The organism is Burkholderia sp. IDO3 (assembly GCF_003366075.1).
Lineage (GTDB): Bacteria > Pseudomonadota > Gammaproteobacteria > Burkholderiales > Burkholderiaceae > Burkholderia > Burkholderia anthina.
In genome coordinates, this window is record NZ_CP028963.1 from 1,758,923 (window position 1) to 1,815,796 (window position 56,874).

The 56,874-nt window shown below is 66.3% G+C and carries 51 protein-coding genes and 2 pseudogenes (1 of these 53 running past the window's edge); 38 read left to right on the forward strand and 15 right to left on the reverse strand.

Annotated elements, in window-relative coordinates; translation table 11 throughout:
* Positions 1–322: 322 nt before the first annotated feature.
* On the reverse strand, positions 323–805 hold the full coding sequence (locus tag DCN14_RS22820; protein WP_096508350.1) for a helix-turn-helix domain-containing protein: 483 nt from the start codon (positions 803–805) through the stop codon (positions 323–325).
* A 169-nt stretch (positions 806–974) separates the two neighbouring features.
* Between DCN14_RS22820 and DCN14_RS22825 the strand changes: the two genes are divergently transcribed.
* Positions 975–1,412 carry a PaaI family thioesterase gene (locus DCN14_RS22825; RefSeq protein ID WP_096508351.1) on the forward strand — a complete coding sequence of 146 codons (438 nt, stop codon included), beginning with the start codon at positions 975–977 and terminating at the stop codon, positions 1,410–1,412.
* Positions 1,413–1,605: 193 nt separating this feature from the next.
* Entirely contained in the window at positions 1,606–2,658 is a 1,053-nt protein-coding gene (locus tag DCN14_RS22830; protein WP_096508352.1) for an NADP(H)-dependent aldo-keto reductase, read from the forward strand.
* 73 nt (positions 2,659–2,731) lie between these two features.
* On the opposite strand, the gene DCN14_RS22835 is transcribed toward DCN14_RS22830, so the two are convergent.
* The gene (locus tag DCN14_RS22835; protein ID WP_096508357.1) at positions 2,732–4,018 is read right to left on the reverse strand and encodes an MFS transporter; all 1,287 of its coding nucleotides are present in this window, start codon (positions 4,016–4,018) and stop codon (positions 2,732–2,734) included.
* A 34-nt stretch (positions 4,019–4,052) separates the two neighbouring features.
* Positions 4,053–5,474, reverse strand: a complete 1,422-nt coding sequence (locus tag DCN14_RS22840) for a M20 family metallopeptidase (RefSeq protein WP_096508353.1) — start codon at positions 5,472–5,474, stop codon at positions 4,053–4,055.
* Positions 5,475–5,637: 163 nt separating this feature from the next.
* On the opposite strand from DCN14_RS22840, the gene DCN14_RS22845 reads away from it, so the two are divergent.
* From DCN14_RS22845 to DCN14_RS22875, 7 genes and pseudogenes are all read left to right on the forward strand, one after another.
* Positions 5,638–6,591, forward strand: a complete 954-nt coding sequence (locus DCN14_RS22845) for a LysR family transcriptional regulator (protein ID WP_096508354.1) — start codon at positions 5,638–5,640, stop codon at positions 6,589–6,591.
* A 64-nt stretch (positions 6,592–6,655) separates the two neighbouring features.
* Entirely contained in the window at positions 6,656–7,783 is a 1,128-nt protein-coding gene (gene mnmH, locus DCN14_RS22850) for a tRNA 2-selenouridine(34) synthase MnmH (RefSeq protein WP_096508355.1), read from the forward strand.
* The gene (locus DCN14_RS22855; protein ID WP_096508356.1) at positions 7,780–8,838 is read left to right on the forward strand and encodes a permease; all 1,059 of its coding nucleotides are present in this window, start codon (positions 7,780–7,782) and stop codon (positions 8,836–8,838) included. The genes mnmH and DCN14_RS22855 overlap by 4 nt, the downstream gene beginning before the upstream one ends.
* Before the next feature lie 217 nt (positions 8,839–9,055).
* Positions 9,056–9,319, forward strand: a pseudogene (locus DCN14_RS22860) (hypothetical protein); the annotation flags it as partial.
* An 87-nt stretch (positions 9,320–9,406) separates the two neighbouring features.
* Complete coding sequence (locus DCN14_RS22865) at positions 9,407–9,895, forward strand: transposase (RefSeq protein ID WP_111946431.1); 489 nt, start codon at positions 9,407–9,409, stop codon at positions 9,893–9,895.
* Positions 9,871–10,221 carry an IS66 family insertion sequence element accessory protein TnpB gene (gene tnpB / locus DCN14_RS22870; RefSeq protein ID WP_027810102.1) on the forward strand — a complete coding sequence of 117 codons (351 nt, stop codon included), beginning with the start codon at positions 9,871–9,873 and terminating at the stop codon, positions 10,219–10,221. The genes DCN14_RS22865 and tnpB overlap by 25 nt, the downstream gene beginning before the upstream one ends.
* Before the next feature lie 31 nt (positions 10,222–10,252).
* Complete coding sequence (locus tag DCN14_RS22875; protein WP_059888143.1) at positions 10,253–11,845, forward strand: IS66 family transposase; 1,593 nt, start codon at positions 10,253–10,255, stop codon at positions 11,843–11,845.
* Here the strand turns inward: DCN14_RS22875 and DCN14_RS22880 are convergent.
* The 3 genes and pseudogenes from DCN14_RS22880 to nodI form a co-directional block, all read right to left on the reverse strand.
* Positions 11,842–12,612: pseudogene (locus DCN14_RS22880) on the reverse strand (nucleotidyltransferase family protein). The gene DCN14_RS22875 and the pseudogene DCN14_RS22880 overlap by 4 nt on opposite strands.
* A 144-nt stretch (positions 12,613–12,756) precedes the next feature.
* Positions 12,757–13,590 carry an ABC transporter permease gene (locus tag DCN14_RS22890; protein ID WP_096505440.1) on the reverse strand — a complete coding sequence of 278 codons (834 nt, stop codon included), beginning with the start codon at positions 13,588–13,590 and terminating at the stop codon, positions 12,757–12,759.
* A gap of 6 nt (positions 13,591–13,596) precedes the next feature.
* Positions 13,597–14,511 carry a nodulation factor ABC transporter ATP-binding protein NodI gene (gene nodI / locus DCN14_RS22895; protein WP_096505438.1) on the reverse strand — a complete coding sequence of 305 codons (915 nt, stop codon included), beginning with the start codon at positions 14,509–14,511 and terminating at the stop codon, positions 13,597–13,599.
* Positions 14,512–14,836: 325 nt separating this feature from the next.
* Between nodI and DCN14_RS22905 the strand changes: the two genes are divergently transcribed.
* A complete protein-coding gene (locus DCN14_RS22905; RefSeq protein ID WP_096505434.1) occupies positions 14,837–15,334 on the forward strand; it encodes a universal stress protein in 498 nt (165 codons plus the stop codon).
* A gap of 92 nt (positions 15,335–15,426) precedes the next feature.
* Here DCN14_RS22905 and DCN14_RS22910 read toward each other — a convergent pair whose 3' ends face one another.
* From DCN14_RS22910 to lexA, 3 genes are read right to left on the reverse strand one after another with little or no spacing between them, the layout of a single operon-like run.
* Entirely contained in the window at positions 15,427–16,113 is a 687-nt protein-coding gene (locus tag DCN14_RS22910) for a DUF2939 domain-containing protein (protein ID WP_096505432.1), read from the reverse strand.
* Positions 16,114–16,142: 29 nt separating this feature from the next.
* A complete protein-coding gene (locus tag DCN14_RS22915) occupies positions 16,143–16,481 on the reverse strand; it encodes a hypothetical protein (protein ID WP_096505430.1) in 339 nt (112 codons plus the stop codon).
* 26 nt (positions 16,482–16,507) lie between these two features.
* Positions 16,508–17,155 (reverse strand): transcriptional repressor LexA, encoded by a 648-nt coding sequence (gene lexA, locus DCN14_RS22920; RefSeq protein WP_096505428.1) that lies wholly within the window; start codon positions 17,153–17,155, stop codon positions 16,508–16,510.
* A gap of 264 nt (positions 17,156–17,419) precedes the next feature.
* Here lexA and DCN14_RS22930 point away from each other — a divergent pair, with 264 nt between their 5' ends.
* From DCN14_RS22930 to rbsK, 10 genes are all read left to right on the forward strand, one after another.
* Complete coding sequence (locus DCN14_RS22930) at positions 17,420–18,457, forward strand: sulfate ABC transporter substrate-binding protein (RefSeq protein ID WP_096505424.1); 1,038 nt, start codon at positions 17,420–17,422, stop codon at positions 18,455–18,457.
* A 133-nt stretch (positions 18,458–18,590) separates the two neighbouring features.
* Positions 18,591–19,484 (forward strand): sulfate ABC transporter permease subunit CysT, encoded by an 894-nt coding sequence (gene cysT / locus DCN14_RS22935; RefSeq protein ID WP_096505422.1) that lies wholly within the window; start codon positions 18,591–18,593, stop codon positions 19,482–19,484.
* Complete coding sequence (cysW, locus tag DCN14_RS22940; protein WP_096505420.1) at positions 19,481–20,428, forward strand: sulfate ABC transporter permease subunit CysW; 948 nt, start codon at positions 19,481–19,483, stop codon at positions 20,426–20,428. The genes cysT and cysW overlap by 4 nt, the downstream gene beginning before the upstream one ends.
* A 13-nt stretch (positions 20,429–20,441) precedes the next feature.
* Positions 20,442–21,500 (forward strand): sulfate ABC transporter ATP-binding protein, encoded by a 1,059-nt coding sequence (locus tag DCN14_RS22945; protein ID WP_096505418.1) that lies wholly within the window; start codon positions 20,442–20,444, stop codon positions 21,498–21,500.
* Between the two features lie 80 nt (positions 21,501–21,580).
* Positions 21,581–22,507, forward strand: coding sequence for a CysB family HTH-type transcriptional regulator (locus tag DCN14_RS22950; protein ID WP_096505416.1), 927 nt, complete (start codon positions 21,581–21,583; stop codon positions 22,505–22,507).
* A 428-nt stretch (positions 22,508–22,935) separates the two neighbouring features.
* Entirely contained in the window at positions 22,936–23,886 is a 951-nt protein-coding gene (locus DCN14_RS22955; RefSeq protein ID WP_096505414.1) for a sugar ABC transporter substrate-binding protein, read from the forward strand.
* A 147-nt stretch (positions 23,887–24,033) separates the two neighbouring features.
* The gene (locus DCN14_RS22960) at positions 24,034–25,659 is read left to right on the forward strand and encodes a sugar ABC transporter ATP-binding protein (protein WP_096505412.1); all 1,626 of its coding nucleotides are present in this window, start codon (positions 24,034–24,036) and stop codon (positions 25,657–25,659) included.
* On the forward strand, positions 25,656–26,675 hold the full coding sequence (locus DCN14_RS22965) for an ABC transporter permease (RefSeq protein ID WP_096505410.1): 1,020 nt from the start codon (positions 25,656–25,658) through the stop codon (positions 26,673–26,675). Before DCN14_RS22960 ends, DCN14_RS22965 begins: the two co-directional genes overlap by 4 nt.
* 35 nt (positions 26,676–26,710) lie before the next feature.
* Complete coding sequence (locus DCN14_RS22970) at positions 26,711–27,742, forward strand: LacI family DNA-binding transcriptional regulator (RefSeq protein ID WP_096505408.1); 1,032 nt, start codon at positions 26,711–26,713, stop codon at positions 27,740–27,742.
* Entirely contained in the window at positions 27,739–28,668 is a 930-nt protein-coding gene (gene rbsK, locus DCN14_RS22975; protein ID WP_096505406.1) for a ribokinase, read from the forward strand. The genes DCN14_RS22970 and rbsK overlap by 4 nt, the downstream gene beginning before the upstream one ends.
* Before the next feature lie 137 nt (positions 28,669–28,805).
* Here the strand turns inward: rbsK and DCN14_RS38080 are convergent, their stop codons facing one another.
* Complete coding sequence (locus DCN14_RS38080; protein ID WP_162826235.1) at positions 28,806–28,961, reverse strand: hypothetical protein; 156 nt, start codon at positions 28,959–28,961, stop codon at positions 28,806–28,808.
* Here DCN14_RS38080 and DCN14_RS22980 point away from each other — a divergent pair.
* From DCN14_RS22980 to DCN14_RS23020, 8 genes are all read left to right on the forward strand, one after another.
* Positions 28,951–30,729 carry a methyl-accepting chemotaxis protein gene (locus DCN14_RS22980; protein ID WP_096505404.1) on the forward strand — a complete coding sequence of 593 codons (1,779 nt, stop codon included), beginning with the start codon at positions 28,951–28,953 and terminating at the stop codon, positions 30,727–30,729. The genes DCN14_RS38080 and DCN14_RS22980 overlap by 11 nt on opposite strands.
* 525 nt (positions 30,730–31,254) lie before the next feature.
* Positions 31,255–33,177 carry a PrkA family serine protein kinase gene (locus DCN14_RS22990; RefSeq protein ID WP_096505402.1) on the forward strand — a complete coding sequence of 641 codons (1,923 nt, stop codon included), beginning with the start codon at positions 31,255–31,257 and terminating at the stop codon, positions 33,175–33,177.
* 125 nt (positions 33,178–33,302) lie between these two features.
* Positions 33,303–34,571 (forward strand): YeaH/YhbH family protein, encoded by a 1,269-nt coding sequence (locus tag DCN14_RS22995; protein WP_096505400.1) that lies wholly within the window; start codon positions 33,303–33,305, stop codon positions 34,569–34,571.
* A complete protein-coding gene (locus DCN14_RS23000) occupies positions 34,568–36,247 on the forward strand; it encodes a SpoVR family protein (RefSeq protein WP_096505398.1) in 1,680 nt (559 codons plus the stop codon). The genes DCN14_RS22995 and DCN14_RS23000 overlap by 4 nt, the downstream gene beginning before the upstream one ends.
* Positions 36,248–36,480: 233 nt before the next feature.
* Positions 36,481–37,785, forward strand: a complete 1,305-nt coding sequence (locus tag DCN14_RS23005) for an MFS family transporter (protein ID WP_096505396.1) — start codon at positions 36,481–36,483, stop codon at positions 37,783–37,785.
* A 489-nt stretch (positions 37,786–38,274) separates the two neighbouring features.
* Complete coding sequence (locus tag DCN14_RS23010) at positions 38,275–39,090, forward strand: ABC transporter substrate-binding protein (RefSeq protein WP_096505474.1); 816 nt, start codon at positions 38,275–38,277, stop codon at positions 39,088–39,090.
* A 116-nt stretch (positions 39,091–39,206) separates the two neighbouring features.
* On the forward strand, positions 39,207–39,929 hold the full coding sequence (locus tag DCN14_RS23015) for an amino acid ABC transporter permease (RefSeq protein ID WP_096505394.1): 723 nt from the start codon (positions 39,207–39,209) through the stop codon (positions 39,927–39,929).
* A 2-nt stretch (positions 39,930–39,931) separates the two neighbouring features.
* Positions 39,932–40,657 (forward strand): amino acid ABC transporter permease, encoded by a 726-nt coding sequence (locus DCN14_RS23020; RefSeq protein WP_096505392.1) that lies wholly within the window; start codon positions 39,932–39,934, stop codon positions 40,655–40,657.
* A gap of 136 nt (positions 40,658–40,793) precedes the next feature.
* On the opposite strand, the gene DCN14_RS23025 is transcribed toward DCN14_RS23020, so the two are convergent.
* Positions 40,794–42,071, reverse strand: a complete 1,278-nt coding sequence (locus DCN14_RS23025) for a M23 family metallopeptidase (protein ID WP_096505390.1) — start codon at positions 42,069–42,071, stop codon at positions 40,794–40,796.
* Positions 42,072–42,401: 330 nt separating this feature from the next.
* Positions 42,402–43,049, reverse strand: a complete 648-nt coding sequence (locus DCN14_RS23030) for a TetR family transcriptional regulator (RefSeq protein ID WP_096505388.1) — start codon at positions 43,047–43,049, stop codon at positions 42,402–42,404.
* A gap of 149 nt (positions 43,050–43,198) precedes the next feature.
* Here DCN14_RS23030 and DCN14_RS23035 point away from each other — a divergent pair, with 149 nt between their 5' ends.
* The 3 genes from DCN14_RS23035 to DCN14_RS23045 are packed head-to-tail and all read left to right on the forward strand — an operon-like array spanning position 43,199 to position 48,991.
* Positions 43,199–44,386: a MexX/AxyX family multidrug efflux RND transporter periplasmic adaptor subunit gene (locus DCN14_RS23035; RefSeq protein ID WP_096505386.1), complete on the forward strand. Its 1,188-nt coding sequence runs from the start codon at positions 43,199–43,201 to the stop codon at positions 44,384–44,386.
* A 19-nt stretch (positions 44,387–44,405) separates the two neighbouring features.
* Positions 44,406–47,543 (forward strand): multidrug efflux RND transporter permease subunit, encoded by a 3,138-nt coding sequence (locus DCN14_RS23040; protein ID WP_096505384.1) that lies wholly within the window; start codon positions 44,406–44,408, stop codon positions 47,541–47,543.
* Complete coding sequence (locus DCN14_RS23045) at positions 47,543–48,991, forward strand: efflux transporter outer membrane subunit (RefSeq protein WP_096505472.1); 1,449 nt, start codon at positions 47,543–47,545, stop codon at positions 48,989–48,991. The genes DCN14_RS23040 and DCN14_RS23045 overlap by 1 nt, the downstream gene beginning before the upstream one ends.
* 440 nt (positions 48,992–49,431) lie before the next feature.
* On the opposite strand, the gene DCN14_RS38085 is transcribed toward DCN14_RS23045, so the two are convergent.
* Entirely contained in the window at positions 49,432–49,569 is a 138-nt protein-coding gene (locus DCN14_RS38085) for a hypothetical protein (protein WP_162826236.1), read from the reverse strand.
* 260 nt (positions 49,570–49,829) lie between these two features.
* Here DCN14_RS38085 and DCN14_RS23050 point away from each other — a divergent pair, with 260 nt between their 5' ends.
* From DCN14_RS23050 to DCN14_RS23065, 4 genes are all read left to right on the forward strand, one after another.
* Positions 49,830–50,342, forward strand: coding sequence for a fimbrial protein (locus DCN14_RS23050; protein WP_096505382.1), 513 nt, complete (start codon positions 49,830–49,832; stop codon positions 50,340–50,342).
* 122 nt (positions 50,343–50,464) lie between these two features.
* A complete protein-coding gene (locus tag DCN14_RS23055) occupies positions 50,465–52,918 on the forward strand; it encodes a fimbria/pilus outer membrane usher protein (RefSeq protein ID WP_096505380.1) in 2,454 nt (817 codons plus the stop codon).
* 16 nt (positions 52,919–52,934) lie between these two features.
* The gene (locus tag DCN14_RS23060) at positions 52,935–53,681 is read left to right on the forward strand and encodes a molecular chaperone (RefSeq protein WP_096505470.1); all 747 of its coding nucleotides are present in this window, start codon (positions 52,935–52,937) and stop codon (positions 53,679–53,681) included.
* Positions 53,682–53,737: 56 nt separating this feature from the next.
* The gene (locus DCN14_RS23065; protein ID WP_239007913.1) at positions 53,738–54,709 is read left to right on the forward strand and encodes a fimbrial protein; all 972 of its coding nucleotides are present in this window, start codon (positions 53,738–53,740) and stop codon (positions 54,707–54,709) included.
* Between the two features lie 96 nt (positions 54,710–54,805).
* Here DCN14_RS23065 and DCN14_RS38760 read toward each other — a convergent pair whose 3' ends face one another.
* Positions 54,806–54,940, reverse strand: a complete 135-nt coding sequence (locus DCN14_RS38760; protein ID WP_226277827.1) for an HHHH-motif protein — start codon at positions 54,938–54,940, stop codon at positions 54,806–54,808.
* 46 nt (positions 54,941–54,986) lie between these two features.
* Positions 54,987–55,229 carry a hypothetical protein gene (locus tag DCN14_RS23070; protein ID WP_096505468.1) on the reverse strand — a complete coding sequence of 81 codons (243 nt, stop codon included), beginning with the start codon at positions 55,227–55,229 and terminating at the stop codon, positions 54,987–54,989.
* 404 nt (positions 55,230–55,633) lie between these two features.
* Between DCN14_RS23070 and DCN14_RS23075 the strand changes: the two genes are divergently transcribed.
* The 3 genes from DCN14_RS23075 to DCN14_RS23085 form a co-directional block, all read left to right on the forward strand.
* Positions 55,634–56,302: an RNA polymerase factor sigma-70 gene (locus DCN14_RS23075; RefSeq protein ID WP_096505376.1), complete on the forward strand. Its 669-nt coding sequence runs from the start codon at positions 55,634–55,636 to the stop codon at positions 56,300–56,302.
* 104 nt (positions 56,303–56,406) lie between these two features.
* The gene (locus DCN14_RS23080; RefSeq protein ID WP_096505374.1) at positions 56,407–56,649 is read left to right on the forward strand and encodes an MbtH family NRPS accessory protein; all 243 of its coding nucleotides are present in this window, start codon (positions 56,407–56,409) and stop codon (positions 56,647–56,649) included.
* Positions 56,650–56,693: 44 nt separating this feature from the next.
* On the forward strand, positions 56,694–56,874 hold the start of the coding sequence (locus DCN14_RS23085; RefSeq protein ID WP_096505372.1) for a TauD/TfdA family dioxygenase. It continues 830 nt past the right edge of the window; the window shows 181 of its 1,011 coding nt (coding positions 1–181); its start codon is at positions 56,694–56,696; its stop codon lies beyond the right edge, outside the window.

Here is a 56,874-nt window from a genome sequence, read left to right on the forward strand (position 1 = left end):
CGCGCCATGCGTCGATGCGACGATGTTCGGACGTCGAGCGGTATCTGCGCGGGATCGATGATCGCGCCGATCGATTGATGGCGATGTGGTACGCGTGCACATGCACATGCACATGCACATGCACGTGGATTGCGTACGCTCCACGCGTGACGCAATGCGGATAGGCGCGAATGCGATCGGCAGCTTCAGCGCGATGGGCGAATGGAGCAGCAGGGTGCCGCAACGCGAATGCCGGTCAGGCGAGACGCTACGCTGCCGACATAGACGCTATACGCGACGGATCCCTTGCGATGCGCACGCAGCAGGCGCCATGCGCCAGGCGTCACACATCGAGCGGCCCGGCGTCTTCGCGCGGGATCCACCCGGGCCCGGGTTCCGGCTGTACGTCGTGTGCATCGAGCGGTTCGCCGCACGCCGAACACACCGCGACAGCATGCATCAGCTGGCCACAGGTCCGATGGCGCAACTGCATCGGCGGCCCCTGGCCGTCGTCCTTCCAGCGATCGCCCCACGTCATCAGCGCGAGCAGGGCCGGGTAGAGGTCGAGGCCCTTTTCCGTCAACCGGTATTCGAACCGCGGCGGGCGCTCCTGATACGCGTGCTTGACCAGCACGCCTTCGTCGACGAGGCGCGCGAGCCGTTCGGCCAGCACGTGGCGCGTGAGGCCCAGCTGTGTCTGGAATGCGTCGAAGCGGCGGCAGCCGAGAAAGGCGTTGCGCAGGATCAGCATGGTCCAGCGGTCGCCGAGCACGGCGAGCGTGCGCGCGACCGAACAGTTCAACGTACCGATGTCATCCCATTTCATGATCGAGTCTCGTGCGGCGGTTCAGCAAAGGAGCGGGACCGATTATAGAACCCGCCTTCGATTACGGCGGGCACCTGTTGCGTTGACAAGCCCGGCGCGGTTGTCAATAATAAGTTCCAATTTGGAACTTACTCGCGCGGCGACGCGCTTTCAATCAGGAGACCACCCGATGAATCCGCTTTCCCTGTCCGGTATCGAACTGCTGCGTGCGGCCGTGTCGGGCGACGTGCCGCTTGCGTCGATTTCCGAGACGATTCCGATGCGCCCGCTGGGCGTCGAGCTCGGCTACGTGAAGATGTCCGCGCGCGCGGACGGCCGGCACCTGAATCCGCTTGGCGGCGTGCACGGCGGGTTCGCCGCGACGGTCCTCGATTCGGTCACCGGCTGCGCGGTCCATTCGATGCTCGACGCGGGCGTCGGCTACGGCACGGTCGACCTGCACGTGAAGATGCTGCGTCCGGTGCCGCGCGACGTCGACCTGATCGCGGAAGGGCGCGTGATTCACCTGTCGCGTTCGCTCGGCGTCGCGGAAGGCACGCTGAAGACGCCGGACGACAAGATCGTTGCGCACGCATCGGCGACGTGCTTCATCCAGCGGCCGAAATGACGAGGCCGGCGGGCGGCGGGCCGGCTTCGCCGTTCGACGCAATGCGAGCGCGGCACGCGCGGGCCGGCGCGTGCCAGCCGCATGCCGGGCGCGCGCCGGCCGAAGGCAGCCTGTAAGCGTCCGCGTCCGCCATCTGAAGCGTTCGCTTCAATGTGATAGCGTTCCTGCTTTCCACCCCCCGCGAAGGAACAGCATGGAATACCGCACACTCGGCGATTCAGGCATCGAGGTCAGCCTGATCGGTCTCGGCACGATGACGTGGGGCGAGCAGAATTCGGAGCGCGACGCACACGAGCAGATCGATTACGCGCTCGCGCAGGGCGTCACGCTGATCGACGCCGCGGAAATGTACCCGGTGCCGCCGAAGCCCGATACCCAGGGCCGCACGGAGCAATACATCGGCACCTGGCTCGCGCAGCATCGCGCGCAGCGCGACCGGATCGTGCTCGCCACGAAGATCGCGGGCCCGGCGCGGCAGCCGCACAATCCGCGTCATATTCGCGGTGAAGGCAACCAGTTCGACCGCAAGAACCTGACCGAAGCGCTGGACGGCAGCCTGAAACGCTTGCAGACCGACTACGTCGACCTGTACCAGCTGCACTGGCCCGATCGCAGCACGACGACGTTCGGCCGCCCCGCGTATCCGTGGGTCGACGATGCGTACACGGTGCCGATCGAGGAAACGCTGGGCGTGCTCGCGGAATTCGTGAAGGCCGGCAAGGTCCGCGCGATCGGCGTGTCGAACGAAACGCCGTGGGGCGTCGCGCAATTCCTGCGTGCGGCCGAGAAGCTCGGGCTGCCGCGTATCGCGAGCATCCAGAACCCGTACAGCCTGCTGAACCGCACGTTCGAGAACGGCCTGTCGGAATTCACGCATCGCGACGGGGTCGGCTTGCTCGCCTATTCGCCGCTCGCGTTCGGCTGGCTGTCCGGCAAGTACGAGAACGGCGCACGCCCGGCCGGTGCGCGCATCACGCTGTTCGAGCGCTTCCAGCGCTACAGCAAGCCGCAGGCGGTCGAGGCGACGTCGCGCTACGTCGAACTCGCGAAACGCCACGGGCTGTCGCCCGCGCAACTCGCGCTGGCGTTCGTCAACAGCCGGCCGTTCGTGCGCAGCAACCTGGTCGGCGCGACGTCGCTCGAGCAACTGAAGGAGAACATCGGCAGCATCGACGTGACGCTGTCCGACGAGATCCTTGCCGAGATCGACGCGCTGCACGAACGGCAGCCGAACCCGGCGCCGTAAACGGCGCGCGGCCCGCGCGGCAGCGATGCCGCGACGGGCCGCGTTGGACACGCGGATGCGGTCGTTTGCGTCGTCAGCGCATCCCGAGCCGGGCGCGCGCGACCAGCAGCGCGACGAGACTCAACACCGCGCAACCCATCAGATACAGCGCCGGCGACAACCGGTTGCCGGTCGCGCTGATCAGCCATGTGATCATGAACGGCGCGAAGCCGCCGAACAGCGTGACGCCCGTGTTGTAGCTGACCGCGAGACCGGTCGCACGGGTCTGCGACGGGAACAGCTCGGCCATCAGCGCCGGCAGCGCGCCGCAGTAGGTTGCTTTCAGCAGGCCGATCCAGATCAGCGCGGCGAGCATCGTCGCGAACGACGCATGATGCGTGAGCCACACGAACGTCGGCCACACGGTGACGAGCATCAGCACGGCCGCGGCCGCCATCACTCGAATGCGCCCGGTGCGATCGGACAGGTGACCGACGAGCGGCGTGACGAGCGTCAGAACGAAACCGGTCGCGAGCGTCGCCGCGAAGCCGGTCGACGCCGGCAGCCCGAGCTGCTTGATCGCATACGTCGGCATGTACAGCACCATGTAGTTGATCGCGGTCGAGATCACGAGCACGCCGATCGACAGCAGCACGCGCATCTTCTGGTCCGCGAACAGCTCGCGCACCGGCGCTTCGGAGCGCGCTTGCGTCTTGAACTCGACGCCTTCGTCGACGTAGCGGCGAATGTAGAGCCCGATCGGGCCGATCGCGAGGCCGAACAGGAACGGTACGCGCCAGCCCCAGCTTTCGAGCTGGGCGGTCGTGAGCGTCGACGTCAGCAATGCACCGAACCCGGACGCGAGCAGCGTCGCGAGGCCCTGGCTCGCAAACTGCCAGCTCGACATGAAACCGCGCCGCTGCGGGGCATGTTCGACGAGGAAGGCGGTCGAGCTTGCAAATTCGCCGCCGGCGGAAAAGCCCTGCATCAGCCGCGACAGCATGATCCCGAGCGGCGCGAGGATGCCGATCGACGCGTAGGTCGGCATCAGCGCGATCAGCAGCGTGCCGACCATCATCATCCCGATCGACAGCAGCAGCGACGCCTTGCGGCCCGCGCGGTCCGCATAGGCGCCGAGCACGAAACCGCCGATCGGCCGGATCAGGTACGACAGCCCGAACGTGCCGAGCGTGAGCAGCAGCGACGTCGCCTCGCTCGTCGCGGGAAAGAACAGCTTGGCGATCGTCACCGCGAAAAAGCCGTAGACGATCAGGTCGAACCATTCGAGCGCGTTGCCGATCGACGCGGCGAAGATGATGCGCCGGATCTTCGCGGCGCTGGGGCTGGCGGCGTCCTGCGAGGTCAGGGTGGTCGTATTCATCGTGTGAGCATGTCCCGAAAAAGGGCGAAGCGCGTTACAGGGCGGCGCCGGCTGCGGCGGGCGCCGCGCGGCGAACGGGCGGCGCGGCATCGCCGAGATCCCAGAAGAGGCCGGCCATCATCTGCAACCCCTCGCGCACGACGCTCGCGAGCAGATGCTCGTCGGGCGCATGCTGGGAACATGCCGGGTACGAATGCGGAACCCATAGCGTCGGCAACCCGAGCGTGTCGGCGAACACTTCGTTCGGCAGCGTGCCGCCGAGATTGGGCAGGATCGCGGGCTTCTTGCCGGTCGTGTGCGCGAGCGACGCGACGGCCCAGCGTACCCACGGGTCGTCCGGCGACAGGCGCGTTGCCGGTGCGCCGCGCTCGACGTCGATCGCGATGTCGGCGAAGCCGTGCGCATCGAGATGCGCGCGCAGATGCGTGTGCAGCGCTTCCCAGTCGGTGCCGACCACGAAACGCAGCTGGCAGTGCGCATACGCGACGGGCGGAATCGCATTGACCGGATGGTCGGGATTGCCGGCCTTGAACGCGAGGATCTCGAACGTGTTCCAGCCGAACACGCGCTCCGCGGCGGACAGGCCGGGCTCGCCCCAGTCGGCATCGAGCGCCGGATCGCCGGGACCGCCGCCCACCGACAGGTCGGCGAGCGCCGTGCGCACGGCCGCCGGAATCGGCGGCGGGCGCAGCCCCGCGACGCGGATCGCGCCGCGCGCGTCGACGAGGCATGCGAGGGCATTGGCGAGCACGGTCGCCGGATTGCGCAGCAGCCCGCCCCAGTTGCCGGAGTGATGGCCGCCATCGCGCGCGCGCAGGCTCAGCCTGAAATTGACCGCGCCACGCGAGCCGAGGAAGACGGTCGGACGTTCGGCGGCGATGCGCGGCCCGTCGGATGCGATCAGCACGTCGGCCGCGAGCGCGTCGCGCTCCCGGCGGCACAGCGCGTCGAGGCCCGGCGAACCGGTTTCCTCGCCCATCTCGATCAGCAACTTCGCGTTGAAGCCGAGCCGGCCGCCGCGCGCGTCGAGCACGCTCGCCAGCGCGGCGAGATTGATCGTGTGCTGCCCCTTGTTGTCGGCGCTGCCGCGGCCGTACCAGCGATCGCCTTCGGCGGTCAGCGTCCATGGCGACAGCGGCGCGCGCCATTGCGCGTCGTAGCCGCGCACGACATCGCCGTGACCGTAGATCAGCACGGTCGGCAGGGCGTCGTCTTCGTGGCGCGATGCCAGCAGGAACGGGCCGCCGCCGTCGACGGGGTTGTCGACGATCCGCGATGTGAAGCCGAGGCGGGCGGTTTCGGGCGCGATCTCGTCGGTCAGGTAGGCGCGCAGGGCGGCGCCCGTGCCGCTTTCCTGGCTTTCGGTGCGCAGGCCGACGCGGCGGCCGAGGGTCGTGAAGAACGCGCCCGATTCGAACTGGTTCAGCGCGTGCTGGATGGCGGCGGTACGGCTCAAGACGTGTCTCCTCTGTCGTATTGCCGGCGCGCGCACGGTGCGCGCAACCGGGAGTGCGATCGATTCTAGAAAGCCGTTTTTTTTGTCACAATGATCGAATTTCGAACATTTCTTTGCCGAAAAGGCAAAGCTCGGCGGCCCGCAGCGGCACGGGGACAGAACGATGACGGCTTTCCTGCATGGTCTTGCATTGAGGTACTTCGTCGAAGTGGCGCGCACCGGGTCGATCAGCGACGCGTCCGCGCGACTGCACGTCGCCGTGTCGGCGATCAGCCGCCAGATCGCGAAGCTCGAGAGCGAGCTCGGTGCGCCGCTGTTCGAGCGCCGGCCGCGCGGGATGGCGCTGTCGGAGGCGGGCGAGCGGCTGCTCGGCTTCGCGCAGCGCAGCCTGCTGGAAGCCGAGCACGTGATGAAGGAAATCGGCGGGCTCGAGGCGCTGCACGGCAGCCTGCTGAAGATCGCCTGTTCGGAAGGGTTCGCGATCGATTTCCTGCCGGGCGCGCTCGCGAGCTTCAAGGCGCGCCATCCGGGAGTCGATTTCTCGGTGTGGGTCGTGTCGCCGGCGGACGCGACGCGGCGCGTGCGCGACGGTGACGCCGATATCGGTCTGACGTTCAGTCTCGCGCCGGAGCAGGGCGTGCGCGTCGAACATACCGAACGTGCGCCGGTCTTCGCGCTCGTGCGGCACGACCATCCGCTCGCGGCGCGCGAGTCGGTGTCGCTCGCCGATGTCGCGCGGCACCCGCACGTGCTGCCCGAGGCCGGCACGACGGTGCGCCAGCTGATCGACATCGCGTGCGTGCTCGACGGGTTGATGCTCGAGCCCGAACTGACCAGCAACAACACCGCGGTGATGTATCGCTACGTGCAGCGCACCGGGGCCGTGATGTTCACGGGCCTGCTGTCGGTGCGGGACCGTTTCGACGCGGACGGCTTCGTTATCGTGCCTCTTTCGAACCCGCAACTGCGCGAGCGCAGCATCCAGGTGCAGACCATGGCGGGGCGCGATCTGCCCGCATCCGTGCGCGCGTTTCGCGACCATCTGGTCGACGTGATGAGCGCCGCATCGGCGCCGCCGGTTGCCGCGCGCGGCCCGGGACGCCCGGGCGTGAGATAATCGCGAATCCGCCTTCCGTGTCCGTGCGGCTCGCCGAGCCGCATCGCCCCTGTTCGACGCCAAATTGAAGAACCTGATTGTCACCCTCGATCGCGCCGGCGAGTTCGACGAGATCATCGACGTGCGTACGCCGCTCGAGTTCGCCGAGGACCATATTCCCGGCGCGCTGAACGCGCCCGTGCTCAGCAACGAGGAGCGCGTGATCGTCGGTACGATGTACCGGCAGGTATCGCCGTACGAAGCGACGCGCGTCGGTGCGGCGATGGTCGCACGCAACATCGCGCGTCACCTCGACACCACGTTCGCCGACCGGCCGCGCAACTGGCGGCCGCTGATCTACTGCTGGCGCGGCGGCAAGCGCTCGGGTTCGATGACGACCTGGTTCAACCTGATCGGCTGGCAGGCGCGCCAGCTCGACGGCGGCTACAAGACATACCGCCACTCGGTGTGCGCGACGCTCGACACGCTGCCGACGCGGTTTCGCTACATCGCGCTCGTCGGCCATACGGGCTGCGGCAAGACGCGGCTGCTGAACGCGCTGCGCGATGCGGGCGCGCAAACGCTCGATCTCGAAGCGCTCGCATGTCATCGCGGCTCGCTGCTCGGCGCGCTGCCGGGCAAACCGCAGCCGTCGCAGAAGGGGTTCGATTCGGGGCTCGTCGAGGCGCTCGGGCATTTCGACCCCGAATGGCCGGTGTTCGTCGAGTCGGAAAGCCGCCGGATCGGGCTCGTGCATCTGCCGATCGCGCTGATCGACGCGTTTCACGCCGGGCCGTGGGTGCAGGTCGACGCGGCACACGACGAGCGCATCGCGTTCCTGCTCGAGGATTACGCCCATCTGTTCGACGCACCGGCCGCGTTCAAGGCGCAGCTCGATCGGCTGATCGGCCTGCACAGCCGTGACCAGGTGGCGCACTGGAATGCGCTGATCGATGCCGACGCGCGTGCCGACCTGTTCACCGAACTGATCGACAAGCATTACGATCCCGCCTATGCGCGCACCTACCGTGCAACGTACAACAAGCCAAACCGGGCGCTGACGTTCACGTTCCAGCCGAACGCGGCCGACGTGCGCGACCAGGCGCGCGCGCTGCTGGGCCGGCTCGCGCAAGCGGGTCTGCCTGCGTCGGCCGCGTTGGCGGCAGGCGTGGCATCCACAACCGATCAAGACCAATCGATTACCACACGATGACGACCACACGCACCCAACCCAGTCCGGCGCTCGGCTGGATGACCTTCCTGCTGATCGCGATCGCGGGGCTGTTCTACGTGAAATGGTTTCCGTACTACAACAAGGCGTTCGTCGCCGCCGAGCATCATTCGATCGGCCAGTCGATCCTGATGGGCACGTCGGCAACGGCGCCCGAGCCGTCGCTGAAGGCGGCGCTCGACTATGCATGGGCGTACGGCAAGGCGATCTGGCAAGCGATGGTGCTCGGCCTGTTGCTCGGTTCGGCCGTGCAGGCGCTGCTGCCCGCGCACTGGGTCGCGCGCGTGCTCGGCCGCACCGGCTTCGGCAGCGTTGCCGCAGGCGGCCTGCTGTCGCTGCCCGGCATGATGTGCACGTGCTGCGCGGCGCCGGTCGTCGCGGGCCTGCGCGCGCGGCACGCGTCGCCGGGCGGCGCGGTCGCGTTCTGGCTCGGCAACACGGTGCTGAATCCGGCTGCGCTGGTGTTCATGGGTTTCGTGCTCGGCTGGCACTGGAGCGCGCTGCGGCTGGTGCTCGGTGTCGCGATGGTGTTCGGGATCGGCTACCTGCTGAACCGGATCGCACGTCCGGAAGACCGCAGCATCGACGACGCGCAGCTGGCTGCGCTGGTGGCCGAGCAGGCCGCGGCGGGCAATCCGTTCGTGCGCTGGATGAAGCTGCTCGCGCGCATGGCCGTGCGGCTCATCCCCGAATACATCGTGCTCGTGCTGCTGCTCGGCGCGGCGCGCGCGTGGCTGTTCCCGCATATCGGCCCGGACATCGGCAACCATCTCGGCTGGATCGTCGCGTTCGCGGTGGCGGGCACGTTGTTCGTGATTCCGACGGCCGGCGAGGTGCCGATCATCCAGGCGATGCTGTCGCTCGGCATGGGCGTCGGCCCGGCCGCCGCGCTGCTGATGACGCTCCCGCCGATCAGCGTGCCGTCGCTCGCGATGCTCGCGCGTTCGTTCAAGCCTTACATGCTGGCGATCGTCACGGGCCTCGTCATCGTGTTCGGGATCGCGAGCGGGCTGCTCGCGATCGCGTTCGGGTTCTGACGGGCGCGCGGACGGGCCGGTCATCCGGCGCGTCACCCCGGCCAGCCGGCTTGCGTAGGCGGCTGCGGGCGAGATGCCCGGCTGCCGGCACCGAAGGGCGCGTGTGATTGCGCACCGCCGGACGCGCAGGCCGCGCCCGTCACGCACCGGTCGTATTCATCCGGCGTCGCCGCTTCATGCGTGCGGCGCCCTTTACAAGAAGCAAACAGGAAAACGCATGACCCAACCGAAGATTCATCCTCGACTCGAAAAGGCGCTGACGCGCGGCGATCTCGCGATCCGCCAGGCCAATTCCGCGCGGGCGACTGCCGTGCTGAACGCGCTCGGCACGATGATCATCGAAGCCTCTGCCACGATCGGCGTCGAGGCGAGCATCGACATTCCGCAGGGCGACCGCATTTACGATCCGGCCAACGGCCTGTGGCCGCAGAAGATGCTGGTGTCGTTCGACGGTCCGGTCGACGAAGCCGACGCGGAAGAGCGTAAGCGATCGAATAACGACGCCCTTGTGTAGAAATCGCTGCACTCTGATGCTACGTGTCCACGTGGACAGCTGGCATCAGAGTGTATGAGTGAAAAACAAGACTTGCGTAGCCGACTGGTTGTTGGCCGAAAACGAGATGGCCGTCGAGAATACGACGATGCTGCCCGCGACGAGTTGGTGCAACTTTGTCTGCAGCCTGGTGTGTCGATAGCGCGAACGGCAATGGAGCACGATCTAAATCCAAATCTGCTGCGCAGCTGGGTCGCCCGCCATCAAAAGATACAGGCCCAGATCGAGCACGATCGGGTAGCTCGGTCGCCTGCAATTTCCGACGGCGTCACAATCGATATTCCCAATACATCACCAGCATTCGTGCCAATCGCGTCGATTTCCGCATTGCCGCCAGCACTCCCGCCTGATCCACCACCTTTGGAGAAATCGATGGCGCTCTCCTTGCATGTGCGCCTGTCCAATGGTGTCGAATTCGATCTTGGCGAGGCGGGCGTCGATGAACTGGCCACGGTGATCCAGATGCTGGGGAGGCTGCCTTGTTCCGGTTCGACGAAGGGCTGAAGGTCTACCTGCATCGCGACCCGGTCGACTTCCGAATGGGCATCAACGGACTGTCGATTCTGGTCGAACAGGCGATGCGTCTGAACCCGATGACCTCGGCGCTGTTCGTGTTCGGCAATCGCCGTCGTGATCGCATCAAGATCCTTGGCTGGGGTGGCAACGGCTTCTGGTTGCTGCTCAAACGACTCGAAGCCGACCGCTTCATCTGGCCGAACGGAGGAGACACAATCACGCTCAGCGCCGAACAGTTGCACTGGCTGCTCGACGGCATTGACCTGGCCGTGATCCAGAAGCATCCCCAGCGATATTACGCGCGGATGAGCTGAACACCACGCAGGTGGCATGGTCTAATCGGCCATGCCGAATAGACCCGTCATGTTGAGCGCGGAGGAGTACGAAGCGCTGATTGCCGCGAGCGCCGAACGCGATGCGCTGCGTGGTGAGCTTCGACTCGTGACGGCCCAGCGCGATCTGGCCGAAGAGAAGCTGCGGGCCTACAAGCACGAACTGTTCGGCGCCTCTAGCGAGGCGCGCCATGCCGACCAACTCGGCTTGTTCAACGAAGCTGAAGCATTGGCCACCACTACCAATGCGCCCGCGCGCGAGGACGCGCCCGGCACGTCTGTCGCCGCCCACACGCGAGGCAAGCGCGGACGCAAACCACTCGATCCGAACTTGCCGCGCGAGGTCGTGCGGCACGAACTACCCGAGTCTGAACGATTCTGCGCGCACGACGGCTATGCCCTCGTGGAGATCGGCGTCGAGACGAGCGAACAGCTTGACGTGATCCCCGAGCAGGTCCGCGTCGTTCAGCACCAGCGTGTCAAGTACGCGTGCCCGTGCTGTGATCTCGGCATCAAGGTCACGCCGGCGCCAGCGCGTATCATCCCGCGCGGGTTGCTCACGGAATCCGCGCTAGCGTGGATCATCACTGGCAAGTACCAGTATGGTATGCCACTGTATCGCCAAACCTCGCTGCTGCGTCGCTTCGGCGGCGACATCTCGTCGAACACGCTGGCCGCCAGCGTGGTGCGGGTGGGACTGGCCACGCAGCCGGTGATCAACCTGATGCGCGACGCGCTGCTCGAATCGGACCTGATCTACGGCGACGAGACAACGTTCCAAGTGCTGAAGGAGCCAGGACGCAGGCCGCAGGCGAAGAGTTACCTGTGGGCGCAGGTCAACGGCTCGGGGCCGCCAGTACGGATGTTCTCGTACTCGCCGGGGCGCGGCGCCCAGCACGCGCAGAAGCTCTATGCTGGCGTGCACCCTGGCACCGTGCTGATGACTGATGGGTACGAGCTCTACAACGGAATCGCCCACGATCACCAGCTCGTGCATCTCGGATGCTGGGCACACGTGCGCCGCGGCTTCATCAAGGCCGAGGAGTCGGTGCCGAAGGCTGCACGCTCGCCGGATCTGCTGGCCACGCGCTTCGTCGTGCTGATCGGCAAGCTGTTCGCGGCCGAGGCGCGCAGCGCGAAGTGGAAACCCGAATGTCGGCGGCGACTGCGTGCGCGATACAGCACCCGCGTGCTCGGCATCATCGAGCGCATGCTGGTCGAGCATCTACCGGGCGTCGTGCCGTCGAGTCTGCTCGGCAAGGCATTGCAGTATCTAAGCGGACAGTGGCCCAAACTGGTTCGCTACGTCGAAAACGGTACCTGGCCGATCTCGAACAACCTGTGCGAGAACGCGATCCGACCGTTCGTCGTCGGACGCAAGGGCTGGCTGTTCTCCGATACGGTAGCCGGCGCACAGGCCAGCGCCAATCTCTACTCACTGGTCGAGACCTGCAAGGCGAATGGCATCGACCCATACCGCTATCTCGTCTGGCTGTTTGCTAATCTGCCGCACGCTTCAACCGCTGACAGCTACGCGGCCCTGCTGCCTTGGGCGTCACCATACAATAACCAACCGACTGGCGAGCCACCGAGTACGAGCCCTTAGCAGTGAACGATGGTCACGCGAGGCCAGCGATTGCGATACTGCTTCTCTTGTACCCGCTGCCGATACGTCGCGACACTGACTCGCTCGGGATTCCGACGAACCACCATGGCGAACAAATCATCCAGCCCATACGGTGCAAGAACCTTGATCGTGTCATCAGGAAGTAGAGTCTACCCGACTGCGGTTGCATACTCTGGCCACGACGCGACGGCGGCCTCCAGCGACTTCAATGGTGGCACGGCGTAACCAAAAGCCGCCTCGAACCAGGTATGAACGGCGGCTTGATTGGTGACCTCCCATGGCAATTGGGGGTGCATCCTGCTTAGATGAGACTGAAACGTTGCGTCGCGCTCTGCAGAAAGATCAGCGCCATCAAAGTACGCAACATCGACGTCACGCAATGCTGACGATGTCTCCAATCCATGCAAAGAGTCCCAGACGAGGTTCCGTACGGCACCAGCACCAATGCACCAGGAGGGTAGATTCAGGGACCGGACTGCAACCAGTGCAGGCCAAAACCATGAAGACTCTCGCGCAAGGGCAACGAGGTGTGCTTCGAAATCAGTTGATGGCATGGGCGAAGAGTCCGCTGGGTAGAGGCGACGATCTGCCGCTGAGCAAACTCGCCGCTCACGGCAAGTCGATCTTAACCGAGTGTGACGCAGATGGAGGAGAGAGGCGTCCTTTACCGACCGCTTACGGAAGAGCTGCGCGCGGTCTATCTGGTTGCCGACGATCCGGGCACGCAGTTTCGCGTCGAATGGCATCGCGCGGACGGCAAGCTCGGTCGCCAGGAAGGCGGCCCGCTCGCGACCGTTGCATTCCTGACCGACGTCGAAATTCCGTGGAGCGACGACGACGAGTAAGGTCGTCGCCACGTCGTACCGAGCCGGCGTCATGCGCGCCGGCCGTCAGCGCATCATCCGCCGCCGGAACAGCCACGCGGAGACCACGAATCCGCCCACCGCGTAGCCGGCGAGCACCGCGACGTGCAGGCCGATGTCGGTCGCCGGCCGGCCGAGCATCGCGGGCCGGATCAGCTCGACCGCGTTTGCGAGCGGCAGCGCATGCGCCGCGTGCTGCGCGACCGGCGGCAACTGCGTGATCGGGAAGAACACGCCCGACAGCAGCAGCATCGGCGTCAGTACGAGCGTCTGATAGAACATGAAGAAATCGTAGGACGGCGCGAGCGCCGTGACGATCATCGCGGTGCTCGCGAAAGCGAGGCCGGCGAGCACGATCACGGGCAGCGCCGCGAGCATCGACGGAAACTGCGCATAACCGAGCAGCCCCGCGACGATCATGATCGCGACGCCCGACAGCATCGCCTTGCTCGCGCCCCAGACGATTTCGCCGAGCACGATGTCGCCCAGCGCGAGCGGCGTGTGCATGATCGCTTCCCATGTGCGCTGCACGTGCATCCGCGAGAAGCCCGAATACATCGACTCGAAGCTCGCCGACATCATCACGCTCGACCCGACCGTGCCGGCCGCGAGGAACGCGATATACGACACGCCGTCGACATGGCCGAGCATCAGGCCGAGCCCGAACCCCAGCCCGAACAGGTAGATCATCGGATCGGCGAGATTGCCGAACATCGACGCCAGCGCCAGCTTGCGCCACACGAGATAGTTGCGCCGCCACACGGCGATCCAGTTGGTCGCGTTCGCGGGCAGCGCGATCGCGAAGCGCGACTCGCGCGGTGGTGCGGACGGCGCGGCGGCGGAATAGTTGCGTACGTCCATGATCGATCAGTCCTGCATTTCGCGGCCCGTGAGCCGCAGGAACACGTCTTCCAGATTGGCCGGACGATGCAGATAGCGCAACCCCGGGCGACCCTTGAGTCGCGCGCTGAGCGGTTCCGGGTCGGTCACGTAGCAGAACAGCGTCTCGCCGCTGATCTCGGTGTGCTTCGCGAACGGCGCCAGCTCGTCGCGCAGCGCGACCGGATCCGGCCCGTAGATCTCGATCACGTCGCAGCCGATTTCCGACTCGATCAGCACGTGCGGCGCGCCTTCGGCGATCTTGCGGCCTTCCTCGATCACGCACAGCCGGTCGCACAGGCGCTCGGCTTCCTCCATGAAGTGCGTGGTGATCAGGATCGTCTTGCCGCGCGCAAGCAGCGAGCGCAGCCGCTCCCACATCAGGTGCCGCGCCTGCGGATCGAGGCCGGTGGTCGGCTCGTCGAGCACCAGCACGTCGGGATCGTTGACGAGCGCGCGGGCGAGCGTCAGGCGGCGTTTCATCCCGCCCGACAGTTCGCCGACCTTCGCATCGGCCTTGTTTTCCAGCTTCGCGAATTCGAGCAGCGGCTGTACGAGCGCGCGCGCGGCCTGTGCCGACATCCCGAAATAGCGGCTGAACACGAGCAGGTTTTCGCGAACCGTGAAGTCGGGGTCGAGATTGTCGAACTGCGGAACGACCCCGACGCGGTGGCGCGCATGCCGCGCCCGCGACGGAACCGGTTCGCCGCACAGCGAAATGGTGCCTGCATCGGGATAGGCGAGGCCGAGCAGCATCTTCAGCGTCGTGGTCTTGCCGGCGCCGTTCGGCCCGAGCAGGCCGTAGCATTCGCCAGCCTCGACGTGAAAGGACAGGTCGTTGACGACGAGCTTGTCGCCATAGCGTTTTTCGACGTTCCGGAAATCGATCGGTGCAACGGACATGGGCAATTTTGTCGTTGTAAGCGGCTGCGGTGCGTGTCGCTGCCGGCCGGTGCGCGGCCGGCATGCGAACGGACCGGGCGAATGCGTGTCACACGAGCATGACCGAAGCGAACGCGTGCCGGCGGCACGAACGGGCCATTCTAGTGCATCGGCTGCGTCTCTTCAGGGCATGCCGCGCGCGGCACGGCGATTGCATGCACGGATCTTGCGCTGCATCATCGCCGACCCGCCATGCGGGGCGAATCAGCGTTTTCCATCCCTTGCGTCCGGAATTGCGGCGCACCATGATGAATGCATCGGTACGTATTCGCGATAGGGGGGCTTCATGGCTTGCTACAACAAGATTCTGCTGTGCTACGACGGCACGCTCGAAGGGCGCAAGGCATTGCGATGCGGCGCCAATCTCGCGCTGGACCTGAAGGCGGAAACGCATTTGCTGTCGGTCGTCGACATGCGCTCGAGCATCGCCCAGAGCGCGGGTCTGCTGACCGACGTCGCATGCGGCCGTTTCGAGGAAACGGCACGCGAGATTCTGCAGGAAGGCGTGAACTGGCTGCGCGAGCGCGGCGTTCAGGCCGAAGGCCATTTCGCGTTCGGTTATCCGATCGACGAAATCGCGAATCTCGCAACGGAATTGCAGGCGGACCTCGTCGTTGTCGGCCACCGGTGCCGCAGCGGGTTGTCGAGATGGTGGATGGGGTCGGGCAACACGCAACTGCTCGATCGCGTGAACTGCAGCATTCTGGTGGCGTGTTCGTCGGCCGAAGAGCAAAAGGCCGAGATTGCGCGCGAGCGCGAAGCGGCGACCACGAATGGCAAGTGACGCAATGACGGCGTGACCGGCTGACTCGCCCTGCGATTCACGTCGGTCACGCGCTGTGCCGTATCGGCGGCATGCACATCGATTGCGATCGATTACGCGTGCAGGTCGATCGCGGACAGCTTCCACGAGAACAGACCGAAGCGGTGAAAGATCGCCGCATAGCGCGTGCCATCGCCGCTGCGTTGATAGGTCACGACAAATTCATCGATATTCCGGTAGCCGGCGCGCGTTTGCTGCGGATGGCCTGTATCGCTCGCGCTGGCCGGTGCGGGCGACGGTGCTGGTGCTGGTGCAGCGGGGGGAGCGGCGTTGCTGCCGGACGCGGGCGCGCTCGCCGGCGCGGCGGGTTCATTACCTGCAGTCGTGCCCGGAGGCGGACCAGACCATTCAGGCGGGCGTTCGCCCGGATTGCCGCGCGGGGGTATGCCGCTCATCAACGCCGCCACGCCTTCAGGTGTCGCATACGCATCGACCAGCGGGCCGATCAATGCCGACCCGATCAATGCGCCGATCACCGCGAACGGATTGTTCTTCTTGACCGAGTCGATCCGGCGCATCAACTCTTCCGTGACCTGCTGCTTCAGGCTGATGCGCAGCGACGGGAAATCGACATACTCACTGACCGCCTGCGCATCGCGCGCATCGATCGCCGATTTCAGGCGACCGAGCGCGACGTACGGCGATGCGTACGCGTAGCCGATCGCCGCAATGACGACAACGGCCAGCGCGACGATCAGCAGGGGTTTGAGCCGCGACGTGCGGCCCGACGATTCAATCACGATGCCTCCGGTGCGGACAGGTTCCGCAATCAGAGACCGCCTTGCTGGGCCGATCGTTCCTCTGCGATGCAGCGATCGATCATCCGGCACACGGCGTCGATCGTGCCGACCATGATCAGCCGCGACCGGCCGTGATACACGCGCACGGGTGCGCGGCGCGCCGGCTCGGCGTGATTCAGGCCGGCGTTCAGCGATACCCGCGCGAACGCGGGCAGCGCTGACGGCAGCAGCGACGCCTGCCGTTCAACTGCGACTTCTTGGCTCGCCACGGGCGCTGCAGCGGACAGCGGCGCACAAGGCGTGCGGCCGCGCAGGTGACGCAGGCGACCGAATTGACGGAAAGGCAGCAGACGGGCAAGGCGTTCCATGATGTTCTCCTCAGCGAGACCGATTGTCAGAGTTCGCCCGAGCGGATCAGCCCGACGGCGATGCCTTCCAGCGCAAACTCCGCGCTGCCGGCCTTGACGAAGATGTTTTCGTAATCCGGGTTCTCCGCGATCAGCTCGAGGCCGCCGGGCCGGCGCATCAAACGCTTGACCGTGACGTCGTCGCCCAGACGCGCAACGATGATCTGGCCGTCCTTCGCCTCGGTGCGCTTCTGCACCGCGAGCAAATCGCCGTCGAGAATGCCGGCGTCGCGCATCGACAGGCCGCGCACCTTCAGCAGGTAGTCCGGCTTGCTGGTGAACAGCGCGGGATCGCACGCGTAATGCTGCGAGATATGTTCCTGCGCGAGGATCGGGCTACCGGCCGCGACGCGGCCGACGAGCGGCAGCGACAGTTGCATCAGGCCGGCATGCGGCAGCGTGAACTGGTGCGGGGAATCGTCGAGGCCGAGCAGGCGGATGCCGCGCGAGGCGCCGGCGGCCAGCTCGATCACGCCCTTGCGCGCCAGCGCACGCAGGTGTTCCTCGGCCGCATTCGGCGAGCTGAAACCCAGCTCGGCCGCGATCTCGGCGCGCGTGGGCGGGAATCCGGAGCGCTCGATCGCGCGGCGGATCAAGTCGAACACTTGCTGCTGACGGGCAGTGAGTTTGGTCATGGCTGAACTGTATGGATAGACAGTGAGCTGTATTTTTATACAGTACTTCGCGAATTTCAAGTGTTACTTGAGGTTCGACGCGATCACGCCGATTCCGGCGCGATGTCGCGACGCCCGGACGCCGGTTCGTCTGCCGCAACCGTCCGTCCAGTATGCGTTAGCACTTTTGAGTATTAAAAAATGAAGAACGATTATTTTTAATCATGTAACCCGTTCGCTAGACTGGCTCGACATCGCAATACCGACAACACTGGAGAACCAAGGATGGCGAAGCGCAATACGGGGCTGGTGGGCGGAGTGGGCCGCCTGATCGCAACACTCGCGCTGGGCGCGGCGGCGGCGCTGGGCGTCGCGACGCATGCCCAGGCCGATACGACGTTCCTGAACGTGTCGTACGACCCGACGCGCGAGCTGTATCAGGACTTCAACCAGGCGTTCGGCAAGGAGTGGAAGGCGAAGACGGGCGAGACGGTCAACTTCAAGCAGTCGCACGGCGGCTCGGGCGCGCAGGCGCGCTCGGTGCTCGACGGCCTGCAGGCCGACGTCGTCACGTTGGCGCTCGCGTACGACATCGACGCGCTCGCGAACAAGGGACTCATCAACAAGGACTGGCAAAAGCGCCTGCCGGACAACGCGTCGCCGTACACGTCGACGATCGTGTTCCTGGTGCGCAAGGGCAATCCGAAGGGGATCAAGGACTGGGACGACCTGACCAAGCCGGGCATCTCGATCGTCACGCCGAACCCGAAGACGTCGGGCGGCGCACGCTGGAACTACCTCGCCGCGTGGGCATATGCCGTGCACAAGCCGGGCGGCAACGAGCAGACGGCGAAGGAATTCGTGACGAAGCTGTACAAGAACGCCGGCGTGCTCGATTCGGGCGCGCGGGGCGCGACGACGAGCTTCGTGCAGCGCGGGATCGGCGACGTGCTGATCGCGTGGGAGAACGAGGCGTTCCTGTCGATCAAGGAATTCGGCACCGACAAGTTCGAGATCGTCGTGCCGTCGGTGAGCATCCTGGCCGAGCCGCCCGTCGCGGTGGTGGACAAGGTGGTCGACAAGAAGGGCACGCGCAAGCTGGCCGAGGCCTACCTGAACTTCCTGTACAGCCCGCAGGGCCAGGAGATCGCGGCACGCAACTACTACCGTCCGCGCTCGAAGAGCGTGCCGGCGGAGCTGACCAAGCAGTTCCCGAAGCTGAAGCTGTACACGGTCGACGACACGTTCGGCGGCTGGACGAATGCGCAGAAGACGCATTTCGCGGATGGCGGCGTGTTCGATTCGATCTACAAGCCGCAGTAACGCCACGTAACGAACCATAACGACAGCGGCGCGCCACGACAGCGCGCCGCATCTCCGACGGCCTGCCGGCGCGACTCCCCGCGCCGGCAGGCCGTCGGGCCCGTGAGCAGCATCGACCCAGCAAGAGCATCCGATGACGACGTACACCTTTCGCAAGCCGAGCGCGCTGCCCGGTTTCGGCGTGACGCTCGGCATCACGGTGGCCTATTTGAGCCTCGTGGTGCTGATCCCGCTCGCCGCCACGTTCCTGAAGACCGCGACGCTGTCGTGGGACCAGTTCGTCACCGCCGTCACGTCGCCGCGCGTGCTCGCGTCGTACCGGCTGACGTTCACCTCCGCCTTGGGCGGCGCCGTGATCAACGCCGTGTTCGGGTTTCTCGTCGCGTGGGTGCTGGTGCGCTACACGTTCCCGTTCAAGCGCCTCGTCGACGCGATCGTCGACCTGCCGTTCGCGCTGCCGACGTCGGTCGCCGGCATCTCGCTCGCGGCCGTCTATGCGACCAACGGCTGGGTCGGCCAGTATCTCGCGCCGTTCGGCATCAAGATCGCGTTCACGCCGGTCGGCGTGCTGGTCGCGCTGACCTTCATCGGGCTGCCGTTCGTCGTGCGCACCGTGCAGCCGGTGCTCGAGGATTTCGAGCGCGAGCAGGAAGAGGCCGCCGCATGCCTCGGCGCATCGCGCTGGCTCACGTTCCGTCGCGTCGTGCTGCCGGCCGTGCTGCCCGCGCTGCTCACCGGCTTCGCGCTCGCGTTCGCGCGCGCGCTCGGCGAATACGGATCGGTGATCTTCATCGCCGGCAACGTGCCGATGAAATCCGAGATCACGTCGCTGCTCATCATCACGAAGCTCGAGCAGTACGACTACGCGGGCGCCACCGCGCTGGCGGTCGTGATGCTGGTCGTGTCGTTCCTGATGCTGTTGTTGATCAACACGCTGCAGTGGTATCTGCAGCGCAGGACGAGCAAGGGGGCGAGCGGCCCCGCACCGGCGACCGTCGCCGTTGCCGCAGCAGGAGGCCAGCAATGAGCCAGGAGTCCACCGCCGTGCTGAACAATCCGTCCACCGCGCGCGCGCGCGCCGCGAAACAGCTCGATCCCGTCGGCGAGTCGCGCGCCGTGCGCTGGCTGCTGATCGGCGTCGCGCTGGCGTTCCTCGCGTTCTTCCTCGTCGTGCCGCTCGCCGCGGTGTTCTTCGAGGCGCTGCGCAAGGGCGTCGGCTTCTATTTCGAATCGCTCGCCGATCCGGATGCGTGGTCGGCGATCAAGCTGACGCTGACCGTCGCGGTGATCGCGGTGCCGCTGAACCTCGTGTTCGGCGTGTGCGCATCGTGGGCGATCGCGAAATTCGAATTCCGCGGCAAGGCGCTGCTCACCACGCTGATCGACCTGCCGTTCTCGGTGTCGCCGGTGATCTCGGGCCTCGTGTACGTGCTGCTGTTCGGCGCGCAGGGCTGGCTCGGCCCGTGGCTGCAGGATCACGACGTACAGATCATCTTCGCGGTGCCGGGCATCGTGCTCGCGACGATCTTCGTCACGTTCCCGTTCGTCGCGCGCGAGCTGATTCCGCTGATGCAGGCGCAGGGCACCGACGAGGAAGAGGCCGCGCGCGTGCTCGGTGCGTCGGGCTGGCAGATCTTCCGCCGCGTGACGCTGCCGAACGTGAAGTGGGGCCTGCTGTACGGCGTGATCCTGTGCAACGCGCGCGCAATGGGCGAGTTCGGCGCGGTGTCGGTCGTGTCCGGCCACATCCGCGGCGTGACCGACACGATGCCGCTGCATGTCGAGATCCTGTACAACGAATACAACTTCGCGGCGGCGTTCGCGGTGGCGTCGGTGCTGGCGCTGCTCGCGCTCGTCACGCTCGCGCTGAAACTGCTCGCCGAACGTCACCTCGCCGCCGAACTGGCCAGCGCACGCGATGACGTTCCCGCTCATGCCGGCCCCGTCGCCGCCATTTCGTCGAAATCGTAAAGAGGCAACCAGAATGGGTATCACCGTCCGTCACCTTCAAAAGCGCTTCGGCGATTTCACCGCACTCGACAACGTGTCGCTCGACTTTCCGCCGGGCGAGCTCGTCGCCCTGCTCGGGCCGTCCGGCTGCGGCAAGACCACGCTGCTGCGCGTGATCGCGGGCCTCGAGCACGCGGACGCTGGCCAGGTGGTGCTGCAGGGGCTCGACGTCGCGTCGGTCGGCGCGCGCGATCGCCAGGTCGGCTTCGTGTTCCAGCACTACGCGCTGTTCCGCCACATGACGGTATTCGAGAACGTCGCGTTCGGGCTGCGCGTGAAGCCGCGTCGCGAGCGGCCGTCGGAAGCCGTGATCCGCGACAAGGTGCATGAACTGCTGAAGCTCGTGCAGCTCGACTGGCTCGCGCAGCGCTATCCGTCCGAACTGTCGGGCGGCCAGCGGCAGCGGATCGCGCTGGCGCGCGCGCTCGCGGTCGAGCCGAAAGTGCTGCTGCTCGACGAGCCGTTCGGCGCGCTCGACGCGAAGGTGCGCAAGGAATTGCGCAGCTGGCTGCGGCGCCTGCACGACGACCTGCACATCTCGACGATCTTCGTCACGCACGACCAGGAGGAAGCGCTCGAAGTGGCCGACCGGATCGTCGTGCTGAACCGCGGTCACGTGGAGCAGGTCGGCAGCCCGCAGGACGTCTACGATCATCCGCAAAGCGCGTTCGTCTACGAGTTCCTCGGCGCGGCGAACCGGCTGCCGGGCACGGTCGCCGGGAGCGGCTTCGTCGCCGAAGGCGCGGCGGCGCCGATCGCGGTCGACGCGGATTTCGCGGGCCCCGCGAACGCCTACGTGCGGCCGCACGACCTGCAGCTCTGGCCGGCCGGCGACGGGCATCGCGACGGCATCGCGGTGGACGTGCGCCGCGTGATCCCGCTCGGCGGCTCGGTGCGGGTCGAACTCGAGGCGCGCGCGGGGGGCGCGCTCGAAGCCGAACTCGATCGCGACGCGTGGCGTGCGCTCGCGTTGCAGGTCGGCGACGGCGCGACGGCGGTACCGCGCGCGGTGCGCGTATTTCCCGCACACTGACGCCCGAACCCGGTAAAGAGAAGAGAGCGGACACCGCTCCGAATCGACATTCGAACAACGACAGCCTAAGAGGCATACCCATGAATTTTCAGCAATTGCGTTTCGTGCGCGAAGCCGTGCGTCAGAACATGAACCTGACGGAAGTCGCGAACGTGCTGTATACGTCGCAGTCGGGCGTGTCGAAGCAGATCAAGGATCTCGAGGACGAACTGGGCGTCGACATCTTCATTCGGCGCGGCAAGCGCCTCACCGGGCTCACGGAGCCCGGCAAGGCCGTGCACCAGCTGATCGAGCGGATGCTGCTCGACGCCGAGAACCTGCGCCGCGTCGCGCGTCAGTTCGCGGATCAGGACAGCGGCCACCTCGTCGTCGCGACGACGCACACGCAGGCACGCTACGCATTGCCGAAGGTGATCCGGCAGTTCACCGACGTATTCCCGAAGGTGCATCTCGCGCTGCGCCAGGGCAGCCCGCAGCAGATCGCGCAGATGATCCTGAACGGCGAAGCGGATCTCGGCATCTCGACCGAGGCGCTCGACCGCTATCCGGACATCGTCACGTTCCCGTGCTATTCGTGGCACCACACGGTCGTCGTGCCGAAGGGGCATCCGCTCGTCGGCCGCGAGAACCTGACGCTCGAGGAAATCGCCGAGTATCCGATCATCACGTACGACCAGGATTTCACGGGCCGCTCGCACATCGACCAGGCGTTCACGCAGGCCGGCGCGGTGCCGGATGTGGTGCTGACCGCGATCGACGCGGACGTGATCAAGACCTACGTCGAGCTCGGGATGGGGATCGGCGTCGTCGCGGCCATGGCGTTCGATCCGCAGCGCGACACGGGCCTCGTCGCGCTCGACACGCAGCATCTGTTCGAGGCGAGCACGACGCGCGTCGGGTTGCGCAAGGGTGCGTTCCTGCGTGCGTATGCGTACCGGCTGATCGAGATGTTCGCGCCGCATCTGAACGAAGCGGAAATCGCGGGACTGCTGCGCGAAGCGGTCTGATCGCGCGGGCGATCGTTCGGCGGCGCGGCATGCGCTCGCCGGATGCATTGCACGGGCGCGCCGAACCATCGGTTGCGCCTGTCGTGCAGGGTGCGGCGTGGCGCACGGCAACCGGCGTATGCATTGCCGCCGCCCCGCGACATACCCCGTGGGGCGCTCAGAATAAACCCTTAAATATTGATCAGACGGGTTGCGCGCCGAACCGAAACGGTACAGCATAGCCCTCACTCCGCCGGCGTCCCGCCGGCGGTGGCGCGTCAATGACAGCACGCGTCAGGCAGTCGGCCGTCTGCCTTGCTTCCATTCCGTGGTACCGACAAGCAGCATCGATGGCCAATGTCCGGGAAGTGTGGTGCAAACGTTTGCTCACATTAAAACAACAGCCAAACAACCATCCGGCCCGTCGGGCCAGTCGCCAGGAGATGTGTATGAATGTCCTCTTTCGCCGTCGCTTCCTGACCGCCGCGCTTGCCGCCGTCGCGGTCGCTGCCGCACCGGCCGTTCACGCGCAGTCTGCGGCCAAGCCGAAGGTCGCGCTCGTGATGAAGTCGCTCGCCAACGAGTTCTTCCTCACGATGGAAAACGGCGCGAAGGAATACCAGAAGCACAACGCCAGCCAGTTCGACCTGATCACGAACGGCATCAAGGACGAGACCGACACCGCGAACCAGATCCGCATCGTCGAGCAGATGATCGTGTCGAAGGTCGACGCGATCGTGCTCGCGCCGGCCGATTCGAAGGCGCTCGTGCCGGTCGTGAAGAAGGCGGTCGACGCGGGCATCATCGTCGTGAACATCGACAACCGGCTCGATCCGGACGTGCTGAAGTCGAAGAACCTGAACGTGCCGTTCGTCGGCCCGGACAACCGCAAGGGCGCGCGCAAGATCGGCGACTACCTCGCGAAGCGGCTGAAGGCGGGCGACCAGGTCGGCATCGTCGAGGGCGTGTCGACGACGACCAACGCGCAGCAGCGCACGGCCGGCTTCCAGGACGCGATGAAGGCGGGCGGGATGAAGGTCGTGTCGGTGCAGTCGGGCGAATGGGAAATCGACAAGGGCAACGCGGTTGCGTCCGCGATGCTCAACGAATACCCGAACCTGCGCGCGCTGCTGTGCGGCAACGACAACATGGCGATCGGCGCCGTGTCGGCCGTGCGCGCGGCAGGCAAACAGGGCAAGGTGTTCGTGGTCGGCTACGACAACATCAACGCGATCAAGCCGATGCTGAAGGACGGCCGCGTGCTCGCGACCGCCGACCAGTATGCGGCGAAGCAGGCGGTGTTCGGCATCGATACGGCGCTCAAGGCGATCGCCGAGCATCGCAAGCAGGCCGACTTGTCCGGCGTGGTCGAGACGCCGGTGGATCTCGTGACGAAGTAACGCCGCTGCCGGTCGCGGCCGCCGCCCTCAAGAATCCGGGCCGGCGGCCGTTATCCGGAGTGAGCGCGATCACGGCCACTGCATGCACATGCACTTGTGAGCGTCATACCCGCGCGCCGCGTGCGCGCGGCCGCAACCAGGATCGCGATGGAACCGACCTTCCAACCCTCCCGTTCAGCCGTTCCCGTGCTGTCCGTCTCCGGTGTGGGCAAAACCTACGCCGAACCCGTGCTCGCCGACGTCACGCTGACGCTCGCGTCGGGCGAAGCGCTCGCGCTGACGGGCGAGAACGGCGCCGGCAAGAGCACGCTGTCGAAGATCATCGGCGGCCTCGTCGATCCGACGGCCGGCACGATGCAGCTCGGCGGCCAGGCCTATGCGCCGGCGAGCCGCACGCAGGCCGAGGCGCTCGGCGTGCGCATGGTGATGCAGGAGCTGAACCTGCTGCCGACGCTGACGGTCGCCGAAAACCTGTTCCTGAACCGTTTGCCGCGCCGCTTCGGCATCATCGACCGCGCGCGGCTGCGCGAGGACGCGCGCGCCGCGATGGCGCAGGTCGGCCTCGACGCGGTCGACCCCGATACGCCGGTGGGCGCGCTCGGCATCGGCCACCAGCAGATGGTCGAGATCGCGCGCAACCTGATCGGCGACTGTCGCGTGCTGATCCTCGACGAGCCGACCGCGATGCTGACCGCGCGCGAGGTCGAGCTGCTGTTCGAGCAAATCGACCGGCTCAAGGCGCGCGGCGTGGCGATCGTCTACATCTCGCATCGCCTCGAGGAGCTCGCGCGCGTGGCCGAGCGCGTCGCGGTGTTGCGCGACGGTCGGCTCGTGCACGTGGGCGACATGGCCGCGACGACATCCGACGGGCTCGTCACGCTGATGGTCGGGCGCGAGATCGGCGAACACATCGATCTCGGCGCACGCCATATCGGCGCGCCGCGACTCGTCGTGTCGGGCATGACGCGCGGCACGGCCGTGCAGGACGTATCGCTCGAGGTGCGTTCGGGCGAAATCTTCGGGATCTCCGGGCTGATCGGCGCGGGGCGCACCGAATTGCTGCGGCTGATCTACGGCGCGGATACGCCGGACGCCGGGATGATCGCGGTCGGCGATCCGCTGAAGCCCGCGCGCATCGGCTCGCCGGTCGACGCGGTGAAGCACGGCATCGCGCTGATCACCGAGGACCGCAAGGGCGAAGGATTGCTGCTGTCGCAGTCGGTCACGTCGAACGTGTCGCTGGGGCAGCTCGACCGGCTCGCGCGCGGCGGCATCGTCGATACGGCGCGCGAGACGGCGCTCGCCGAGCAGCAGATCGACGCACTGCGGATCCGCACGCACGGCGCCGCGCAGGCGGTCGGCGAGCTGTCGGGCGGCAACCAGCAGAAAGTCGTGATCGGCCGCTGGCTCGCGCGCGACATGGGCGTGCTGCTGTTCGACGAACCCACGCGCGGCATCGACGTCGGCGCCAAATTCGAGATCTATACGCTGATGGGCGCGCTCGCGCGCGAGGGCCGCGCGCTGGTGGTCGTCTCGAGCGACCTGCGCGAGCTGATGCTGATCTGCGACCGGATCGGCGTGATGTCGGCCGGCCGCATGACCGCCGTGTTCGAGCGCGGCAACTGGACCCAGGATGCGCTGCTGGCCGCGGCGTTCGCCGGCTTCGGCCGCGAAGCGCTGCCGGACGGCGCGCGGCAGCCGGATGCGCAGGCCGCGCCGCGCGCGGCTTCCGGCACACCGAGCGGCACTTCGACGACAGGACGACATCAATGACCCAGCCTCCCGTATCCCCGACCGACGCAGGCGCCCGGCAGACCGTGACGGGGCGTCGTGCCCGCGCGCTGTCCGGCACGCGGCTCGGTTTGTCGAACTATCTCGGACTCGCCGGCGCGCTCGCCGCGATGATCGCGCTGTTCTCGACGCTGAGCTCGCATTTCCTGACCTACGATACGTTCAGTACGATCGCGAACCAGATTCCCGATCTCGTCGTGATGTCGGTCGGGATGACCTTCGTGCTGATCATCGCCGGGATCGACCTGTCGGTCGGCTCGGTGCTCGCGCTGGCCGCGTCGATGGTCAGCGTGGCCGCATTGAAGTGGCAATGGGGGCCGCTGCCGGCGGCGCTGGCCGGGATCGTGATCGCGACCGTCACCGGCGCGCTGACGGGCGCGATCACGGTCGGCTGGCGGATTCCGTCGTTCATCGTGTCGCTCGGCGTGCTGGAGGCGGCGCGCGGCGTCGCATACCAGCTGACGAATTCGCGCACCGCGTACATCGGCGACGCGTTCGATTTCCTGTCGAATCCGATCGCGCTCGGCATCTCGCCGGCGTTCCTGATCGCCGTCGCGGTGATGATCGCGGCACAGTTCGTGCTTGCACGTACGGTGTTCGGGCGTTACCTGGTCGGGATCGGCACGAACGAGGAAGCGGTAAGACTTGCCGGGGTTAACCCGCGGCCGTATAAAATCCTCGTATTCGCATTGATGGGCGCGCTCGCGGGACTCGCGTCGCTGTTCCAGATTTCGCGGCTCGAGGCCGCCGACCCGAATGCGGGCGTCGGCCTCGAGCTGCAGGTGATCGCGGCCGTCGTGATCGGCGGCACGAGCCTGATGGGCGGGCGCGGCTCGGTGATCAGCACGTTTTTCGGCGTGTTGATCATCTCCGTGCTGGCCGCCGGGCTGGCGCAGATCGGCGCGAACGAGCCGACCAAACGCATCATCACCGGGGCGGTGATCGTGGTGGCGGTCGTGCTCGATACGTATCGCAGCCGGCGCACGCGCGCGCGGTAGAACTACACAGAAGGCAGACCAGAGAGAAACGGGAAATGGCGACGATCAAGGATGTGGCGGCCATGGCGGGCGTGTCGTTTACGACCGTCTCGCACGTGGTGAACAATTCGCGGCCGGTGTCCGCGGATGTGCGTGCGAAGGTCGAGGGCGCAATCCGCGAGCTGAACTACGTGCCATCGGCGGTGGCGCGCTCGCTGAAGGCGCGCTCGACGGCGACCATCGGCCTCGTCGTGCCGAACAGCACGAATCCGTATTTTGCGGAGCTTGCGCGCGGCATCGAGGATCAGTGCGCGGCCAACGGCTATTGCGTGTTCTTCTGCAATTCGGACGACGATCCCGTCAAGCAGCGCAACTATCTGCGCGTGCTGCAGGAAAAGCGCATCGACGGGCTGATCGTCGCGTCGGCGGGCGAGGACGCGGTGCTGGCGCAGACGCTCGCGGACGCGCATGCGCCGCTCGTCGTCGTCGACCGCAACATCGAGGGGCTCGCGGCCGATCTCGTGCAGATCGACCACGAACGCGGCGCCTACCTGGCGACGCGCCACCTGCTCGAACTCGGGCACGCGAAGATCGGCTGCATCACGGGGCCGACGGACACGGCCGTCAGCGCGATGCGCGTGCACGGCTTCATCCGCGCGATGGCCGAGCGCGGGATCGACATCGTGCCGGGCGCGATCGCGGAAAGCGATTTCTCGTGTCTCGGCGGCTATCACGCGGCGTCGCGGCTGTTCGAGTCGGTGCATCCGAGCGCGATTTTCGCGGGCAACGACCTGATGGGCGTCGGCGCGCTGCGCGCGGCGGCCGAGCGCGGCATGCGCGTGCCGGACGATTGCTCGATCATCGGCTTCGACGACATCGAATTCTCGCGTTACACGTATCCGGCGCTGTCGACGGTCGGCCAGTCGGTGCGCGCGCTTGGCGAAATGGCCGCGCAGACGCTGATCGAGCGGATCGGCGGCGGCTCGACGTCCGCGCCGAGCCGTCGTCGCGTCGTGTCGCCGCGCCTCGTGCTGCGCGAATCCACGTCGGTCTACCGCGAGCCGGTCGTGCCCGGCACTCCCGCATGACGGCGCGCGCGGCGGCGGCCGGCCGCGTGACGGTGGTCGGCAGCCTGAACATGGATCTCGTCGTGCGCGCGCCGCGGCTGCCGCTGCCGGGCGAAACGCTGGCCGGTCATGCGTATGCGCAGGCGGCGGGCGGTAAGGGCGGCAACCAGGCCGTCGCGGCCGCGCGGCTCGGCGCAACGATCGCGATGATCGGCTGCGTCGGCGCGGATGCGCACGGCACGGCGTTGCGGGCCGGCCTCGAAGCGGAGGGCATCGACTGCACGCGGCTCGGGACCAGTGCGACGGCGTCGACCGGCGTCGCGCTGATCGTCGTCGACGACGCGAGCCAGAATACGATCGTGATCGTCGCGGGCGGCAACGGTGAAGTCACGCCCGATACGGTCGCACGGCACGAAGCCGCACTGGCTGCGACCGACGTGCTGATCTGCCAGCTCGAGACGCCGCCGGACGCCGTATTCGCGGCGCTGTCGGCCGGGCGGCGGCTCGGCCGCACGGTGGTGCTCAATCCGGCCCCGGCCGTCGCGCCGCTGCCGGACGGCTGGCTGCCGCTCGTCGACTACCTGATCCCGAACGAAGTCGAGGCCGCCGCCTTGACCGGATTGCCGGTGCGCGATCCGGACGACGCGCAAGCCGCGGCGCGCGCGCTGCAGGCGGCCGGTGCGCGCAACGTGCTGATCACGCTCGGCGCGCGCGGCGTGCTGGCGCTGACGGCCGACGGCGCGGCGCGGCATTACCCGGCGCCGGTCGTGCAAGCGGTCGACACGACCGCGGCCGGCGATACCTTCATCGGCGGTTTCGCCGCGCGGCTCGCGGCCGGCGAGGACGTCGATACCGCGATTCGCTTCGCGCAGCGCGCGGCGGCGCTGTCGGTGACCCGCGCGGGTGCGCAGCCATCGATTCCTACCCTCGCCGAACTGGGCGAATAGAACCGGATTGCCCCGATCGCGGCCGGCGCCTGCAGCAGCAGGCGGCCGGCCGTTTCTTTTCTGGCGTCGTCGCGCAAGCCGCGTTGCCATCGCCTTCCTGCTTTCGCGAACCGGCATTGGTTCGCCCCCATTATTCATCAATCTGTAATTAATGAACTGATTGGTGAAAAAGAGCGGTCAATACCATCAAGTTGGGCGGCGCGCGGTCGTAAATGCATCGGGCGAAACACTGTTTCGAAAACGGGCACGGCCCGTCCATGACGACGCAAAACAGGAAGGATGATGGTGTTCACAAACCTGACGATTCGTGCGCGCATTGGTTTGACGATGGCGTTTCTCGCCGTGCTGCTGGGGGTGGTCGGCGTGCTCGGCCTGTACGGGATGGCGCGCTCGAACGACTCGACGCGCGAAATTTTCACGAACCAGATGCCGAGCGCGGTGGATGTTGCCGTCGCGGAAATGTACGCGGCGCGCGAGCGGCTGGCGCTCGACCGCGCGGTGATGCTGGCCGGCACGCCCGACGCGGCGGCGGCGGTCGAGCGCAGCCGCAGCATGCGCACGCAGTCCGACGCATGGTGGCGCAAATATCTCGCGCTGCCGCGCGGGCCGGAAGAGGACGGGCTTGCGCAGGACGTTGCCGCCAAGCGACAGGCGCTGCAGAGCGCGTGCGACGCGTTCGCGGGCATCGTCGGCTCGGACCGGCACGACCGGATCGGCGACGGCGCGAAACAGTTGCAGGTGCGCTACAACGAGCTCGCGGTCGCGAGCGAAGCGCTGCGCGGCTTCCAGTTCCGCGACGCGCAGGCGAGCTTCAATCACGCGGAATCGGTGTACGAGATGCTGCGCGTGCTGTCGATCGTCGTGCTCGTCGCCGGTTTCGGCGCCGCGGTGTTGTCGTGGCTGACGCTCAGCCGCGCGATCGGCCGTCCGCTCGCGGACGCGCTCGCGCAGTTCGACGCGATCGCCGCGGGCGACCTGCGACGCGCGATCGTCGTGCGCCGGCGCGACGAAATGGGCCAGCTGCTCGACGGCCTCGCGAAGATGCAGCACGCGCTCGTCGATACGGTGCGCACCGTACGCGGCGGCAGCGAGTCGATCGCGACCGCGGCGCGGCAGATTGCCGCCGGCAACATCGACCTGTCGTCGCGCACGGAAGAGCAGGCCGCGGCGTTGCAGGAAACCGCATCGAGCATGGAGCAGCTGACCGGCACCGTGAAGCAGAACGCGGACAATGCACGGCAGGCAAGCTCGCTGGCCGCTAACGCATCCGAAATTGCAAACAAGGGTAATACCGTCGTCGGCCAGGTGGTCGGCACGATGGTCGAGATCAACGACAGCTCGGCGAAGATCGCGGACATCATCGCGATCATCGAGGGGATCGCGTTCCAGACCAACATTCTCGCGCTGAACGCGGCCGTCGAAGCCGCCCGCGCCGGCGAGGAAGGGCGCGGTTTCGCGGTGGTCGCCGGCGAAGTGCGCAGCCTCGCGCAGCGGTCGTCGAGCGCGGCCAAGGAGATCAAGGCGCTGATCGATGCATCGGTGGACCGCATCCGCACCGGTTCGACGCTGGTCGACGAAGCGGGGCGCACGATGAGCGACGTGATCGGTGCAGTGCAGCGTGTGACGGACATCATGGGCGAGATCGCGGCAGCATCCGAGGAGCAGAGCGGCGGCATCGACCAGGTCGCGCGTGCGGTCGCGCAGATGGACGAGGTGACGCAACAGAACGCGGCGCTCGTCGAGGAGGCCGCTGCGGCGGCGCAATCGCTCGACGAACAGGCCGCGCGTCTGCGCCAGACGGTTTCGGTGTTCCGGATCGACGACGAAGCGGCACGACCGGCAGCGGTTGTCGCTGCCGCGCGTCAAGCGCCGCGCGCGATGCCTGCCGCGCCGGCAGCCGTGTCGGCTGCGACGTCCGCACCGGCGACGGCACGCGATGGTCGCGATGCACCGGCGAAGCGCACGGCAATTGCTACGTCGGCTCGCCAACCCGTGGCCGCGTCCACGGCGCCCGCGCCGGTCGCAGCCACCGCCGGCGGCGACGACTGGGAGACGTTCTGATTCGCGTGCATCGCGCATCTATCCCCATTTGGTAGCGCACGACGCCCGCGGCATGCGGGCGTCGTCGTTTCGGCGATCGACAGAATGTGACAGCGCACATGAACGATCGTGCATCGTCGCGCGTCGTGTTTTGGCATCCGTGCTACGTACGGGTATCTCCGAAGAATGCGAAAAAAATTTGTAACGGCGCACGTGGCGTGTCGTCGCGCACGATCGCTCGAACGTATAGGGATGAAGGGGTGTGTGAACGAAGAAGTGGAGGAGCAGCGACGACGACCGAAGCGTCCAACGCACGAGACGTTCCGATGCTCGACGAGACATCGCGGATGCAGTTTCTGCGGCTCGGGAGATCGATTGTAAAGCGTGGAAATGCATTGTCCAACCGGTGTTGTCGAGAATGACGAACTTCATACGAAGAGTTCGTGAAAAAAAAACAGAAAGGGTTTAGGATGAATTCGAACGCGCTTGCTTCTGCGCAGTCATACGAAGGCAAGCACGTCTTCAGACTCAGGCGAGGGAGGTAGCATGGATATTTACAGCAGCTTCGCGAACCGCTTCGAAAAAACGCGAGAGGAAGAGCTCTCGCTGGAGGAGTATCTCGCGCTCTGCAAGAACGATCCGTCAGCGTACGCCACGGCCGGCGAACGCATGCTGGCTGCAATCGGGGAACCAGAACAAATCGATACCCGCAACGACCCGCGCCTGTCGCGGATCTTTGCGAACAAGGTTATCAAGGTCTATCCCGCGTTCCGTGAGTTCTACGGAATGGAGGAAGTGATCGAGCAGGTCGTCGCTTACTTCCGGCACGCCGCGCAAGGGCTCGAAGAGAAGAAGCAGATCCTCTACCTGCTCGGCCCGGTGGGCGGCGGCAAGTCGTCGATCGCCGAGCGCCTGAAGCAACTGATGGAGCGCGTGCCGTTCTATTCGCTGAAGGGTTCGCCCGTCAACGAATCGCCGCTCGGGCTGTTCGACTACGACGAGGACGGCCCGATCCTCGAAGAGCAATACGGCATTCCGCGCCGCTACCTGAAGAGCATCCTGAGTCCGTGGGCCGTCAAGCGCCTGCATGAATACAACGGCGACATCCGCCAGTTCCGCGTGGTGCGCCGCTATCCGTCGATCCTGCGGCAGGTCGGCATCGCGAAGACTGAGCCTGGTGACGAGAACAATCAGGACATCTCGTCGCTCGTCGGCAAGGTCGACATCCGCAAGCTCGAACAGTACGCACAGGACGATGCCGACGCATACAGCTACTCCGGCGGCCTGTGCCTGGCGAACCAGGGCTTGCTCGAATTCGTCGAAATGTTCAAGGCGCCGATCAAGGTGCTGCACCCGCTGCTGACCGCCACGCAGGAAGGCAACTTCAAGGGTACCGAAGGTTTCGGCGCGATTCCGTTCGACGGCGTGATTCTCGCGCACTCGAACGAGTCGGAATGGAAGGCCTTCCGCAACAACCGCAACAACGAGGCACTGCTCGACCGGATCTTCGTCGTGAAGGTGCCGTACTGCCTGCGCGTGTCGGAAGAGACGAAGATCTACGAGAAGCTGATCCGCAATTCGTCGCTGGCCGAGGCCGTGTGCGCGCCGGGCACGCTGAAGATGATGTCGCAGTTCTCGGTGCTGTCGCGCCTGCACGAACCGGAGAATTCGAGCCTGTTCTCGAAGATGCAGGTGTACGACGGCGAAAACCTGAAGGACACCGATCCGAAAGCGAAGTCGTACCAGGAGTACCGCGACTACGCGGGCGTGGACGAAGGGATGACGGGCGTGTCGACACGCTTCGCGTTCAAGATCCTGTCGCGCGTGTTCAACTTCGATTCGAGCGAGGTCGCGGCCAACCCGGTGCACCTGATGTACGTGCTCGAACAGCAGATCGAACGCGAGCAGTTCCCGCCGGAAACGGAGCAGAAATACCTGTCGTTCGTGAAGGACGTGCTCGCGTCGCGCTATGCGGAGTTCATCGGCAAGGAGATCCAGACGGCTTACCTCGAATCGTATTCGGAGTACGGGCAGAACATCTTCGATCGCTACGTCACGTATGCGGACTTCTGGATTCAGGACCAGGAATTCCGCGATCACGACACGGGCGAGAGCTTCGACCGCGCCGCGCTGAACGCGGAGCTGGAGAAGATCGAGAAGCCGGCCGGGATCAGCAATCCGAAGGATTACCGCAACGAGATCGTGAACTTCGTGTTGCGCGCACGGGCGGCCAACGCCGGCAAGAACCCCGTGTGGACGAGCTACGAGAAGTTGCGTGTCGTGATCGAGAAGAAGATGTTCTCGAATACCGAGGAACTGTTGCCGGTCATTTCGTTCAACGCGAAGGGGTCGGCAGAGGAGCAGCGCAAGCATGAGGACTTTGTGAACCGGATGGTCGCGAAGGGCTATACGCCGAAGCAGGTGAGGCTGCTTTGCGACTGGTACCTGCGCGTGCGCAAGTCGTCATGACGCGCGCGGTACCGCGCCCGTGCGGTTCGTCCGCGCGGGCGCCTTCAGAGGCGCCGCCCGCATGACGGCAGACGGCATGCGCGGCGAGTGCCCCGGCAGATCGACTTTCGAGCGGGAGACCGGGAGTGCTTCATCAAATCATCGACCGCAGGCTGGCCGGCAAGAACAAGAGCATCGCCAATCGCGAACGCTTTCTGCGTCGCGTCAAGAACTACATTCGTCGTGCCGTGTCCGACGCGGTGCGCGACCGTAGCATCAAGGATATCCAGAGCACGCAGAGCATCACGATCCCGCGCAAGGACATCGCCGAGCCGAATTTCCGGCACGGGCCGGGCGGGCGCCGCGAGTACGTGCACCCGGGCAACGAGGACTACATCCGCGGCGACAAGATTCCGCGCCCGCAAGGCGGCTCGGGCGGCGGCGGCAGTCAGGCGAGCAACGAGGGCGAAGGTCAGGACGACTTCGTGTTCGAGCTGTCCCGCGACGAATTCATGCAGTATTTCTTCGACGATCTCGAACTGCCGCGCCTCGTGAAGACGCACCTGTTGACGGTGCCGAGCTGGAAGAACGTGCGCGCGGGCTGGTCGGCGGAAGGCACGCCGAACAACATCGACGTCGTGCGTTCGCTCAGGAGCGCGCTCGGCCGGCGCATCGCGCTCGGCTCGCCGCTCGTCAACGAGCTGCGCGAACTCGAGGCGCAGCTCGAGGCGCTGAAGAACGACACCGAGGACCGTCGCACGGAAATCGCCGCGCTCGAAGCCGAGATCCATCACCTGAAAGGGCGCATCTGGCGAATTCCGTTCATCGATCCGTTCGACCTGCGCTACATCAATCGCGTGAAGCAGCCGCAGCCGTCGAGCCAGGCCGTGATGTTCTGCCTGATGGACGTATCGGGTTCGATGGACGAGCAGCGCAAGGATCTCGCGAAGCGCTTCTTCATCCTGCTGTACCTGTTCCTGAAGCGCAACTACGAGCGCATCGAGGTCGTGTTCATCCGCCACCATACGCGTGCCGAGGAAGTCGACGAGGACACCTTCTTCCATTCGACCGAAAGCGGCGGCACGGTGGTGTCGAGCGCGCTCGAGCTGATGCGCAAGGTGATGAACGAGCGCTATTCGCCGACGGAGTGGAACATCTACGGTGCGCAGGCGTCGGACGGCGACAACTGGACCGACGATTCGCCGAAGTGTCGCAAAATGCTGGAAGAGGATATCCTCACCAAGACGCGCTACTTCGCGTATATCCAGGTCGCACCGGAAGAGCAGAACCTGTGGCTAGAGTACGCGCAACTGGCGCTGTCGCAACCGCATCTCGCGATGAAAAAGGTCGAATCGGCTGCCGACATTTACCCGGTGTTTCGCGAATTGTTCGAAAAACAGGTGGAAATGTCATGACGACCCGCCACCTGCACAACGAGTCGCGCGGCTATGCGCCGCGCCCTTCCGGCGACGACACGGGCGGCCCTGCCGCATCGCAGCAAAGCGGCCGGACCGACGCGTCGGCGCCGGCCGCCGACTTGCCCGGAGCCGGGCAAAAGGAAGCGCGTATGAACGTTGCCGAACGCAAGCCGCTGCCGTGCCCGTCCGACTGGACGTTCGAACTGCTCGAGGAATACGACACGCACATCGCGCAGGTCGCCGAGCAATACGAGCTCGACATCTATCCGATCCAGCTCGAACTGATCAGCGCCGAGCAGATGATGGATGCCTACGCGTCGGTCGGGATGCCGGTCAACTACCGGCACTGGTCGTTCGGCAAGCACTTCCTCGCGACCGAGAAGAGCTATCGCCGCGGCCAGATGGGCCTCGCGTACGAAATCGTCATCAATTCGAATCCGTGCATCGCGTATCTGATGGAAGAAAACACGATGACGATGCAGGCGCTCGTCATCGCGCACGCGGCGTACGGACACAACTCGTTCTTCAAGGGCAACTACCTGTTCCGGCTGTGGACCGACGCGCACGCGATCATCGACTATCTCGTGTACGCGAAGAATTACGTCGCCGAATGCGAGGAGCGCTACGGGCTCGATCGCGTCGAGGAACTGCTCGATTCATGCCATGCGCTGATGAACTATGGCGTCGACCGCTACAAGCGGCCGCAGAAACCGTCGCTGTCGAAGGAAGCCGCGCTGCGGCGCGAACGCGAGGCGTATCTGCAGTCGCAGGTCAACGAGCTGTGGCGCACGCTGCCGGGCAAGAAGCCCGAGCTGACCGAGGAGCAGGAAGAGCGCTATCCGCCGGAGCCGCAGGAGAACCTGCTGTATTTCGCGGAGAAGAACGCGCCGCTGCTCGAACCGTGGGAGCGGGAAGTGATCCGCATCGTGCGCAAGATCGGCCAGTACTTCTATCCGCAGCGGCAGACGCAGGTGATGAACGAAGGCTGGGCGACGTTCTGGCACTACACGCTGCTGAACACGCTGTACAACCAGGGCAAGCTGGAAGACGGCTTCATGATGGAGTTCCTCCATTCGCACAGCAACGTGGTCTACCAGCCGCCCGTCACGAAGCCGTACTACAGCGGGATCAATCCGTATGCGCTCGGCTTCTCGATGATGAGCGACATCCGGCGGATCTGCGAGTCGCCGACGGAAGAGGACTACAAGTGGTTTCCGGAGATCGCGGGCACACCATGGCTGCCGGCGATGCACTACGCGATGCGCAACTTCAAGGACGAGAGCTTCATCGCGCAGTATCTGTCGCCGAACCTGATTCGCGAGATGCGGCTCTTCTCGGTGCTCGACGACGACATGCGCGATTCGCTCGAGGTGTCGGCGATCCACGACGAATCCGGCTATCAGTATGTGCGGCAGGCACTGTCGCGGCAGTACGACATCCATCATCGCGAACCGAACATCCAGGTGTGGGCGGTGAACACGCGCGGCGACCGCAGTCTCACGCTGCGTCACTTCATGACCGACAACCGCCATCTGTCGAACGACAGCGACGAAGTGCTCAAGCACATGGCGCGGCTCTGGCAGTTCGACGTGTTCCTGGAAAGCGTCGACGAGGCCGGCACCGTGCGCAAGCGCTACGAGTGCCGCTACGTGCCGCCGGAGGTGCACGTCTGAGCGTCGATCGAACATTGTTTGCATGAAACGCCAGCCTGAGGGCTGGCGTTTTCATATGACGAGCGCGCGACGAGAGAAAAATTTTCTACATCCGGACGAACCCGGAGAGCCTGTTACTTTACATTTCGCTAAAATCCCGTAGCGCCGTGCGCCGGAACCGGTGCCACGTGCGACCGCACGCGGCGGCCCCCAGCCGTCTCGCCCAGAAAGTACTAAAAGGAACAGACCCATCCATGGACGTCCAGACCGACCAAGCTGCGCTGTCCGCGCACGACACCCGGCGGCGCGTGTTCGCCATCGTCGGCGCCTCATCGGGCAACCTCGTCGAGTGGTTCGACTTCTATATCTACTCGTTCTGCGCGCTGTATTTCGCACCGGCATTCTTCCCGAGCGGCAATACGACGACGCAGTTGCTGAACACGGCCGGCGTGTTCGCGGCGGGCTTCCTGATGCGTCCGATCGGCGGCTGGCTGTTCGGCCGCATCGCCGACCGGCACGGGCGCCGCGCGGCGATGATGATCTCGGTGCTGATGATGTGCGGCGGTTCGCTCGTGATCGCGGTGCTGCCGACCTATGCGCAGATCGGCGCGCTGGCGCCGGCGCTGCTGCTGGTCGCGCGGCTGTTCCAGGGCCTGTCGGTGGGCGGCGAATACGGCACGAGCGCGACCTACATGAGCGAGGTCGCGCTGAAGGGGCGGCGCGGCTTCTTCGCGTCGTTCCAGTACGTGACGCTGATCGGCGGCCAGCTGTGCGCGCTGCTGGTGCTCGTGATCCTGCAGCAGACGCTGTCGCATGACGAACTGAAGGCGTGGGGCTGGCGGATTCCGTTCGTCTGCGGTGCGGCCGCCGCGCTGATCTCGCTGTACCTGCGCAAGTCGCTCGACGAAACGTCGACGAGCGCGTCGCGCGACAAGAAGGACGCCGGCACGATTCGCGGCGTGTGGCAGCACAAGGGCGCGTTTTTCACGGTGGTCGGCTTCACGGCCGGCGGCTCGCTGATCTTCTACACGTTCACGACGTACATGCAGAAGTACCTGGTGAACACGGCCGGCATGCATGCGAAGACGGCCAGCAACGTGATGACCGTCGCGCTGCTCGTCTACATGCTGATGCAGCCGGTGTTCGGCGCGCTGTCCGACAAGATCGGCCGCCGCACGTCGATGATCCTGTTCGGTGCGTTCGCGGTGATCGGCACGGTGCCGCTGATGCATACGCTGAAGACGGTGACGAGCCCGGTGGCCGCGTTCGTGCTGATCACGATCGCGCTGGCGATCGTCAGCTTCTACACGTCGATCAGCGGCCTGATCAAGGCCGAGATGTTTCCGCCGGAAGTGCGCGCGATGGGCGTCGGCCTGTCGTATGCGGTCGCGAACGCGATCTTCGGCGGCTCGGCCGAGTACGTCGCGCTGTGGTTCAAGTCGATCGGCAGCGAGGAAACCTTCTACTGGTACGTGACGGTGCTGTGCGCGATCTCGCTGATCGTGTCGTGGCGGATGCGCGATCCGAGCAAGGAAGGGTATCTGCGTCACGAACCGTGATCGATCGGGCCGCCCGGCCGATGCGGCCGGGTCGTCCGCTGCGGCATGCAACACGGCAGCATGCCGTACGCAGCACCTGATACGACGGCGCTCCGCCATGCAGGCGGCGCGCCGTTTTTTCATCCGGCGCGGGATCGCACGCACGCGTGCAAGCTCATCGCGGCCTCCGCGATATCGATATCGGAATCGCTTCGTTGTCGGCCGCGGGCGATGCTTTTATTCTGAACCCGTAGTTCGTGTGACACCTCCTTGACTGGGATTCTCGCCCGCTGCGTGCAGCGGGCGTCTTTTTTTGTGCTCGGGATTCGTGTGCCCGCGACCTGCGCGCCTCATCACGAATGCCGCAGAGCAAAGCACCATTTGTTGGTTCGGATTCGCCGCACGCGCTGATACGTTAGCGGCTTCGCGACAACACGCTGCGTCGCGATGTTCCTCGAACCGGCCGCCGCGCGATCCGCGGCGGCCTTCATAACAAATCAGGTCGTGCTCATGAAAATCCACACTCTCGCTACGTGGCTCGTCGGCGCCGCACTCGTGACGGCCGGCACGGTCGCGCATGCGGACCGGCTCGACGACATCAAGAAGGCCGGCGTGCTGCGCGTCGCGACGTTCGACAGCAATCCGCCGTTCGGCTATGTCGACGGCAAGAGCAATCACATCGTCGGCCTCGACGTCGACTATGCGAAGGCGCTGGCCGACAAGCTCGGCGTGAAGCTTCAGATTCAGCCGACCAACCCGGCGAACCGCATTCCGTTCCTGACCTCCGGCAAGGTCGATCTGGTGCTCGCCAACTTCACGATCACCGACGAGCGCGCGAAGCAGGTCGACTTCAGCATTCCGTATTTCTCGTCGGGCCAGCAGTTCCTCGCGAAGAAGGGCGTGCTGAAATCGGCCGACCAGCTGAACGGCCTGCGCGTCGGCGCGGACAAGGGCACGACGAACGAAATCACGCTGCGCGAGAAATACCCGAAGGCGACGATCGTCGCGTATGACGACACGCCGTTCGCGTTCGCCGCGCTGCGCGCCGGCAACGTGCAGGCGATCACGCAGGACGGGCCGAAGCTGATCGGCCTGCTTGCGAACGTGCCCGATAAGCAGAACTACGAGATCCCGGCGTTCACGATCTCGAACGACTACATGGGTGTCGGCGTGCCGAAGGGCGAGACGCGCCTGCTCGGCTTCGTGAACGACACGCTCAAGGGGCTCGAGGCGAACGGCCGCGCGGGGCAGATCTACGACGCGTGGTTCGGGCCGACGACGAAGACGCCGCTCACGCGCATCTTCCGTATCGGCGACAAGACCTGAGCCGAGCGCGACGCGCGCCGCGTTTCCGCCGCCGGCCGGGCCGGCGTGCGCGGTTCGCGGCGTTTTCCGTTCTTATCCGTCTCTTCTTATCGCGCGTTTCGCGCGCGCACCACGGCATGCTCGGGTTGGCTCCCAAATATCTGTCCTGGCTCTGGCAGGGCTTTCTGCTGACGCTCGGTCTCTCGGCCGCGTCGGCCATCGCCGCGACCGTCGGCGGGCTGTTGCTCGCGGTGATGCGGCATGCGCGCGGCAACGCGCTGCGCATGCTGGCGACCGGTTACGTCGTTGCGTTCCGCAATACGCCGCTGCTCGTGCAACTGCTGTTCTGGTATTTCGGCGTCGCGTCGCTGCTGCCCGACACGTGGACCGCGTGGCTGAACGCGCGCCATGAAGTGAACGTGGGGCCGCTCACGCTCGCGTGGCCGTCGTTCGAATTCGTCGCGGGCTGGATCGGGCTGAGCGCGTACACGACCGCGTTCGTCGCCGAAGAGTGCGAAGCGGGCCTGCGCGGCGTGCGCCGCGCGCAGCACGACGCGGCCGCGGCGCTGGGTCTCACGCCGATGCAGTCGCTGCGCTACGTGGTGCTGCCGCAGGCCGTGCGCATCGCGCTGCCGCCGCTGTTCGGTCAATACATGAATCTCGTGAAGAATTCGTCGCTCGCGATGGCGATCGGCGTGGCCGAGCTGTCGTACGCATCGCGGCAGGTCGAGACGGAAACGTTCAAGACGTTTGCCGCGTTCGGCGTCGCGACCGTGCTGTACGTCGCCGCGGCCGCCGCGATCGAGGCCGGCGCATACGCGGCCACGCAATGGCGCGACCGGCTCGGGGCAGGGCGCTGACGATGGATTTCTCGCTGCTGCTCTCCAACCTGCCGTATCTGCTCGTGGGTGCGTTCCCGGACGGCCCGCTCGGCGGTGCCGCGCTGTCGCTCGTGCTGGCGATCGCGTCGGCGCTTGCGTCGGCCGTGCTCGGTGTGGCGCTCGGCGTCGCCATGGCCCTCGCGCGCGGCCCGGCACGCGTGCTGTTGCTCGCGTTCATCGGCTTCTTTCGCGCGATTCCGGTGCTGATGCTGATCTTCTGGACGTACTTCCTGATGCCGATGCTGCTGCACATGGACGTGCCGGGGCTCGCGACGGTCGTCTGCGCGCTGGCCCTGATCGGCGGCGCGTATCTCGCGCACGCGGTGCATGCGGGCATCGTCGCGGCCGGCGACGGGCAGTGGCAGGCCGGGCTGTCGCTCGGGCTCACGCGCTGGCAGACGGTGCGCTACGTGCTGCTGCCGCAGGCGATCCGGATCATGACGCCGTCGTTCGTCAACCAGTGGGTCGCGCTCGTGAAGGACACGTCGCTCGCGTATATCGTCGGCGTGCCGGAACTGTCGTTCGTCGCGACGCAGGTGAACAACCGGCTGATGATCTATCCGGCGCCGATCTTCCTGTTCGTCGCGGCGATCTATCTGGTGCTGTGCACGTCGCTCGACGGCGCCGCGCGCTGGCTGCTGACGCGTCGTCCGCGCGCGGAACGCATTGCGCAGGCGACAACCGGGCGCACGGAATCGGCGAGGTGACGGCGCGCCGCACTCGGGCACGCATGGCCGATGCGTGCGGCCGATTCCCGGGCGTGATGGACGGTGTGATGGTCTGCGGATAACCCGCGGCATGCCGCGCCGCCGCCGCGCGAGCGGCGACAGGCGGATTGGCGCATCAGGATGCGCTGTAGCTCGAATTGAAGACCGCGCGCAGCGTGGACGGGCCGGTTGCGAAGTCGCCCCACAGCGGGCCGTCGCCCTGTGCGAACGCGAACGGCGACGTATTGATCGACGCGAGGCGGCCGCGCCATTGCGCCGCTTCCTGGCGGAACGCGGTGAGCTGCATGTCGGAGAGCCCCGTCTGCGCGTTCGCAAGCGTGACGAGCGGATCGACCGGGTCGTTCGCGATCCGCACTTCGAAGTGCAGGTGCGGGCCGGTGGCCGCGCCGGTCATCCCGACGGAACCGATGCGCTGGCCCTGCTTCACGGTTTCGCCCGTCTTCAGCCCGCGCGCGTACGCGGACAGGTGGGCGTAGTACGTCGAATAGCCGTCGGCGTGATCGACGATCACGTAGTGGCCGTAGCCGCCCGGGTCGGTGCCGACGAACGACACGACGCCGTCGGCCGCCGCATTGACGGGCGTGCCGGTCGGCGCGGCGAGATCGACGCCGGTATGGAACGCCATCGCCTGCGACAGCGGGTGGATGCGTTCGCCGAAGAACGAGCTGATGCGCGTCCACGCGACCGGCATCGTGAACGCGGCCGCTTCGAGCGGCGCGCCGTCGAGCGTGTAGTACGCGCCGTGCCCGGCGCCCGGCGCGCGGAACCAGATCGCGCCGAACGTGCGGCCCGCGACGCGCAGCTCGAGTGCCGTGAGGTGCGGCGTGCCGTTGTCCGTGTCGTACGCGAGGCGGTAGTAGTCGCCGCGCTGCGCGCTCGCGCGCATCGCGACCTTGCCGGTGACGATATCGCCAAGCTGGATACGCACTTCGGGCGGCACGTCCAGGCGATTCAGCGTATCGGACAGCGTGAGTTCGATGTCGCCGGCACGCATCCCGTGCTGGTGCTCGGGCGGCGCGAACCGGAACAGGCTCGCATAGCCGAGCATGTCGTTACGGTGCGCGCTGAGCGGGGCGAACAGGCCCGGTTGCGGATTCCGGTCGTTGCGTCCATTGAGTTCGTTGCGCTCGCCGATCGTGCGCGCGAGCTCGCTCGTCACGAAATGCTGCGCGGTAGGAAACGGCGTGTCGGACAGCACGCGCTGCGGCAGCGCGGCGGTGCCGAAATCGACGGCGCCCGGCAGTTGCGAGACGGCCGGCAGTGCGGCGGCGAGACCGAAGGCGGCGAGGGCGCCGAGCACGGCGGCCGGCACGAGCGCACGCACGAGGCGCTGCGCGCGGCCGGGCGCGAAAGCATCAGGAGTTGCGGCAGGCTTGACCAAAAGTGTCCACATCCAGGAAAACGGTTCAAAGAGGTGTGGGCAGGAGCCGTCGGCGGCACATCCGTCGGGCGACGACGGGGCGGGGCGACGGGCGTGCAACAAAACAGGCCCTCCGAAGGGCCTGTGTCGTTTCCGTTCGACCCAACTCGCGGGCAGGCCCGCTTCGAACGGCGGCGTGGGTTTGCCGGGTCGAACCCGACTTGTCACGAAGACGCTAAAGAAAGATGACCGCGTCAGTCTACCGATGTTCCGCAAAATGTTAAAAATTTTAAAGAGGGTCGGCTCATTCGTTTCGCACTGCGGTAAATCGGGAGTGATCGGCATTTGTTGCGCCGTTTTTCGTCAATCTGGCAATTTTTGCGCGCGCCCGCGCAGCGCGGCGGAGGTGCGGACCGCATCGAAACCGGCGTCGAGCATCGCTTCGGCGTCGTTCCACAGATTCCCGCGCAGCCGGTTGGTCCAGATCATCGACGCGAACACGCCTTCGAGCAGCGACACGAGATAGACGGCCGCGAGATGCACGTCGAGCTCGGCCGCGAGTTCGCCGGCCGCGATCGCGCGGCGCAGCAGCGCCTTCGCGATGCGCAGCATCTGCAGCTCGAGCAGCATCCGGCGCCGTTGCAGCGCGCCGTTCTCCTCGCTCTGTTCGCACTTCGTATAGAGGATCACCAGCACGCGCTGCATCGCGCCAGGCTCGCCGCATTGCTGCAGATAGTGCGACGCGGCGCGGCGCAGCGTGCCGAACGCGGGAAGGGTGTCGCCCGCGTCGAAGCCTTCGGACGTGCGCGCGAACGCGCGGTCGCACATCGCCAGACACACTTCCATCTTGTTGCGGTAATGCCCGTAGACGGCGCCGCGCGACATGCCGGCGGCCTCGGCGAGATCCGCCATCGCCGTCTGCGCGACGCCTTTCTCGAGCAGCACGAGCTCGGCGGCGTCGAGGATCCGGTGCTTGATGGCGAGCGATTCTTCCCGGGTCTTGCGGGCCATGTCGTGAATTTCCTTACAGTTTGCTGTCGTTTTATTGAGACAGTATGACGGACGGATGACACATGCACATATTTAATCAGTCATGACTGATTATAATCGGCCACCCTGAGCCGCCGCATTGTATCGGCGGCGAACGATCGAGATCACACATGAATAACAAACGTTCGTTGTCGCGCCGCGCCCGGCTGGCGCCGTTCGCGCTCGCGGCCCTGCTGGTCGTGGCCGGCTGCGGAAAGGGCGAAAAGGACAAGGCGCCGGAGGCCATCCAGAGCGCGACGGTCGTGACCGTCCGTCCCACGGCCGTGCCGATGACCGTCGAGTTGCCGGGCCGGCTCGACGCCTACCGGCAGGCGGAAGTGCGCGCCCGGGTCGCGGGCATCGTCACCGCGCGTACTTACGAGGAAGGCCAGGAAGTGAAGCAGGGCGCGGTGCTGTTCCGCATCGATCCCGCGCCGCTGAAAGCCGCGCGCGACGCCGCGCAGGCCGCGCTCGCGAAAGCGCAGGCCGCCGCGCTGGCGGCAAGCGACAAGCGCCGCCGTTACGACGATCTGGTGCGCGACCGCGCGGTCAGCGAGCGCGATCACACCGAGGCCGTCGCCGGCGATACGCAGGCGAAGGCCGACGTCGCGTCCGCGAAGGCGGAGCTCGCCCGCGCGCAGCTGCAGCTCGACTATGCGACCGTCACGGCGCCGATCGCGGGCCGTGCGCGCCGCGCACTCGTGACCGAAGGCGCGCTCGTCGGCCAGGATCAGGCGACGCCGCTCACGACCGTCGAGCAGCTCGACCCGATCTACGTGAACTTCTCGCAGCCGGCCGCCGACGTCGATGCGTTGCGCCGCGCGGTGAAAAGCGGACGCGCGACGGGCATCGCACAGCACGACGTCGCGGTGACGCTGTTGCGCGCCGACGGCACGGCGTATCCGCTGAAGGGCAAGCTGCTGTTCAGCGATCTCGCGGTCGATCCGACCACCGATACGGTCGCGATGCGCGCGCTGTTCCCGAATCCCGAGCGCGAGCTGCTGCCCGGTGCGTACGTGCGGATCGCGCTGGATGCGGCCGTCGACCAGCGCGCGATTCGCGTGCCGCGCGATGCGCTGCTGCGCACGACCGATCGCACGTCGGTGCGCGTGGTCGATGCGGGCGGCAACGTGAAGGACGTCGAAGTCGTCGCCGACCAGATGAGCGGCCGCGACTGGCGCATCACGCGCGGGCTCGCGGGCGGCGAGCGCGTGATCGTCGACAACGCCGCCCAATTCGCGCCCGGCACGCCCGTCAAGCCCGTCGAAAAGGCATCGCCGACGCAGGCCGCATCACAGGCGGCCGCCCGTCAAACCTGACCGGTCCGGATAAACCAACATGGCACGTTTCTTCATCGATCGCCCCGTGTTCGCATGGGTGATCGCTCTCTTCATCATGCTCGGCGGCGCGTTCGCGATTCGCGCGCTGCCGGTCGCGCAGTATCCGGACATCGCGCCGCCCGTCGTCAGCATCTATGCGACGTATCCGGGCGCGTCCGCGCAGGTCGTCGAGGAATCGGTGACCGCGCTGATCGAGCGCGAGATGAACGGCGCACCGGGGCTGCTGTATACGTCCGCGACGAGCAGCGCGGGGATGGCGTCGCTGTCCCTGACCTTCAAGCAGGGCGTGAATGCCGATCTCGCGGCCGTCGAAGTGCAGAACCGGCTGAAGACGGTCGAGGCGCGCTTGCCCGAACCCGTGCGCCGCGACGGCATCCAGGTCGAGAAGGCGGCCGACAACATCCAGCTCGTCGTGTCGCTGACGTCGGACGACGGCCGCATGACCGACGTGCAGCTCGGCGAATACGCGTCGGCGAACGTCGTGCAGGCGCTGCGCCGCGTCGACGGCGTCGGCAAGGTGCAGTTCTGGGGCGCCGAATATGCGATGCGGATCTGGCCCGACCCGGTGAAGATGGCCGGGCACAACCTCACCGCCTCCGACATCGCGTCGGCCGTGCGCGCGCACAACGCGCGCGTGACGGTGGGCGACATCGGCCGCAGCGCGGTGCCGGACAGCGCGCCGATCGCGGCGACGGTGTTCGCCGACGCGCCGCTGAAGACGCCGGCCGATTTCGGCGCGATCGCACTGCGCACGCAACCCGATGGCTCGGCGCTGTACCTGCGCGACGTCGCGCGCGTCGAATTCGGCGGCAACGACTACAACTATCCGTCGTACGTGAACGGCAAGGTCGCGACCGGCATGGGCATCAAGCTCGCGCCGGGCTCGAACGCGGTGGCGACCGAGCGGCGCGTGCGCGCGGCGATGGACGAGCTGTCCGCGTATTTCCCGCCCGGCGTGAAATACCAGATCCCGTACGAGACGTCGTCGTTCGTGCGCGTGTCGATGAACAAGGTCGTCACGACGCTGATCGAGGCCGGCGTGCTGGTGTTCCTCGTGATGTTCCTGTTCATGCAGAACCTGCGCGCGACGCTGATCCCGACGCTCGTCGTGCCGGTCGCGCTCGCGGGCACGTTCGGCGTGATGTATACGGCCGGCTTCTCGATCAACGTGCTGACGATGTTCGGGATGGTGCTCGCGATCGGCATCCTCGTCGACGATGCGATCGTCGTCGTCGAGAACGTCGAGCGGCTGATGGTCGAGGAAGGGCTCGGCCCCTATGACGCGACCGTGAAGGCGATGCGGCAGATCAGCGGCGCGATCGTCGGCATCACGGTGGTGCTGACCTCGGTGTTCGTGCCGATGGCGTTCTTCGGCGGCGCGGTCGGCAACATCTATCGGCAGTTCGCGCTCGCGCTCGCGGTATCGATCGGCTTCTCCGCGTTCCTCGCGCTGTCGCTGACACCCGCGTTGTGCGCGACGCTGCTCAAGCCCGTGTCCGGCGACCATCACGAGAAGCGCGGCTTCTTCGGCGGGTTCAACCGCTTCGTCGCGCGTTCGACGCAGCGTTATGCGACGCGCGTCGGCGCGATGCTGAAGCAGCCGCTGCGCTGGCTGGTCGTGTACGGCGCGCTGACCGCGGCCGCGGCGCTGATGCTCACGCAGCTGCCGAGCGCGTTCCTGCCCGACGAGGACCAGGGCAACTTCATGGTGATGGTGATCCGCCCGCAAGGCACGCCGCTCGCGGAAACGATGCAAAGCGTGCGCGAGGTCGAGGCGTACATCCGGCACGACGAGCCGGCCGCCTACACGTTCGCGCTCGGCGGCTTCAACCTGTACGGCGAGGGGCCGAACGGCGGGATGATCTTCGTCACGCTGAAGCCCTGGCAGGCGCGCAAGGCCGAACGCGATCACGTGCAGGCGATCGTCGCGCGCGTGAACGAGCGCTTCGCGCATACGCCGAACACGACGGTGTTCGCGATGAACTCGCCGGCGCTGCCCGATCTCGGTTCGACGAGCGGCTTCGACTTCCGGCTGCAGAATCGCGGCGGGCTCGACTACGCGGCATTCAGCGCCGCGCGCGAGCAGCTGCTCGCGGCGGGCGGCAAGGATCCGGCGCTCACCGACCTGATGTTCGCGGGCACGCAGGACGCGCCGCAACTGAAGCTCGACATCGATCGCGCGAAGGCGTCGGCGCTCGGCGTGTCGATGGACGAGATCAACACGACGCTCGCGGTGATGTTCGGCTCCGACTATATCGGCGACTTCATGCACGGCACGCAGGTGCGCCGCGTGGTCGTGCAGGCCGACGGGCGGCACCGGCTCGATCCGGACGACGTGAAGAAGCTGCGCGTGCGCAACGCGCGCGGCGAGATGGTGCCGCTCGCCGCGTTCACGACCTTGCACTGGACGCTCGGGCCGCCGCAGCTCACGCGCTACAACGGCTATCCGTCGTTCACGATCAACGGCTCGGCCGCGCCGGGCCACAGCAGCGGCGAAGCGATGAGCGCGATCGAGCGGCTCGCCGGGAAGCTGCCGGCCGGCGTCGGCCACGCGTGGTCGGGGCAGTCGTTCGAGGAGCGGCTGTCGGGCGCGCAGGCGCCGATGCTGTTCGCGCTGTCGGTGCTCGTCGTGTTTCTCGCGCTCGCGGCGCTGTACGAGAGCTGGTCGATCCCGTTCGCGGTGATGCTGGTCGTCCCGCTCGGCGTGATCGGCGCGGTGCTGGGCGTCACGCTGCGCGGGATGCCCAACGACATCTATTTCAAGGTGGGGCTGATCGCGACGATCGGGTTGTCCGCGAAGAACGCGATCCTGATCGTCGAAGTCGCGAAGGACCTGGTCGCGCAGCGCATGCCACTCGTCGACGCCGCGCTCGAGGCCGCACGCCTGCGGCTGCGGCCGATCGTGATGACGTCGCTCGCGTTCGGGGTCGGCGTGCTGCCGCTCGCGTTCGCGTCGGGCGCCGCATCCGGCGCGCAGATGGCGATCGGCACCGGCGTGCTCGGCGGCGTGATCACGGCGACGGTGCTCGCGGTGTTTCTCGTCCCGCTGTTTTTCGTGATCGTCGGCCGCCTGTTCGACGTCGGCCCGCGCCGACGCGGCGGCGCGCAGCCGGCGACGATGGAGGGTTCGCAATGATGTTTGCGTGGAATGCACGCGCGACGCTGAAGGTTCAACTGGCGCTGGCCGCGGCGCTCGCGCTCGCGGGCTGCTCGCTCGCGCCGCGTTACGAGCGGCCGGCAGCGCCGGTGCCGGGCAGCTACGCGCCGGTCGACGACGGCGCCGCAGCCGCCGCGACGTCGGCCGATGCCGCGCTGCTCGACGACTGGCGCGGGTACTTCACCGATCCGGCGCTGCAGGCATGGATCGACGCGGCGCTCGCGAACAATCGCGATCTGCGGATCGCTGCCGCACGGCTCGACGAAGCGCGCGCGCTGTACGGCGTGCAGCGTGCGGACCTGATGCCGTCGGTCGATGCGAATCTCGGCTACGAGCGCACGCGCCAGTACGACCCGGTCGTGCGCGAGAGCGCGGTAAGCGGGCTGTATCGTGCGGGCGTCGGCGTCAGCGCGTACGAACTCGATCTGTTCGGCCGTGTGCGCAGTCTTTCCGATGCGGCGCTGGCCGAGTATTTCGCGACGGCCGACGCGCAGCGTACGGTGCGCATCGGCGTGATTGCCGAAGTCGCCGGTGCGTACGTGTCGGAGCGTTCGTTGCACGCGCAACTGGCGCTGGCGCGGCGCACGCTCGACGCACGGGAACACATCGCATCGCTCACGCAACGTCGCTACGCGGCCGGCACGAGCGATGCGATCGAGCTGCGTTCGGCGCAGATGCTCGTCGCCTCCGCACGTGCGTCGCAGGCCGCGCTGGCGCGCGAACACGTGCAGGCCGTGCGAGCGCTGCAATGGCTCGCGGGCGACTTCGCCCGCAACGTGCCGGCCGACGGCACCGCGCTCGACACGCTCGCGATAGCGCCGGTGGCGCCCGGCGCACCGAGCGCGCTGCTCGAACGGCGGCCGGACATCCGGCAGGCCGAGGCGCGGCTCAAGGCCGCGAACGCGCAGATCGGCGCGGCGCGCGCGGCGTTCTTTCCGCGCATCGCGCTGACGACCGACTACGGCTCGGTCAGCGACGCGTTCTCGGGCCTGTTCGCGGGCGGCACGAGCGTGTGGACCTTCGCGCCGCGCATCACGCTGCCGCTCTTCGCGGGCGGGCGCAATCGCGCGAATCTCGACGTCGCGAACGCACGCAAGCACATCGCGGTCGCGGAATACGAGAAGATCGTGCAGACCGCATTCCGCGAAGTGGCCGACGCGTTTGCCGCGCGCGGCTGGATCGACCGGCAACTGGACGCGCAGCAGGACGTCCATGCGGCGGACGGCGCGCGGCTGAAGCTCGCCGAGCGCCGCTATGCGGGCGGTGTGGCGACCTATCTCGAACTGCTCGACGCGCAGCGCAGCACGTACGAGTCGGGACAGGAGCTGATCCAACTCAAGGCGCTCAGACTCGCGAACGCGATCGCGCTGTATCGCGCGCTGGGCGGCGGGTGGGCGCCGGCATCGGCCGACGCGTCTGCCGCGTGATGTCGTAGCCGTACACGGCGACAGGGCGGCGACGCGCGGTGACGCGTCGTCGCTGCCCTCGTTGGCGTGGCATTGCTTCTGTCGACGCATCGGCAGAAAGCGGCGACGCGCGCAGCCGTGCGTCGTCATCCCCATTCTTCCTTCCGGTGATCGGCCTGAAGCGTCGCCTTCGGCTCGTCAGGGGCGCGGCGACCGATCGTGTCGCCGCACGGCACGAATCCGCGCCGACTTTCTTCCTTTCTCTTTCTCCGTGTCGATGCGCCGATTGTCCCGGCGGCGCGTGGCATTACGTACGATTTTTGAAACCGAATTGACGACTCGATTGATTTGCGTATTGAAAATAATGATGGCGGCAAAGTGTCGCGGTGAAACGTTTGTATCGATTCGCAATCGTTTGCGTATCGGATTCGGGCTGACGTAAATCGATCATTAATTTCCTGTCATTTGAGAATGTCCGGATGTTTTCGTTGCGACTCGACAACGGTGGCGGTATTGGACAGGGTTTTGTCATTTGGGTGAATGCATCCTGTCAAGCCAATACCCGCAAGGGAAGGCAGGCGAGGAGCGGCCTCGATCATGAAAAGTCCTTGATTTTCAATCGACTCACGGAAATGAAAAAGGACTGCAAAAGAAAATATCGAAATTGAAAATTGCAGGGAGGCAATTCATCCAAAACAGTGAAGACCGGGCAATGTCATTTTCAATTTAACAATGCTTTACAGAATTCTTTCATTGTTATCTCGATAATGCCGCCTCGTGTCGGACGGGAGCCAACCACACGCTGCCTTTTGTATCCGCCACGTCGTCCATTCGCATCGCAACCTACACGGAAAACATGATGAAAAAATCCCTCCTGACCGCTGTCGCACTCGCCGCCCTGTCCACGTCGGCCTTCGCGGACGGCACCGGCACGATCAACTTCACGGGCGAGATCGTCGCGGGCGCATGCGGCATCGATTCGGGCTCGGACAACCAGACCGTGAACCTCGGCAAGGTGCCGACGCACGTGTTCAAGCAGGCCGGCGACAAGTCCAAGCCGACCACCTTCGACATCCAGCTGACCGACTGCGACACCAGCATCGCGCAGAACGCGTACTTCACGTTCACGGGCACGTCGAGCTCGGGCCAGCCGAAGCTGCTCGCGACGATCGGTTCGGCCACCAACGTCGGCATCCGCCTGCAGGCTGCATCGGGCGAATACCTCGACAACGGCGCCGAGCAAAAGGCACCGACGCTCCTGCAGAACGGCACCAACGTCGCACGCTTCGCGGCCATGTACGAAGCGACGGCAGCCGGCGTGACGCCGGGTACCGCCGACGGCGTCGCGAACTTCACGGTCCGCTACCAATAAGCGTCCGCACCGGGGAAGGGGTGCGCGCACCCTTTCTCCTTCTTTCTTTCCCTCCCGCCTTTCTTCGTCGGACTTCCCGATAGCACCGCGTGCGAATCAGACATTCCTTCCTTTGCGTCTCCGTGCTGGTCGTCGGCAGCCAGAGCCATGCGACGGAATTCAATTCATCGTTTCTGAACATCGACGGCTCGAACAATGTCGACCTGTCGCAGTTCTCGCAGCCCGATTTCACGCTGCCGGGCGAGTACATGCTGGACGTGCAGGTCAACGACCTGTTCTACGGGCTGCAGGCGATCGAGTTCGTCGCCGTCGACGATTCTGGCGCGGGCAAGCCGTGCCTGCCTCCGGCGCTTGTCGCGCAGTTCGGGCTGAAGCGCTCGCTCGCGAAGGATCTGCCGCGCTTCCAGGGCGGCCGCTGTGTCGATCTGGGCGCGATCGAAGGCGCGACGGTGCGTTACCTGAAAAGCGACGGGCGGCTCAAGATCACGATTCCGCAGGCCGCGCTCGAATTCACCGATTCGACCTACCTGCCGCCGGAGCGCTGGTCCGAAGGGATTCCGGGCGCGATGCTCGACTATCGCGTGATCGCGAACACGAACCGCAATTTCGGGACGAGCGGCACGCAGACGAATTCGATCCAGGCCTACGGGACGATCGGCGCGAACTGGGATGCATGGCGCTTTCGCGGCGACTACCAGGCGCAGTCGAACGTCGGCAGCGCGGCGTACGCGGACCGCACGTTCCGCTTCAGCCGGCTCTATGCGTTTCGCGCGCTGCCGTCGATCCAGTCGACGGTGACGTTCGGCGACGACTACCTGAGCTCCGACATCTTCGATACGTTCGCGCTGACGGGCGCGTCGATCCGCAGCGACGATCGCATGCTGCCGCCTTCGCTGCGCGGCTATGCGCCGCTGATCTCGGGCGTCGCGCGCACCAATGCGACCGTGACCGTGTCGCAGGCGGGCCGCGTGCTGTACGTGACGCGCGTGTCGCCGGGCGCGTTCGCACTGCAGAACGTCAACACGAGCGTGCAGGGCACGCTCGACGTCGCGGTCGAGGAAGAGGACGGCAGCGTACAGCGCTTCCAGGTGACGACGGCCGCCGTGCCGTTCCTCGCGCGCACCGGCCAGCTCCGCTACAAGGCCGCGCTCGGCAAGCCGCGCCAGTTCGGCGGCGCCGGCATCACGCCGTTCTTCGGTTTCGGCGAAGCCGCATACGGGCTGCCGTTCGACGTGACCATCTACGGCGGCTTCATCGCCGCGTCGGGCTATACGTCGATCGCGCTCGGCGTCGGCCGCGATTTCGGCGCGTTCGGTGCGGTGTCGGCCGACGTCACGCATGCGCGCGCACGCCTGTGGTGGAACGGCGCGACGCGCAACGGCAACTCGTACCGCGTGAACTATTCGAAGCACTTCGACGGGCTGGATGCCGACGTGCGCTTCTTCGGCTATCGCTTCTCCGAGCGCGAATACACGAACTTCGCGCAATTCTCGGGCGACCCGACCGCGTACGGCCTGGCCAACAGCAAGCAGCGCTACTCGGCGACGATGTCGAAGCGTTTCGGCGACACGTCGACCTACTTTTCGTACGACCAGACGACCTACTGGACGCGCGCGTCGGAGCAACGCGTCGGCCTGACGCTCACGCGCGCGTTCTCGATCGGCACGCTGCGCCACCTGAACGTCAGCGTGTCGGCATTTCGCACGCAGAGCGCGGGCGCGAGCGGCAACCAGTTCTCGGTCACCGCGACGCTGCCGATCGGCGGGCGCCACACCGTCACGTCGAACCTGACGACGGGCAGCGGCAGCACGAGCGTGAACGCGGGCTACATCTACGACGATCCGGACGGCCGCACGTACCAGGTCAACGCGGGGGCGACCGACGGCCGCGCCGCGGCGAACGCGAGCTTCCGCCAGCGCACGTCGGCGTACCAGCTCACCGCGCAGGCGTCGACGGTCGCGAACGCGTATGCGGCCGCGTCGCTCGAGCTCGACGGCTCGCTCGTCGCGACGCAGTACGGCGTGTCCGCCCACTCGAACGGCAACGCGGGCGACACGCGCCTGCTGGTGTCGACCGACGGCGTGCCCGACGTGCCGCTGTCCGGCACGCTCACGCACACCGATTCGCGCGGCTATGCGGTGCTCGACGGGATCTCGCCGTACAACGTGTACGACGCGACGGTCAACGTCGAAAAGCTGCCGCTCGAGGTGCAGGTGTCGAACCCGATCCAGCGCATGGTGCTGACCGACGGCGCGATCGGCTTCGCGAAGTTTTCCGCCGCGCGCGGCAGCAACCTGTACCTGACGCTGACCGATGCGCCTGGCAAGCCGTTGCCGTTCGGCGCATCGGTGCAGGACGCGGCGAACGGCAAGGAGCTCGGCATCGTGGGCGAGGGCGGCACCGCTTTCCTGACCCAGGTGCAGCCGAAATCCGTGCTCGCGGTGCGGGCGGGCGAACGCACGCTCTGCACGGTCGACACGCTGCCGAACCAGCTCCAACTCGAAGGCACGCCGATTCCGGTCACGTGCCGGACGCCCGGCGAGCCGCATGCAGCGGCCGCGCGGAACGAACGATGAATTCACGGATCCTGCGATGAACCACGCTTTTTCCCTTTCCTTTCTGCGGCGCGCGTCGAGCGCGCTCGCCGTCGTGTCCACGCTGTTCGCCGGCGCCGCGCATGCGGCGATCGTGCCGGACCGCACGCGCGTGATCTTCAACGAGGGCGAACAGGCCGCGATCGTCACGATCACCAACAAGAGCACGACGTATCCGTATCTCGTGCAGTCGTGGCTGGAGGACGCCGACGGCAACAAGATCACGTCGCCGCTGATGGTCGTGCCGCCGCTGCAGCGCGTCGAGGCGAACGAGCGCAACGTGCTGCGCATCGCGAAGCTGCCCGGCGCCGCGTTGCCGGCCGATCGCGAATCGGTGTTCTACCTGAACATCCGCGAAGTGCCGCCGAAGACCGATACGCCGAACACGCTGCAGATCGCGCTGCACACGCAGATGAAGCTGTTCTACCGGCCGAAGGGCGTGCAGCCCGCGCGCGACGCGGACTGGACGCTGCCGATGACGCTGCGCGTCGATGCGGCCGCGCACCGGCTCGTGTTCGACAACCCGACGCCGTATCACGTGACGGTGGTCGACGTGAGCGCGGGCGCGCAGAAGACGCGCGTGCCGATCGAGCCGGTCATGGTGAACCCGATGAGCACGGCGGACGTGCCGTTCAAGGCCGCGACGCCGGCGACGCTGTTCGTCACGCATATCGACGATTACGGCGGCCAGGTGGCGGTCGAGTATGCGTGCGAGGCCGGTGCCTGCAAGAGCGTGAAGCAATGAGCGGCGCGCGACGCAACGCCGTCGCGGGGACGCTGCCCGCGTGGCTCAGGTGGGGCATGCTCGCGCTGTTGATCGGGCTGGCCCAGCCGGCGTGGGCGGTGCGCTGCATTGCGAACGAGGGGGGCACGATGCTGACCGAGGCCATCGGCAACGTCGCGTCGTATCCGACCGACGCCCCGGACGGCTACGTGATCTGGGTGTCGCCGCCGCGCACGACGACGGGATATTGCTACAAGGATCTCGGCGGCGACATGAAGACGTTCGGCGAGTGGATCTATTTCTACGCGAACCCCGAACAGCAGAATCCGGCCGCGTGGGGGCTCGAGATCGGCATCCGCTATCTCGGCCAGGATTATTTCGGCCGCAGCAGTCAGCCGGGCGACGGCGTACAGACGACGACGTACGTGGAGCCGTGCGCGCTGAGCGACGCCGACGTCAAGGCGGGACGGTGCACGCGGTTCCCGCTGAGCATCACGTACCAGGTCGTGGTGCGCAAGCGCGGCAACTGGGTGCAGCCGCCGTCCGACATCTACGCCGTGTTCCAGTTCGACGGCAAGGGCGGCCTGAACTACATCAATCCCAGCTTTCGCTACAAGCTGAGCGGCCTGCGGAACCTGAAACCGACGCCTTGCCTGGTCGACGTGAAGGTCACGCCGGAACCCGGCATCGTGAAGTTCGGCCAGGTCCAGGCGACCGGCAACGGCTTCTCGCCCGCGGTGCCGCGCAAGTCGTTCAATCTCGCGCTGACCAAGCAATGCAACGTGGCGCTGCGCGTGGACGGCTACTTCGAGACGTCGCAGACCGTGCGAAACGGGCTGCTCGTGCCGGACTCGAACAGCAATTTCGGGATCGGCATCGAGGACCGTAACGGCACGGCGATCCCGTTCAACCAGCAGTTCGTGCTCGCGCAGATGCCGGGCAGCGTGAACTACCAGAGCGTGACGCTCGACGCGGTGCTGAAGGCGTTCGGGCCGCCGAAGATCGGCCCGTTCAACGGCACGGCGACGATCCGCTTGTTCATCTACTGACGCATGCGGCGCGTGCGCCGCCGCATGCACGGCTCGTCAGCATGAAAAAAGCGCCGGCATGCCGGCGCTTTTCTGCGAACGCGCTGCGCGCGATGCTCAACGCACCCAGCGGCACACCTTGTGATGATGCTCGAAGTGGCACACGCGGTGCTGGTGGGCTTCGGCGATGGCCGGCACGAGCACGGCTGCGGCAACGGCGGCTGCGGTCAGAGTCTTGAGTAGCGTCTTCATGTTGAGGTCCTGTCGTTCAGTATCGGATCACGGGAAAGGAAAGGCATTACCACTGCGGTCGCTGATCGTCGCGACGGTCATCACGATGGTCGTCGCGATGATTGTCACGCCCGCCGGGATGCTGCGCTTCCCAGTCGCGGCGCTCCCAGTAGCGGTGTCCGTCCCAGTAGCGATCGCCGTGCCAGCCGATCGTTACTTCGGCCGGGCCGGCAGGGTACGCAACACACCCGGTCAGCATCACGCTCGACAGCGCGCCAACCATGACTGCGGATAACACGATGGTCTTCATGTTGTTCTCCCTTGGAAACGGCAACCCGATCGTACGAGCCCCCAAAATTTCACGTCGTAATAAGTTGCTACCGTACATGACAAGGCAGCCCGCCTCGTCGGCTGGTTGAAAGATCGTGTCGGCGCCGCGCAAGACGGCCGCGCGGGCGCGAAATTCGCCGCGTGCCATGCGCGATGCAGGTCCGGCGCGGACGTTCGATGCCTGACGGGCGCCGCACGACGCCTTTCAGTCGGAAAGCTTCTCCGCGCGTGCCGATCGATGACGGATACACATCCGCCCGGACGACGATTTCGCCAATTGATCAGACAAATCCCGATTGACGGCAGGGAAATAGGGGAATGTGATTGAGAATGATTTGCGTTTACGTTAAATTGCGTTATCTCGGAATTTGACGGAGCAGATCGATGGCAATGGCGGAAGTGCTCGAACGACCGGCAGCGGCAACGGCAAACCCGTTCCTCGGCAGTTATCCGGACCTGCCGTCGCGCGCCGCGCCACGTGCGAACCGGGCCGCGGAGCGGCAGGCGCAGGGTGCGCTGCTCGACGTGCTGATTTCGCATCGGGCGATGCTGGTCAACGTCGCGCGCGGTTTCGTCGGCTGCGCGAGCCGGGCCGAGGACGTCGTGCACGACGTGTTCGTGAAGCTCGTCGAATTCCCGAACCAGGATGCGGTGCGCCAGCCGGTCGCGTACGTGACGCGGATGGTGCGCAACGCGTCGATCGACGCGTGCCGCCGGCAAAGCCTCGAGAACGTCTATCACACGGAAGAGGACGACGGCTTCGACGTGCCGTCGCCGGAACCGACGCCCGAAGCCGCGCTGCTGACGCGCGACACGCTGCGCCGTGTATGGGCCGCGCTCGACGATCTGCCGGCGCGCAGCCGCGCGGCGTTCGAGATGGTGCGGCTGCGCGAGGAAACGCTGCAGACCGCGGCGCGCGCGCTGAACGTGTCGCAGACGCTCGTGCATTTCATGGTGCGCGACGCGGAGCGGCACTGCGCGGAATGTCTCGACGCGTGCCATCGCGGCGTCGCGTGTCCGGTGTTTCTCGGCGGTCGTGCGCGGCGGCGGTAAAAAATCGCGCCGGCCAATCGTCTTCAACACAGGAGCGGCCAATTCGACAGTTCGCCGGGTTCGCCGCTTCGCCTCCTTCAACCGTCTTCCGCTTTTTTCCGATCATGACGCAAGCCACGACGCCTTCCGCCGACATCGACGACCTGATCCACACGGTCGTCATCAACGACGAAGAACAGTATTCGATCTGGCCGACGTTCCGGCCCGTGCCGGCCGGCTGGCGCGAGGTGGGCGTGCGCGGCACGAAAGCCGAGTGTCTCGCGCACATCGAAACCGTCTGGACCGACATGCGCCCGGCGAGCCTGCGCCGCGCGATGGACGGCGCGCGCGCATCGCGCGCGTCGTGACCCGCTGCGCCGGGATCCGGCGCGCCACCTGAAGAGGACGTTGCATGACCCTGCTTTCGTTGCCGACGCTCGACGACCTGCGTATCGAGCCGGGGCTGCCCACCGTCGTGTCGCCGCGCAGCGCCGACGGCATGTCGATCGACGAAGTCGCGCCGCTCGCGCACGCCATCGCGGCCGACACGCTCGAACGGGCGGGCGGTGTGCTGTTCACGGGCTTTCACGTGC

What these genes read in the sequence shown, in the direction of transcription:
- DCN14_RS22820 (WP_096508350.1), bottom strand. Translation starts at nt 805, where the DNA reads ATGAAATGGGATGACATCGGTACGTTGAACTGTTCGGTCGCGCGCACG.
- DCN14_RS22825 (WP_096508351.1), top strand. Translation starts at nt 975, where the DNA reads ATGAATCCGCTTTCCCTGTCCGGTATCGAACTGCTGCGTGCGGCCGTG.
- DCN14_RS22830 (WP_096508352.1), top strand. Translation starts at nt 1,606, where the DNA reads ATGGAATACCGCACACTCGGCGATTCAGGCATCGAGGTCAGCCTGATC.
- DCN14_RS22835 (WP_096508357.1), bottom strand. Translation starts at nt 4,018, where the DNA reads ATGAATACGACCACCCTGACCTCGCAGGACGCCGCCAGCCCCAGCGCC.
- DCN14_RS22845 (WP_096508354.1), top strand. Translation starts at nt 5,638, where the DNA reads ATGACGGCTTTCCTGCATGGTCTTGCATTGAGGTACTTCGTCGAAGTG.
- DCN14_RS22855 (WP_096508356.1), top strand. Translation starts at nt 7,780, where the DNA reads ATGACGACCACACGCACCCAACCCAGTCCGGCGCTCGGCTGGATGACC.
- DCN14_RS22865 (WP_111946431.1), top strand. Translation starts at nt 9,407, where the DNA reads ATGAGTGAAAAACAAGACTTGCGTAGCCGACTGGTTGTTGGCCGAAAA.
- DCN14_RS22875 (WP_059888143.1), top strand. Translation starts at nt 10,253, where the DNA reads ATGCCGAATAGACCCGTCATGTTGAGCGCGGAGGAGTACGAAGCGCTG.
- DCN14_RS22890 (WP_096505440.1), bottom strand. Translation starts at nt 13,590, where the DNA reads ATGGACGTACGCAACTATTCCGCCGCCGCGCCGTCCGCACCACCGCGC.
- nodI (WP_096505438.1), bottom strand. Translation starts at nt 14,511, where the DNA reads ATGTCCGTTGCACCGATCGATTTCCGGAACGTCGAAAAACGCTATGGC.
- DCN14_RS22905 (WP_096505434.1), top strand. Translation starts at nt 14,837, where the DNA reads ATGGCTTGCTACAACAAGATTCTGCTGTGCTACGACGGCACGCTCGAA.
- DCN14_RS22915 (WP_096505430.1), bottom strand. Translation starts at nt 16,481, where the DNA reads ATGGAACGCCTTGCCCGTCTGCTGCCTTTCCGTCAATTCGGTCGCCTG.
- lexA (WP_096505428.1), bottom strand. Translation starts at nt 17,155, where the DNA reads ATGACCAAACTCACTGCCCGTCAGCAGCAAGTGTTCGACTTGATCCGC.
- DCN14_RS22930 (WP_096505424.1), top strand. Translation starts at nt 17,420, where the DNA reads ATGGCGAAGCGCAATACGGGGCTGGTGGGCGGAGTGGGCCGCCTGATC.
- cysT (WP_096505422.1), top strand. Translation starts at nt 18,591, where the DNA reads ATGACGACGTACACCTTTCGCAAGCCGAGCGCGCTGCCCGGTTTCGGC.
- cysW (WP_096505420.1), top strand. Translation starts at nt 19,481, where the DNA reads ATGAGCCAGGAGTCCACCGCCGTGCTGAACAATCCGTCCACCGCGCGC.
- DCN14_RS22945 (WP_096505418.1), top strand. Translation starts at nt 20,442, where the DNA reads ATGGGTATCACCGTCCGTCACCTTCAAAAGCGCTTCGGCGATTTCACC.
- DCN14_RS22950 (WP_096505416.1), top strand. Translation starts at nt 21,581, where the DNA reads ATGAATTTTCAGCAATTGCGTTTCGTGCGCGAAGCCGTGCGTCAGAAC.
- DCN14_RS22955 (WP_096505414.1), top strand. Translation starts at nt 22,936, where the DNA reads ATGAATGTCCTCTTTCGCCGTCGCTTCCTGACCGCCGCGCTTGCCGCC.
- DCN14_RS22960 (WP_096505412.1), top strand. Translation starts at nt 24,034, where the DNA reads ATGGAACCGACCTTCCAACCCTCCCGTTCAGCCGTTCCCGTGCTGTCC.
- DCN14_RS22965 (WP_096505410.1), top strand. Translation starts at nt 25,656, where the DNA reads ATGACCCAGCCTCCCGTATCCCCGACCGACGCAGGCGCCCGGCAGACC.
- DCN14_RS22970 (WP_096505408.1), top strand. Translation starts at nt 26,711, where the DNA reads ATGGCGACGATCAAGGATGTGGCGGCCATGGCGGGCGTGTCGTTTACG.
- rbsK (WP_096505406.1), top strand. Translation starts at nt 27,739, where the DNA reads ATGACGGCGCGCGCGGCGGCGGCCGGCCGCGTGACGGTGGTCGGCAGC.
- DCN14_RS22980 (WP_096505404.1), top strand. Translation starts at nt 28,951, where the DNA reads ATGGTGTTCACAAACCTGACGATTCGTGCGCGCATTGGTTTGACGATG.
- DCN14_RS22990 (WP_096505402.1), top strand. Translation starts at nt 31,255, where the DNA reads ATGGATATTTACAGCAGCTTCGCGAACCGCTTCGAAAAAACGCGAGAG.
- DCN14_RS23000 (WP_096505398.1), top strand. Translation starts at nt 34,568, where the DNA reads ATGACGACCCGCCACCTGCACAACGAGTCGCGCGGCTATGCGCCGCGC.
- DCN14_RS23005 (WP_096505396.1), top strand. Translation starts at nt 36,481, where the DNA reads ATGGACGTCCAGACCGACCAAGCTGCGCTGTCCGCGCACGACACCCGG.
- DCN14_RS23010 (WP_096505474.1), top strand. Translation starts at nt 38,275, where the DNA reads ATGAAAATCCACACTCTCGCTACGTGGCTCGTCGGCGCCGCACTCGTG.
- DCN14_RS23015 (WP_096505394.1), top strand. Translation starts at nt 39,207, where the DNA reads ATGCTCGGGTTGGCTCCCAAATATCTGTCCTGGCTCTGGCAGGGCTTT.
- DCN14_RS23020 (WP_096505392.1), top strand. Translation starts at nt 39,932, where the DNA reads ATGGATTTCTCGCTGCTGCTCTCCAACCTGCCGTATCTGCTCGTGGGT.
- DCN14_RS23025 (WP_096505390.1), bottom strand. Translation starts at nt 42,071, where the DNA reads ATGTGGACACTTTTGGTCAAGCCTGCCGCAACTCCTGATGCTTTCGCG.
- DCN14_RS23030 (WP_096505388.1), bottom strand. Translation starts at nt 43,049, where the DNA reads ATGGCCCGCAAGACCCGGGAAGAATCGCTCGCCATCAAGCACCGGATC.
- DCN14_RS23035 (WP_096505386.1), top strand. Translation starts at nt 43,199, where the DNA reads ATGAATAACAAACGTTCGTTGTCGCGCCGCGCCCGGCTGGCGCCGTTC.
- DCN14_RS23040 (WP_096505384.1), top strand. Translation starts at nt 44,406, where the DNA reads ATGGCACGTTTCTTCATCGATCGCCCCGTGTTCGCATGGGTGATCGCT.
- DCN14_RS23045 (WP_096505472.1), top strand. Translation starts at nt 47,543, where the DNA reads ATGTTTGCGTGGAATGCACGCGCGACGCTGAAGGTTCAACTGGCGCTG.
- DCN14_RS38085 (WP_162826236.1), bottom strand. Translation starts at nt 49,569, where the DNA reads ATGATCGAGGCCGCTCCTCGCCTGCCTTCCCTTGCGGGTATTGGCTTG.
- DCN14_RS23050 (WP_096505382.1), top strand. Translation starts at nt 49,830, where the DNA reads ATGAAAAAATCCCTCCTGACCGCTGTCGCACTCGCCGCCCTGTCCACG.
- DCN14_RS23060 (WP_096505470.1), top strand. Translation starts at nt 52,935, where the DNA reads ATGAACCACGCTTTTTCCCTTTCCTTTCTGCGGCGCGCGTCGAGCGCG.
- DCN14_RS23065 (WP_239007913.1), top strand. Translation starts at nt 53,738, where the DNA reads ATGCTCGCGCTGTTGATCGGGCTGGCCCAGCCGGCGTGGGCGGTGCGC.
- DCN14_RS38760 (WP_226277827.1), bottom strand. Translation starts at nt 54,940, where the DNA reads ATGAAGACGCTACTCAAGACTCTGACCGCAGCCGCCGTTGCCGCAGCC.
- DCN14_RS23070 (WP_096505468.1), bottom strand. Translation starts at nt 55,229, where the DNA reads ATGAAGACCATCGTGTTATCCGCAGTCATGGTTGGCGCGCTGTCGAGC.
- DCN14_RS23075 (WP_096505376.1), top strand. Translation starts at nt 55,634, where the DNA reads ATGGCAATGGCGGAAGTGCTCGAACGACCGGCAGCGGCAACGGCAAAC.
- DCN14_RS23080 (WP_096505374.1), top strand. Translation starts at nt 56,407, where the DNA reads ATGACGCAAGCCACGACGCCTTCCGCCGACATCGACGACCTGATCCAC.